Raw genomic sequence first — 57,671 nt, 5'->3', positions numbered from 1 at the left:
CGCGTGAAGCGCTCCCATGCGACGCGCGGTTGTGGCGCGCTCACGCTGACCACGGCCACCAGCGCCGTCTGGCGATAGTCGCGCTGGGCGTGCTGGCCGGCGGCCAACCGCGGCGATGCGGCTTCGTGGTACACCCCACCCTCCGCGTTGACGACCAGACGCGCACGCACGACGCGTTGCGGTGTCGCGGCGCTCGCCTTGCCATCGGGAATGGAGGGTGCACCGATCGGCTCGATCGGCAGCGAGACGCCGTGTTCGTCCTGCCGCGGCGCGCGAGCCACGCTCGAGCTGATCCAGTCGCAGCCGGTGGCACGCACCGCCTTGGCTAGCGCATGCACCAGCGCGCCATAGCGCACCACGTAGCCGAGCGCCGGCACGCCGTGCTCGTCGCGCTCGATCACGGTGCGACCGAGGTAACCGCGCTGCGACACGTGGATGCGCTCGATCGGTGTCGCGTCGAGCGGCCAGCCAAGCGGCTCGAGCAGCATGCGGCTGCCGTGCGACAAAGCGAGCGCACGCGGGTCGTTCAGCGATGCATCGGGTTCGCGCGCATCGATCAACGCAACACGCAATGCACGGGTGCCGCCGCGGCGTGCGAGCCAGCCGGCGAGCGCGAGCCCAGCCGGCCCGGCGCCGACGATGGCCACGTCATAGTCGTATCGCGCCGCGTCAGCGCGCGCATCGGGTACCGCATCGTGCGCGGATCTGGCGGGATTCGATTCGGTCATGGTGCAAAGCAAAGGTCCGTGAAATTCTGTCGCGCGGCCGCGCGTCACGCGCGCGCCGGCGCATCGCGCATCCAGGCTTCGATATCGTCGGCGTGTACCGGCACCTCGCGGGTTATCAGCTCGCAGCCGTGGGTTGTGACGATTGCGTCATCCTCGATGCGGATTCCGGTGTTCCAGTATGCGCGCGGCACATCCGGCGCGGCGCGCACGTATAGGCCGGGTTCGATGGTCAGTGTCATGTTCGCGCGCAAGCGGCGCCACGGACGTTGCACGTCGCGCTCGGCTGCGTCCTGCGCCGGCCCCCCGGCGTTCTGGGGGCCCGAGTAGGGAGTGTCCGAGGAGGCGGTGCCCGCGCAGGCGGTATTGGGGTTTTGAGCGGCTGGGCTTTGACCGGCCAGGTCGGGATCCGGCTCGCGATAGTCACCGCAGTCGTGCACGTCCATGCCGATCCAGTGACCGGTGCGATGCATGTAGAAGCGCGTATAGGCGCGGCTGGCGATCACATCGTCGAGCGTGCCATGCACGGCCGCGTCAAGCAGCTTCAAGTCGAGCATGCCCTGTGCCAGCACGCGCACCGCCGCCTCGTGCGGCGCATCGAACGGCACGCCGGCGCGTGTCGCGTCGATTGCCGCCTGTTGCGCCGCCAGCACGACGTCGTACAAATCACGCTGCGCCGCCGTGAAGCGACCGTTGGCCGGAAACGTGCGAGTGATATCGGACGCGTAGCCGTCCAGTTCACAACCCGCGTCGATCAGGACCAGGTCGCCGTCCCGCACAAGCGCGTTGCCGGCAGGGTAGTGCAGCACGCAAGCGTTGGCGCCCGCCGCGACGATCGAGCTGTATGCCGGCGCCTGCGCACCGTGGCGGCGCAAAGCGTATAGCAGTTGTGCTTCAAGTTCGTATTCGCGCACGCCCGGCTTGCACGCCCGCATGGCTTGCAGATGCGCGCGCGCCGAGATCGAGGCGGCCCGGCGCATTGTGTCCAGCTCGTGTGCGTCCTTGATCAGACGCATCTCATCGAGCAGGATCGACAGATCGACTTGATGCATCGGCGAAGTGCGGCCGCCGCCGCGTCTGCTCGTCTGCTGCCATCGCTGCACGGCCTCGTCCAGCCCCGGCCAGGTGTCGCGTGCGTAATGCAGCGTGTGCGCATTGGCCAGCAGCGCCGGCATCCGGGCGTCAAGCTCATCGACTGAGTAGGCGGCGTCTACGCCGAATGCCTGCTGCGCGCGTTGTGGTCCGTACCGCATCCCGTCCCAAGTTTCGCGCTCGATATCGCGCGGCAGGCAGAACAGCGTCGTGAGCGACTGCGCTGCGTCGGCACGGATGACCAGCCAGGCGTGCGGCTCGGTGAACCCGCTCAGGTAGAAGAATGCGCTGTCATGCCGATACGGATACTCGGTGTCGCGGTTGCGAATCGCGATCGGTGCGGTCCGCACGATCGCTACGCCGCCGCCATGGGCGCGCAGTGCATCGATCACCCGCTCGCGGCGGGCGCGATACAGCGCCGGGCCGGCAGGCGGCCCGGGCAGTGCGTCGTCCGCCTTAGGGGGCGGGCCGTCGGCAGGGGCAGGGGGGCGCGTATTTGTCGGCATGTCGCGCTGCGCGATCGGGCTCGTCTCTGGGGTATCCATGGCGCGATTGTAGCGCCGGCTACGTGCGGGCCGCGCATAGCGCACGGTCCAGCGCGTCCAGTTGCGCCGGGGTGCCGATGTTTGCCCATTGTCCGCGGAACAGCTCGCCGCTGGCGCGGCCCGCGGCAATCGTCGCGCGATAGTACGGTGCGAGCGCGCATCGCGTGCCGCGCGGCAGGTTAGCGAACATCCGCGTGTCGTATACACCGATGTTGCCGAACGTGTAGCGCGGCTCACCGTCCAGACTCAGCCAGGTGCCGTTCAATGCGAAGTCGCCGCGTGGATGAAAGGATGGGTTCGGCACCATCACCAGGTGCATGCCTGGCGCGTCGAGTGCGCTCAGCCGTTGTGCCGCCGCATGTAGCCGCGCGTAATCGTAGTCGCAGTAGAGGTCGCCGCTCACGGCCACGATGAGCGCCGGCGTGCCGCGGTGCTCCAGCAGTGCACGGGCCTGCGCGATGCCGCCGGCCGTTTCCAGTGCATCGACTTCCGGCGAGTAGCGTAGCGTGACGCCGAAACGCTGGCCGTTGCCCAGGCGCGCCTCGATCTGTTCGCCCAGCCAGGCGTGGTTGATCACGATCGTGGTGAAGCCGGCTGCGGCCAGCCGCTCAATTTGCCACTCGATCAGCGCTCGTCCGCCCACCTCGAGTAGCGGCTTCGGACGGGCGTCGGTCAGTGGTCGCATCCGCTCGCCGCGTCCGGCGGCAAAAATCATCGCGGTATCCAGCGTCGCATCAACGCCTTGCGCTGCGCGTTCAAACATCATCTGCCCCGTTCAGAACGTGTAGCCGACTTGCACCGCGCGCCCTTCGAGTTCGTCTAGCAGTACGGCGAACGGTGTCAATTCCCGGTAGCGTCGGGCCACCTTGCGCGCATAATCGATAAAGCGCGGCACGTCGGTCAGGTAGCGTGGCTTGCCGTCCCGGTAGTGGAGGCGGGCGAACAGCCCAATGATCTTGATGTGCCGTTGCAGGCCCATCCATTCGAGTTGCCGGTAGAACTCACCGAAATCCGCGTGCACTGGCAGGCCGGCCTGGCGCGCCCGCTCCCAGTACCAGGCGAAGCAGTCCAACTCAAACGACTCGTCCCAGCTGACGAACGCATCGCGTAGCAGCGATGCGACGTCGTAGGTGAGGGGGCCATGCACCGCATCCTGAAAGTCCAGGATGCCGGGGTTCGGCTCGGTCACCATCAGATTACGGGGCATGAAGTCGCGCAGCATGAACACCTGGGGTTGCGCGAGCGCGCTACGCACGAGCGCGGCGAACGTCGTGTCAAGCGTCACACGTTGCCTGTCGGTCAGTGCCAAGCCCAGATGCCGCTCGACGTACCATTGCGGCATCAGCGCCATCTCGCGGCGCATGAACGTTTCATCGAACACCGGTAGTACGCCAGGGCGCGACGCCGACTGCCACCGGATCAGTGCGTCCAGTGCGTCGCGCATCAGCGCGCGCGCATTGGCCTCGTTCAGCACGTCGATGTAGACGCTCGTGCCCAGATCGGTCAGCAGCATGAAGCCGCGCTCGACGTCCTGTGCGAACACCCGGGGCGCGTGCAGCCCCGTGTCGTGCAGCAGCGCGGCGATTGCGGCGAACTCACGACACTTCTGTGGCGGCGGCGCGTCCATCGCGATCAACGTGCCGCCTTCGCCGGCCGAACTGGCCGCGACCCGGAAATAGCGGCGAGAGCCCGCGTCCGAGGCGGCGGGCGTCAGCGTGGCGGGCGCGAGCCCCAGTGCCGCGGGCAGCGAGCCGAGCCAGTCGCGCAGCAAGTCCAGCCGGGGATCGGCAACGGCGAACGAGGGGCTTGCGCAGGTTTGCGTCATGAAAGTTGCGGGGATACGAAAACGTCTTGCCCTATAATACCCCACGACTTTTTTGATGCGACCGGCACCGGCGCGGGCCCCGAGGCCGGGGCGGGCAGCTCCGCCGCGACGTTGCCCGGGCGGCCGCTCATGCCGGGCGGCGTCGCTTCGTCCACTGCATTCATGCCGCCAACACAGCTCGATCGAACGAATTTGTCACCCGCGCCCCATTCGCGACGCATGCCTTGCCTGACGCACGTCGCCGCCGCCTTGCTTGCGGTACCGGGATTCCTGCCGGCGCTTTCACACGCGCAATTGACCGGTGCGGCCGCGCAGCCGACCCGGCTGGATGCGCCGTGGGGACTGCGCGTCGCGCCGCAGCTCGAGGAGCATGCGCTGCCATCGGGCGCGCCGCCGGCGGTGTTTGGGCTGAGCGAAGTGGCTAGCGGCACCGCGGATCGCGACGCGTCGCTCGAGGGCAGTGCCGAGTTGCGCCGCTACACGTCTGTGATCAAGGCCGATTCGATCCACTACGATGTGGACACCGACCTGGCCGAGGCATTCGGCAATGTGCATATCGTCCACAACGGCAATGCGTTTGCGGGACCGGACGCGCACTTGAAGGTCGGCGCGTCCGAGGGCTACATCACGCGGCCGAAGTACCACTTCAACCTGACCGGCGGCTCCGGTGCCGCCGAGCGGATCGACATGATCGACGATGCGCGCTCGGTCGTGCACCGCGGCACGTACACCGGATGCCCGTGCGACAGCGATCCGGCGTGGTACGTGCGGGCCACGCGGTTCGATATGGATACCGACGCGAACCTGGGTGTTGCGCGCAATGGCGTGGTGTTCTTCCAAGGTGTGCCGATCTTCGCTAGCCCGTGGCTGTCGTTTCCGCTCTCCGGCGGGCGCCAGAGCGGCTTGCTGCCGCCGACTGTCACGATGAGTTCGACCACCGGCTTCGAGATGTCGCTGCCGTATTATTTCAATCTCGCGCCGAACTACGATCTGATGCTCACGCCCCGGATCATGTCGCGGCGCGGCGTGCTGATTGCACCTAGTTTTCGCTACCTGTCGCCGACGTACTCGGGCAGCCTCACCGTTGAGTACCTGCCGTATGACCGCACCGCGCACACCAAGCGCTATGCGGTGTTCTTCAACCACAGTCAGAACTTGGGCAACGGCTTCGGCGGGTATATCTACTACAACCGAGTCTCGGACAAGACCTATCCGGAGGATCTTGCGTCGGGCAACGCGTTCCTGCTGGGCACGCAGATGCTGTACCAGCAGGAAGTCGGCTTGACTTACAACAGCGGCCCGTGGGCCGCACTGCTGCGCGAGCAGCATTGGCAGACGCTGCCGCCGTCGACGGCGCCGTATGGCCGCGAGCCACAACTGAACGTGAAATACAGCCGCTATAACGTCGGCGGCTTGGACTTCGGTGCCGAGGTGGACGCGACCCGCTTTTCGATCACCACGGCCGATGCGACCGAGGGCGCGCGCTTCGTGTTCAACCCGTACGTCGCGTATCCGATCCTGCGCCCCGGCTACTTCTTCACGCCGAAGGTGCAGTGGCATGTCGCGTCGTACGACCTGTCCACGATCGGCGCGGACGCACCCACCGGCCAGCCCAAGCGTTTCAACGTCAGCGTGCCGACGCTGAGCCTCGACGCCGGCCTGGTGTTCGAGCGCAGCATCCGCCTGTTCGGCCAGGCCTACATCCAGACGCTGGAGCCGCGCCTGTACTATGTGTATACGCCGTACCGAAACCAGCAGTTCGCGCCATTGTTCGATACCGCCGAGGCGGACTTCGGCCTGGCCGAGATCTTCACGGCGAGCAGCTTCGTCGGCAATGACCGCGTTGCCGATGCAAACCGGCTGACCGCGGCGCTCACGTCGCGCTTCATCGACGCGGTGTCCGGCGACGAGCGGGCGCGCTTCGTAATCGCACAGCAGTATTATTTTCGCAACCAGCGCGTGACGTTCACACCATCGCAACCGGTGTCGCAGGCCGCGCACTCGGACATGATTATCGGTTCATCGTTCAAGCTCGGCGACGGCTTTGCAACCGAGCAGGCGTTCCAGTACAACCAGAACAACAATCAGCTGGTGCGTACCAACCTCGGATTTTCATGGAGTCCGGCCGAGCGTCGCGTGCTGAACGCGGCGTACCGGTATACGCGCTCGAACACGACGCTATCCTACGAGCCGATCAACCAGTTGGTGATCTCCGCGCAATGGCCGCTTGCGCGGCGCCTGTACGGCGTGGGCCGGGTGAATTACGACCTCGTCCGGCACCGCCTGGTCGACGCGTTGGCGGGCTTCGAGTACGATGCGCACTGCTGGTCGTTCGGCATCGGGTTCCAAAAATACGCAAACGGCGTCAACAGTTCGAACCAGCCGTCCACCGGGACGCGGATGCTCGCGCAACTGCAACTCAAGGGCTTTGCGACGATCGACAATGGGCTGGGACCGCAATTCCGGGCGAGCGTGCCGGGTTACCAGCCGGTGCCGCCGCTGCCTGCCCCGCAGGCCCGGTTCACCCACTATCAATGAGACAATGTCGGTCGGTGACGGACGGTGTCCGGCCCGCGCCGGTTTTTACTTGAACGGAGTAATTGTGGGAATGATGAAGACGATACGCTCGGCACTGTGGCAGGGCGTGCTTGCGCTATCCGCGCTCGGCGCGCTGGTGCCGCTCAACGGTGCGCACGCGCAAGCGTTGCCGTCGCATCAGACCGGACAGGAGGTAGACCGCATCGTCGCGGTCGTGAACAATGACGTGATTACGCGCCGCGAGCTTGACTTGCGCATGGGGCTGATCACGCGCCGCCTGCAGCAGCAGGGCGCGCCGTTGCCGTCGCCGGACCAACTGCAATTGCAGGTGCTCAATCAGATAGTCCTTGAGCGCATCCAGCTGCAGCGGGCTAAGGATGACGGCATCGTAGTTGACGACGCGACGCTGCAACGCACGCTGACCCGGCTCGCACAGGCGAACAACATGTCGCTCGACATGTACCGCGCACGGCTGGAGGCCGAGGGCGTGCCCTGGTCGGTGTTCAGCGCCGATGCGCGCAACGAGCTGCTGCTCTCGAAGCTGCGCGAAAAGGAAGTGGACAGCCGGATCACCGTGTCGGATGCGGAAGTGGCCAACTATATCGCCAGCCAGCGCGGGCCGATGCAGCGCGTGCAGCAGGACCTACGCTTTGAGCATATCCTGATCAAGGCCGCGCTGAACGCGCCGCAGACCGAGATTGAGGCTGCGCGGCAAAAGGCATCGGACCTGCTCAAGCGCGCACTGGCGAGCGAGGACTTCGCGCGGCTCGCGAAAGACAATTCGCAGGCGCCCGATGCGTCCAAGGGCGGCGACCTCGGATTCCGTTCGACGTCGGCGCTGCCCGAAGCGATGACGCAGGCGGCCTCGCAGTTGCGTCCGGGGCAGGTCAACCCAGAGGTGCTGCGCACGCCGGAAGGCTTCGAGATCGTGCGGCTCGTCGATCGCCGGGTGTCCAGCGGCACGGGCAGCGAAGCGCCGAAACTCGTGCAGACGCATGCGCGACACATCCTGATCCGGATCGGCGCAGGGCAGTCGGAGCCGGCGGTACGGCAGAAGCTGATCGAGTTGCGCGCGCAGATTGAAGCGGGTGGCGACTTCGCGAATTTCGCCCACACTTACTCGCAGGACGGTTCCGCATCGCAGGGAGGCGACCTGGGATGGATCAGCCCGGGTGAGACCGTGCCGGAATTCGAGCGTGCGATGAACAACCTGAAGGATGGCGAAATCAGCCAGCCGATCCGGACCGAGTACGGTTATCACCTGGTCCAGGTGATCGGCCGCCGCGAAGCACAAGGCTCCGTTGCGCAGCAACAGGAGATTGCGCGGCAGGCGATCGGCCAGCGCAAAGCCGAGCAGGCCTATGCAGACTGGCTGCGGCAGCTGCGTGACAGCGCGTATGTGCAGTACAAGTTGGACGAACCGGCCTGAGCCCCGCGGAGCGGAACGTGACGACACCCGTTCGCATTGCGATCACCACCGGCGAGCCGGCCGGCGTTGGTCCGGAGTTGACCGCGCAGGCGCTTGCGCGCGAGGCTGGGCGCTGGTGCGAGGACGCGCATTTCACGGTGCTCGGCGATCGCCGGCTGCTGATCGAGCGCGCGAAGCAGGCAGGCGTGGACTGTGCTGTGTGGTCGAGCGCGGCGAGCGACCCAGCGAATGCCCCTGTCGTGCTGCGCGACGTGCCGCTTGGCGCGCCGAGTGTGGCCGGCGTACTGGACGCGGCAAACGGCCGCTATGTGCTCGCGCTGTTGGATGCGGCGATTGACGGTGCACTGGACGGCACGTTCGATGCCATCGTCACCGCGCCGCTGCAAAAAAGTACGATCAACGACGCTGGCGTGCCGTTCACCGGCCATACCGAATACCTGGCCGAGCGCACTGGAACGCCACGCGTCGTGATGATGCTGTGCGGCAGCGGCGAGCGGCCGCTGCGCGTGGCCCTTGCCACCACGCATCTGGCGCTTCGCGACGTGCCCGACGCGTTGAGCATCGACGGGCTGGCCGACACGCTGGCAATTGTCGATCGCGACTTGCGCGCGCGTTTCGGCATTGCATCGCCGCGTATTCTCGTCACAGGCCTCAATCCGCATGCGGGTGAGAACGGCTACCTGGGCCGCGAGGAAATTGACGTGATCGCACCGGCATTGCAGCGCGTGCGCGCATCCGGCATCGACGCACGTGGGCCGTATCCGGCCGATACGCTGTTCCAGCCTCGCTATCTGCGCGATGCCGATTGCGTATTGGCGATGTACCATGACCAGGGCTTGCCGGTGCTCAAGTTCGCCACATTTGGTGAAGGCCTCAACGTCACGCTGGGACTGCCGATCGTGCGCACTTCCGTCGATCATGGCACGGCGCTCGACCTGGCGGGCACCGGCCGCGCGGATTGCGGCAGTTTGATTGCGGCGATCGATGCCGCTGTGTCGATGGCCCGCCATCGGCGGCACGTGGCGGCAGGCCGCTAGCGCCGCACATTGTCTGCTCAAGCCTGCTGAACGCGGCGGCGCGCCGGGCATCGCGCTGAGCCGTCGCCATGCATCTGATTCGAAACGAGCTGCTTCATGAGTCATCGTCAGCATCAAGGCCACTTCGCGCGCAAGCGCTTTGGCCAAAATTTCCTTGTCGACACGGGTGTGATCGACGCAATCGTGGAGGCGATCCGCCCGCAACCCGCGGACCGGCTCGTGGAGATTGGCCCGGGCCTGGGCGCATTGACCGCGCCGCTGCTCAACCGCGTGCAAACATTGCACGCGGTTGAGCTTGATCGCGACCTGATCGCGCGGCTGCAGCAGCGTTTTGGCAGCCGGCTCGTGCTGCATGCAGGCGATGCGTTGGCGTTCGACTTCGCCTCGTTGGCTGATTCGGCGCAGATTGGCGCGTCGCTCCGTGTGGTCGGGAACCTGCCGTATAACATCTCGAGTCCGCTGTTGTTCCACCTCGCGTCGTTTGCCGATGACGTGATTGACCAGCATTTCATGCTGCAGGACGAGGTGGTCGAGCGGATGGTTGCCGAGCCGGGAAGTAAGGACTACAGCCGTCTGACTGTGATGCTGCAGTATCGGTATGCAATCGACAAACTGATCGAGGTGCCGCCTGAGTCGTTCGAGCCGGCGCCGAAGGTGACTTCGGCGGTGGTGCGGATGATTCCGCGCGCCGCCGGCGACGTGCCGCCGGTCGATATTGCCCGCCTTGGCGAAGTCGTGACGGCCGCGTTTTCGCAGCGCCGCAAGATGTTGCGCAACACACTGGCGGCCTATCGGAGCCGAGTCAATTTCGACGCGCTCGGCTTTGATCTGGCGCGTCGTGCCGAGGATGTGCCGGTGCTCGAGTACGTCGCGCTGGCACAGCAGGTTGACGCTGGTGCAGGCTCGATGGGTAGCGTGGGCGCGGTCGGTGTGTCGGATCCTCAATCGACGCGTTGACACGCTTGCCTGCTTGCTTCGTGCGGCGTGCCGTGACGGCCTGTCTCAGCGTGTCTCATGCGCACGGGGCGCATTGATTGAATTTGCTCTGTACTTCCGGGCAGCGCCCCAGACCCTCTGTGTCAGGCAGATGCGTCAGGTTAAATTCAGTGGTGTTCTGTCTCGCCAGCACACCACTGGAATCTGCTCCATACGGTGCAGCGCCTGCCCGATATGCGGCGCCAGTACACCGTCGGTGTCGAGCTGGTTGTTGTCAAAAATCGATAGGCTGCCCTCAGTTCAGCAGGCGCTACATCAGCGGAGATTCATGGGGCTGCCCCAGCTTAGCTGAACAAGGCACTTGTCGTTCAGCACGCAATGGGTCATCCGGACGTTTTGCGTTTAGTCAAATAAAGAGGTTAGAAGGCTGTTACGCGTTAGTGGGTGCCATGCCCGCTGTTGATCGGCCATGATGGTGGAGAAGGCAAGCGCGTTGATCGCGAGACTTTACGCAAAATTTATTTTTTTATAAAAACTTGAATTTGGCTGCATTACAGTTTGATTGTTCAAGTTGTCGAGATGTTGGCCAAATAATATTAATATAAAACGTCAGTAACATAGTTAATTACCTCCATTATTCACCTCACGCACACCGTTGCTCACACGACGTTAAGCGCATTGCATGGTGTCATCGCGCAACGTCCCACTATTTCGTCACCAGGTCAGTTGAATGGTAGGGCCGAAGGCTTATTTCCACCCGCTCCAATTTACTAACGAGAGTCGGATACTTCCTCGCTCATAGTTCAACGTTGTCATTTAATCTAGTACAGGTTGTTTTGATCATGTCGTGCTTAAGCTTTTTGATAAAAACAGCATCACTGATGGCAATGGTTGAAAAAGCACGGTGGTTTGCTTTCTCATGTTATTTCAACAATAGGAGCAATGACATGAGAAGCCGAAAACTTAGTGCAGTCGAGATGATCGCTGCGTTGCAAGCACGGCAGGCCGGTGAAACGCTATCGCAGGTGTGTCGTCAGTGGTCAATCAGTGCGGCAACGCTGTATCGGATCCAAAAAGCATATGCAGGGTTGGATGTAGGCACGCTCGCGCGCCTTGAAGTGCTGATGCGCGAGAACGCGCGGCAGCGCAAGCGCATTAAGCAGCTGGAAATGGACAGCCAGTTACTGCAGGCAGCGCTGGGCGCACAAGGACTGTGTACCCATAAGAGGCGAGAGCTGGTAGTTTATCTGAGACGGCGTTTTAACGTGAGCTTGGCGCGAGCGTGTCGGCTGGTAGGGCTGTCGCGTGCACTGTATCACTATCAAGCGAGCCCCTTTCGTCGTCCCGATTAAGCGCGCCTGCACCGCGTGCGCCCGTCACAGGCACGGCGGATTTTCTCAAAATAGATTGTATCAATCGAACGGCGCCGCATCGTTTAAGCTTGTTTAACGGCGATGCACGCTTTTGGGCCGTAGGCGATCAGCGGATGAACGGTGCCGTGGGCCGTCCGCCGGTGCCGGGGCGTGCATGAGGAAATGATTGAGCGAGCCTAAGCGGAGCAAGCCCCGATGAAAACGTTGAACAAGCTAATGGCATGGTTGGACGGGTGTACGTCAGCGCGCTGGCCCGCGCACGATCCGCTGGTGATGCTGCGCAGGCTTGAGCAGGACAACGCGCAGTTGCATGAGCAGCTGCACGAGCTTGAGCGTGAATACGCATGGCTGTGCCGCCAATGTGCTGCGCAAACCGAGCAGATCATGCGGCGCGTGAAGCGCTGAATTAAATCTGTGAAATGCACGGCGGCTCTAGCGTTAATTTGTGCCGCTTAATAGGTGAGGGTGCTTTGTGCTTGGCAAAGTCCCGAAGTGGAGTGTAACAAAGCAAACCGATAAAGATTTTTTAGGTAGGAGGGCAAAATATGGCACTGGATTCGAAGACAATGGCGGCAACTTATCCGATCCCGACTTATCGCTTTACGGTCACGGTGGGCAACGAGCAGATGGCTTTTAGCAGCGTGTCGGGGCTCGAGCAATCGGTGGAAAAAATCGAGTATAAGGATGGGCTCGGCGGCCTGTACCAGATGCCGGGGCAAGCGCAATCGGTCACGCTTACGCTCAAGCGTGGGGTGATGCCCAAGCACAGCCAGTTGTATGACTGGATGAGCTCGATTTCACTAAATCGGGTGGATAAAAAAGACATTTCGATTAGCTTGACCGATGAGTCGGGTAAGGAGTTATTAGTCACGTGGAACGTGAGTAATGCGTTTCCGACCAAACTTACCGCGCCGAGCCTGGAGGCGACGAGCAATGAGGTGGCGTTCGAAGAGCTAAGTCTGGCGGCGGACCGTGTGACGGTCAATTTCCATTGAGCCTTCCGCACGACGTCAAGCGGTTGAGCCGATGAGTGGGCAACAAATGCAAAGAGGGGATCATGGCCGATTACAAAGTACCTGGGGTGTACGTGGAGGAGCCGTTCGGGCTGGCGCTGTCGATTCAGACAGGGCAGACGGCGGTGCCGGTGTTTGCGTTTGACACGGACCAGTTGACGGCATGGAATGAGGCGATCGATGGCACGAAAGTGACGCAGTTCGATTCGTGGCTAGCGGTCACCGCGGCGCTGAACCAACAGCGGCAAAAGAAGGTAAAAGAAGCGATTACCGGGTTGAAAAATAGTGGAAAAAGTGACGAGCAGCAAAAAGCAGCCGGTGAAGCGGCGGGTAAGAATTTCGACAAAGCTCTTGCGCAAAACGGGCTTTACCAGTCGCTAAAACTGTACTTTTTGAACGGCGGCGGGCATTGCTATATCGCACCGGTCGGCCAGCTCTCTGCGTTGGTGCCGGCGCTGGACGACGTGACGCTGCTGGTGCAGGCGGGCGCGAATCTCGGTACTTTTCAGACTGCAGTATCGGCGTTATGCGGCGAGGGCAAGACGGTTTTTGCGATTTTTGATGGCCCAAAAGAAGAGCTAACCACGACTGGCTCTAATAGCGTGGCTAGCAAGGTAGCGAGCTATCCGGATACGCCTTACGCAGCGGTGTATTACCCGTGGTTGACGGTAGACGGCGTCGTCAATACCACTAGTTTTCCGCCGAGCGGGGCGGTCGCGGGTGTCTACGCGCGTGTAGATCGCGAGCGCGGCGTGTGGAAGGCGCCGGCGAACGTCGAGATTATCGGCGCACAGTCGGCATTCAAAGTTACGGATGCGGTGAACGCGAAAGCCAACGTACCAGACTCGGGCGGCAAGTCGATCAATGTGATCCGTGCATTCCACGGCACCGGCCCCCTGATTTGGGGAGCACGCACGCTGCAGTCAAATCAGACGACGTGGCGGTATGTGCCGGTGCGGCGACTGTTCAACGCAGTGGAAAAAGATGTTAAGACGGCGATGAGCCCCGCGCTATTTGAGCCGAACAGCGCGCCGACTTGGGAGCGGGTGCGCGGGGCGGTGGACAACTATCTGCACGGGCTGTGGAAGCAAGGCGCACTGCAAGGCAGCACTCCCGCGCAGGCGTATTTTGTGCAGATTGGGCTGGGAGTGACGATGGTGCAAGACGATATTGACAACGGTCGAATGATTATCAAGGTGGGGCTCGCGGCAGTGCGGCCGGCGGAGTTTATCGTGCTGCAACTGACGCAGGACGTAGTGTCGGCCTAACGAGCGGCAAGCGAATCAGGTCGAGTGGCGTCAAGCGATGCTACATGCCATTATTGAAATAAGGATAACTTATGAGCGTAACGTATGCGGTGCCAGGCGTCTATGTGGAAGAAAGCAACGCGCGGGCGCTAATTATTCAGTCGGGCGAGACGGCGGTGCCCGTGTTTATCGGGCACTTTAATTCGATTGACGGGACGCCCTTGAAAGGATGCGTTCCTGTGCAGAGTTGGCTGGCATTCACAAAGCGATTTGGTGCGTCAGATACGATCACAATAGATAATTCGGATAACGAAGTAATGGATTCGACGCCTTATCTAGGCTCGTACAGTGTGCGGCTGCATTTCGAAAACGGCGGGGGGCCGTGTTATGTGCTGCACCTACCGGGACAAGATGACACGCACTTGACCGCTATGGTTGCGGCGATCGAGCAATGTCCGGACATCACGTTGCTCGTGTGGTGCGAGCGCACGGAAAAAGACAACAAAGTGTACGAGAAATTGGACACGCTGTTAGGCGCCAGCGCGACGTCGGGCGGTAACCGCGGCGTGTTCTTGCTAGCGGATGCGCAGGCAAAGGATGCCGAGAATACAGCCTTCATAGTGCCGACAGTAGCGCAACCGACTCAGGTGGCCATATATTTCCCGGCGCTGGCTACCGACTATGTTCGTGAGGTGTCGGATGCTGGCGTGACGGTGACTAATTTCAATCATAAAGAAGCGATGACTGGGGTGGGTGTGTCGGAAAATGAAGCGAAAAAACCGACACTAGCGACGCTGAAGCGTGCGATTGCATTATGGGAGGGTAAAGCAAAGGAAAGTGGAAATGTGGCGCAAGCGGGCAAGACAAAGGTCGATGCTTTGCAAAAAATTTACGACCAGCTTTGTCAGAAGGATGCTAACGTGGCGTTGGATACCGTCACGTCAGAACAGCAACAAGCGATACGCGAAGCGGGCGTGGCAAATGGTGAGGCGGGCAAATGGACCCTAGCGACCGTGAAAGACACAATTGCATCGTTGAGTGAACAAAAAAAAGATCCAAACTTGGCGAAAAAGTCCAATGTTTTGCAAGGAATTTACGACAGATTTCGTCAGAAGGCGGATGCTGGTGTGATGTTAGAGACCGCCACGCCAGGACAGCAAAAAGCGATGGCCGAAGCGGGTTTGCCAGGCGATGAATTGGGCAGCCTAACCCTAGAGAATTTGAAAGAAAAAATTACATGCTGGCAAGGCGAAGTAAAGAAAGGTGAAAACGCGGCGAAGGAGGCTAAGCAAAATGCCAAGTTTTTGCAAAAAACTTACGACAAGTGCCGCACCGCCGCGCAACAGAAGATAGCCGGGCCTGTGATTGTGCGCGCAAGTGCAGCGATGGCTGGGGTTATTGCGCGAGTGGATCGTGAACGCGGTGTGTGGAGGGCACCGGCAAACGTGGCGTTGGCGGGGGTGACGGAGTTGGTCTCAGTGCCAACGAGCGGTGATCCTCAACCCATTCGCCTTGACGACGCGCTAAATGAGACACTGGTCAATCACAAAATTAATGCGATTCGCTCGTTTCGTGGTCAAGGGTTGATGGTGTGGGGCGCGCGTACGATGGCAGGACCGAGCGAGATGGCGTGGTGCTACATCTCGGTGCGACGCCTATTCAATACAGTAGAACGCGATGCGTGCGCGACGTTGCGCACGATGGTGTTCGAGCCCAACAATGCACCGACCTGGGAGGCGGTGCGCAGCGCGTTGGATCATTACTTATTTGCGCTGTGGCGCAAGGGCGCACTGCAGGGCGAGACGCCCACACAAGCGTATTTCGTGCAAATCGGACTAAGAGTGACGATGACACCGGACGATATTGACAATGGCCGGATGATTATCAAGATGGGGCTGGCGGCGGTGCGGCCGGCGGAGTTTATCGTGCTGCAGCTCACGCAAGACATGGTGCCGAACTAATTGCTTATAGGCAGGCTGGCGGCCTTAAAGAGGTGCACGAGCCCTGGCTGAAGTCGGATCATGAACGAAGCGTACGCCGCGCTGGGGTGGTCAACGAAAGCCACGCACTGCCGAACTGAGGGGCGTGATGGATGTTCGATGGAATAGCTGATTGTGTAGATCAGGACTGCGAAGGATAGCGTAGCACTGATTTGTCGTGAAGGCGAGCTAGTGGTGGCAGTTGATGATGACGAGATCGCATAACGAGAATGGATACCATGGATGTGATGGAAACAACCGAACCAGCGTGGCCAGAGCCAGGCGTAAAGTTGATGTCGACGATCGAGCCGGTGGGCGCCGACGAGGACGTTCAAGTCAGTGCGGTGCCGGTGTTCATTGGTTGGTGGCAAGGCGCTGGACAGGCTGCGCTGAGACTTTACAATGCCTCAATGGCAGTGAACCTGCCGGCCGGTGTACTGCGCGACACAATTAAGCAGTACTTCGATAATGGTGGGGAGCGCGCCTTTGTGCTGAGTTGGGCGGCCCCGGAGCCTGCCAACAAAGCCTCCTTTCAAGCGTTGCAAACTTGGTGGAAGAAGCGGCTGCAAAATGACCTGACGCCGATATTGAGTGAGCCGTCGATCACGCTGGTCGTCGTGCCGCAACTGGTTCCGTGCATTGAATCGTTAGTTCCTTTTCCTCACGTCGACGATCAAATCACCAATGATCAAGTGGCCGACGCGCTGATTGAATCATGGCGCTTACTGCTCAGTGCAGTGCATGCGAGCCGGTCGGATCTGTTCTTCGTGTTGGATGCGCCCAATCAACCGAAAGTTGCGAAGCACTGCATTGACGTGCTGCGTAAAAAACAGCCACTGGGTGAACTGGGCCAGCACGCCGCGCTGTATGGCCCACATTTGGTGACTGATTACCGTTCGAGCAATAAGGCAGGGCTGAAAGAGCCGGCGTCTAGATTGTATGGCGAATACTGGGTCGTGCCGCCATGTGGGGCAGTGCTGGGCGTGATCGCGCGCACAGACCGCGAGGTCGGGGTGTGGAAGGCGCCGGCCAATGAGGCGCTGTCACATGTGCTTCAGCCACAGTATCTAGAGACGCAAGCGAGCGGGTGGTTCGACGTGTCTCGCGCGTCGATCAACCTAATTCGCAGTTTTCCAGGGCGGGGCACGCGTGTGTGGGGCTGCCGGACATTGTCGGGCGAGGCCGGCTCGCCCTTTCGGTATGTGCAGGTCAGACGACTGGTGACGTGGATTGAAGCCAACTTGCGCGAACGGTGTCGGTTTGCGGTGTTCGAGCCCAACCACGAGGTGACCTGGTTTCAATTGCGTGGCTTGTGCAGCGCGTGGCTGCGGCAGCTGTGGCTGGAGGGAGGCTTGGCAGGTGCCGATGAGACATCAGCGTATTCGGTGCACGTAGGCCTGAATGAGACCATGACGCAGGTGGACATCGATGCAGGCCGCTTGATCATAAGCGTGGCCGTGGCGGTGCTACATGCGGCCGAGCGCATTGAAATCAAGCTGGTGCTGAAGCTGGGCGACACGACGGCGGCGGGCACCGAGACGGTGAGAGGAGCCTTGGCATGAAGACGATCGCGGCACGCGTGACTGCGCCCAGCCTGGCGCACCGGTTTAAGGCGACGTTTTTTATCAAACGGGTGCCCAGTCCACTGGATATGCACTTTGCGCAGATTTCAGGATTGGGACGCACGCTGGCGGTGACGGGCTTGCGCGAAGGCGGGGACAACCTGAGCACGGTGCAGCTGCCCGATCAGGTACAGCATGGCACATTGGTGCTGCAGCGCGGCGTGATTTCGGTCACGCCGATGACAATGCTGTTCAATCATGTACTGAGTAACGCGGCGAGCACATACGTGAGTGTGGTGATTTTGTTGCTCAACGGCGAATACCGGCCGGTGTGCAGCTGGACGCTCACTGATGCTCTGCCGGTATCGTGGACAACTGGCGAATTGGATGCGTCAAAAAATGAAGTGCTGATTGATACGTTGGAGTTGGCGTACCGGCAAATGCATTGGGCGGGAGTACAGGGATGACGATTGAGATTCGGGAATTGGTGATTGAAGCGCGGGTGGTCAGTGAATTGCCCGCGCCGCGCGACCCGACGACGGCGCTGCCGATGCGTAGCGAGCAGCAGTGGGTGGAGCAAGTGGCGCGTCGGGCGCTGGAGCTGCTGAACGAACAACGGGAGCGACTGTGATGGGGCTGCTCGAGCGAGGCCTGACGAAGTTGACGCTAGAGGCGTATCAGGGGGCCGATGGGCAAAAGAAAATTGGCACGCTCACGGCGATGTACAACCCGCAGACAATTAGTTTGGACTATGCGGCGTCGTACCAAACGTCGAGTGGTATCAATCAGCGTCATGACGTGAGTTGGTATCGGCAGGTCGAGCCGCCGACGTTAAGTCTGGAGTTGATTTTGGATGCGCGCGGCCCTAGCGGCGGCAAGCCGGTGGATGCTCAGCTGAGCCAGTTGCGTGCGCTGTGCTTTACCGTCGGACCGAAAGGCGAAGCGCCGTTTCTGCGCGTGACATGGGGCAAGATGAGCTGGCACGGGCATGGCTTTTTTGCCGGGCGGCTGCAGCAATTATCGGTGAGCTATACGCTGTTTGATCGCAACGCAGCGCCGCTGCGGGCGAGCGCGACATTGACGCTCAAAGGCGAGACGAGCGATGATATGGCCAAGCTGCGGGCGGGGCAGCCGGTGTCACGCCAACTGGTGAGCGCGGATGCTAAGACGCCGCTGCCCAATCTGCTCGAGCAGTCAGGCGGCGCGGCGGGTAAGGCCGATTATTTGGCCGTGGCACGGGCCAACGGGCTATCCAATTTGAGTGAATTGAAGCCGGGCCGATGGCTCGCGATTAAGTGAGTCGGGTGTGGCAGCGGGTAGCGAGACCGCACTGCGCGGGTGGGGCGGGATAAAACCGTTGCGGGAGCACAACGATGAGATTCGGATCATTTAAGGCGCGCATCAAACAGGCGGTGCACCAGGCTGAAGCGAGCGTGAGTGCGGTGGCTGATCAAGCAGTGTCGGCCTTGGATCGTGTGGTGGATCAAACCAGCTCAGCGGTCGCGGACGTGGCTGCGGACGCGCAAGCCGCGGTGACCCACGTAGTGGGCCCCTGGGCGGACACGATCAGTCAGGCTGCACAGTCGAGCGCGGCGCTATTGGAAGCCGGCTCGGCGCTGCGGGGTACCGCGGGCCGCACGCACATGACCAGCAGAGAAGGGGTGGGCGAAGCGCCGGCCGAGCTTGAGATTCGCGTAAATGGTCAACCGCTGGATCCGAAGCACGTATGGGTGGAGCGCATTGAAGTGCGTCGCGCAGTCAACGAAATTCCGACAGCGACGGTACTGCTGACAATGCCGCAAGCGCCGCACGATGACTACGCGGTGCTTACGCGTCTGCTCGAGCAAGGCGCAATTGGCCAGAGCTTAAGCATGAAGGTGGGCAAGCTGCTGCTGTTTGCCGGCATGGTGGCGACGGTGCAGGTTCAGGTTGGTAGCACGGGCCGGCGCCTGAAGGTGCGACTCAAGCACCGGTTGCAGGGGTTGAAGGCGCGGCAGGACAGCCGGATTCTGAAGCAGGGTACGGATGCAAGCGTGTTACGGCAGATACTGAGCGAGCATGGCGTGAAAGCGCAGGTAACGATGCCGGTCGCTGAGCCTATGCAGCGGATGCAATGGAATTGCTCGGACTGGACATTCGTGCGAGCGGTGGCAGGCCAGCACGGCGCGTGGTTATGGCCGCAGGCCGATGGGGGCGTCAGGATTCACCCGCCTCAGTTGGGCGGCAAGACGCACCGGATTGGGGCCACCGCGCAGCACCCAGGGATGAGCCTGCTCGAGGCCCAATGGGCGTATTCGGGGCTGACGCAACCGCAGCAGGCGCATACGACAAGCTGGGACTTGAATGCGCAGGCGGTCGTGGAGAAGACAGCGAAACCGGCCAGCCTAGGCGCAGGGGGATTGACGCCGACTCGGCTCAAGCCCCTGAAAGACACGCGCTGGTTGGCGTCGCTAACTGGGCAATGGGAAGCGGCGATTCAACAAAGTGCGACCGATGGTTGGCTCACGCAACAGCATGCGCAGGCGGTGCGTGGGCACTGGACGGTGACGGGCTGCCAGGCGATTGAGTTGGGCGATACGTTGGAGTTAGCTGGATTTGGCCCAGCGTTGGACGGGCGCGCAATCGTGACACAGCTCGAATACGAGATCGACTCGACGCTGCGGGTGGGCAAGACGATCGTGGGGATCGGCTTGGACGAGGCGGCAGCAGTGGCACCGTCGCTACCTGCGCCGGCAGAATTGGTGATCGGTAAGGTGGCCAAGCACCAAACGGATGCGAAGCCGGCGACATGGAACCGGGTGCCGGTGACGGTGCCGATGTTGGGACCGTTAGTGCTGTGGGCGCGCATGGGGCATGCGTATGCGAGTACCCAGAGCGGGGTGACATTTTATCCGGAAGCCGAGGACGAGGTGGCACTGGAGTTCGTGGGGCAGGACCCGGTGATTGTGGCGTCGCTGCATAACCCAAAGCAAGTGGCGCCGTTCGCGCCGAGCGCGAAAAATGAGAAGAAGGCGATCGTGCTACGGCATAAAGGCAAGCGGCTGGAGTTCAGTTTCGATCGGGAGCAGCATGCGCTGCAGTGGGCAGTGGGGCAAGACTCGGCACCAGAGCAACAACTGGTGATGAGCGAAGAGAAGGGGCTGGCGTTTGCTGCCAAGCAGGGGCAGGTGACGGTGGAAGCCGAAGAGGGGGATGTGTCGTGGATGACCAAGAAAAACCTTAAGGTGAATGCGACCGAACAAGTGACGCTAGAAGGCAAGGCGGGCGTGACCGTGTCGAGCGAAAAGCATGTGAAGCTTGAGGCGCAGATGAAGTTATCGGGGCAAGGCAAGCAAGGGGTGGCGTGGTCAAGCGAGCGCAGTCGGATGGCGATGACGCCGGACAAAGCGAGCGTGTCGGCCAATGAAGTGGCGGTCGATGCCACGATGGCGACAAAGCTTAGTGGCAATGAGAGCGTTCAGGTCAAGGGCGCCAAGGTTGACGTGAAGGGTGACGCTGAGGTGAGTGTGGCGGGGGCCAAGGTGGCGCTCAATGGCCAAGCACAGACGAGCGTGACGGGTGCACAGGTGAGCGTAGAAGGTCAGGCCACGACGAACGTGGGTGGCAGTGGGATCACAAACGTGAAGGGCGCGATGGTGAACCTGGGCTAGCGCCGACGCAGCGTAGACAAATAGGAGTCGATAATGATCATTGAGGACACCGAATCGGATATGTACGGTCAGGGCTGGGCGTTTCCGCCAACTTTTAAGTTGCCCGAGCACGAGGGAGACAGTGGGGTGACGATGTCGGCCGGCGTGCATAACGTGGAGCAGAGTTTGCGAGTGTTATTCCAAACTCAACTGGGCGAGCGGATCATGCGTAGCACGTACGGCTGCGACTTGCAGGCGGCGGTGTTTGCGAGCCTATCCGAAGGTGTGCTAGCGGGTTTGCGGCGCCGCATTCTCGAGAGCGTAGCGCGGGAGGAGCCGCGCGCTGAGGTTGTGCAAATCGATATGCAACAGGAGGCGCATCAACCGGGATGGTTAGGGATCGCGGTGACGTACCGCTTGGCGGGACAGGCGCAGACGCGGCGCGTCTCCGGTGCGCTGGATCTGCAAGACGGCACGGGCGGAGGTTTTTAATGGGCGAGCTGATGGTGGCCACCGGTGACATGGTGATGTTTGAACCCAACTTCGGTAACCGAACGCTCATGGCGCCGGCGCAAGCGGTGCTGACCGGCACCGGACGGTTCATGGTGAAGGGCAAGCCCGGGTGCGTGATCAGCGATGTGGCAAAAGTGGTGGTGCCGAGTGTGCCATATGTGTCGGGCAGCTTTACGGTGCCGGGCGTGGGCCTGATCCAGTTATTAATGGCGGCGCCCGATCAAATCGGTAAGCAGGTGTTCAGTGGTGCACCGGTGCTGCTCAAAGGGGGCCAATGTCAGGCGATGTTTATTCCGACGGCGCCTGCGACGATGCCACCGCCTGCCAGCACACCGGATCCAACGGTGGGCGTGCCAACACCCGGTAAAGGGCGGTTTGTGGTGACGCAGGTCAACGTGAAGGCGAATTGATGCACCAAATAAACAGGACGACGCATGCACACATCAAAGCCGATAACCATGGCAGACAATGACGACGTAACTCCGTTCGTATTGGATGACCGCTCGATCGGCGCACAATTGGATGCCTTTCGTGCATATTGCCAGCGGCTGCCGTTCAAAGATAAGCAAGACAGGGTCATTGGCACGTGGGCGCAAGTGCTGTTGGGGCATGACGCGGGTGCATGGAGTGACACATGGAAAGACGATTCCGCTGAGCGTCAAGCAGCGGATCGGGCGTGGGCTGTTGAGCGGCAGCGCCTGACCGAACTGTACGAGTCACCACAGCAGGCAGACCAACGCCTGCCCCCCGAGCGCGCGTTTTTGCTCGCGTTGATGGGATTGCTGGAGACGCGGCGGGCGCTATTCAATGCGTTGCCGGCCCAGCATCGTGCGCTGTATTACCGGCAGATGCTGGCGCTTAAGCCGCGGGCGGGACAAGCGGATCAGGTAACCGTGCATTTTACGTTGGCCGACGGGGTGCGGGAATTGGTGCTGCCGGCGGGGTTGCGGCTCGATGCGGGACACGATAGTGCGGGCAATGCGGTGCAGTATGCGCTCGAGCAACCGGTGACGGTGAATGCGGCGCGCCTCACGGATATGCGGTGGGTGGTGCGTGACCCGCTGGTGCGCACCGGGCGTCGGGCATGCGTGGTGTATGACGAAGCGGCCGGCATTGCGTGGCCCAGCGAAGGCGTGCGTTTATTCGAGGTGGCGCCGGCCAAGTCCGGTGAAGCTGCACGGCCGGATGCAGACCGGGCCGTGATTAGCGGTCGGGTGGTGGGTTCGCCCGTGTTGGCGGTGGCGGGCGGGCAGCGCTCGTGGACGGTGACCTTCAAAAAGGCGCCGCGCTCGGCGGTAAAGGCCGAGCTTAGTATTGGGCAGGCGTGGGTCGAGCTCAAGGGCGTCACGAATCAACAGTCCACGGAACAAACTTTCAGTCTAGAGGCACAGGCGGGCGCGCCCACGCCAGTGTCAAATCTGGATGGCTTACAGGCGGCAACGCCGCTGCTGCGACTGACGAGCGAGTCAGGTGAGTCGGTGCCAGAGGTGACACGCTTGGCGGTGTCAGTGAAGGGCGCGGTCAACGTGCAGTGTGCAACCGACGACGGCACGGCGCTCTCGGGCGGCGGCTTGCCGTTTGGCGAGCGGGCCGACAAGGGGCGGGGAGTCAATTTGATCTCGCCGGAATGGTGGCGGTTGGGACCGAAATTGACGCACATCACAGTGACGCCAACATGGGTCGGGTTGCCGCAAATGTCATTGCATGACTGGTATGGGCCGGATCCGACGCAGAGTACGCCAAACTGGCTTAAGTTGGACGCGAACCTGAATGTCGATTTAAAGAACGGCAAAACGTTGGATCAGTTGGCGACGCATCTGCAAGGCAGTCCTGCAAAGCAAGTGACGAATGGAAACAAGGTAGCCGGACAGATCGCAACGGATGAAGGTTACCTAAACAAACCGGCCAGCAACGCAGCCTTTACTGTGCAAGCGTCGATTATGCGACGCCAGCAAGGTGAGATACAGTCGCTGGGCGGAGCATTGCCGCTATTTGTCGGAAGCGAGGCACCAGAACCCAAGCCTTGGACGATTGCGCTGGACGCTGTCAGCTTGCCACTCGTGGCGGCACACACGATTGTCCCCGACAACGACGATTCGGCCGCCTGGCCGTGGCGGGTGCGGATCGAATTGCAACAATCGTTTCTGCACGCAGAATATGACGCGCACCTGCGGACACCGGCGCAAACGATTGTGCTCGAGACGCAGCACACGATCACGACGCAGGTGACTTGCTTACAGGATGTCGAAGGACAGAAAGTCCCGAAGCTGGTGGCCGTTGACGTACCGGGCGAGTCGAGCAAGAAGGTTCCGATGCCGGCGATGGAAAACCACATCGAAACCATTCGTACACCGATGCCAGTGATGGTGCCCAAGGCCCAATGGCGTGCGCCGTATGTGCCGCAATGGTCGGGGTTGCAGGTTGACTATGACGCCGCCGATACTGAGGTGACACAGCAGGTGATTGCGCCGTTTGGATATGCGCCGACTGACGAGCGAGAACTGTTGGCGGATGCGGAACTGTATCTGGGGATAAAAGGCATTGAGGCGGGCCAATGGCTGACGCTGCACTGGCAGTTGCACAGCCCAGGCGCGCTCGCGCTGCAGTGGCAATACTTGGCGCCGGGCGAGCGCTGGCAGCGACTGCCGGTGGCCGACGGCACCGATGGGTGGCGTATGAGTGGTCAGTGGTCAGTAGATTGGCCAGGCGATGCGAGCAGTACACCAACAAGCTTGCCGGCGGGCCGGATGTGGCTGCGGGCAAGCATTCAAACGCTGCCGCCGCGTGATCGGGAGCGGCCGTGGTTACCGGCGCTGCCGTGGCTGAGCGGATGGGTGACAAACGCAGCGCAAGCAATACGGGCAACCGAGCTTTTTACGCAAGCGTTAAAGTCGGGCAGTGTGACGCAAGCGCTGGATGCACCGGCTGGGCTGCAGTCAGTCGAGCAGCCGTGGTTATCAACGGGCGGACAAGCAGTGGAGACGCAGGCGCAGTTTGACGCGCGCATTGCGCGCCGGCTACGGCACCGTGACCGAGGCTTGAACAATCAAGATCTGCAAACTTTGTTGCACGAACAGTATCCGCAGATTCGGGAATTAGCGGTGCTGCCGCCTGAGCGCGATCCGAACAACGGCACATTAAAGCAGACAATCGCCATTATGCCGGAACCACCACTGAGCGACAGCGAGGACCGGCTGCGCCCGGGTTTAAGTGCGGCGCACTTAAGTCAAATGCAGGCGTGGTTAAAGGCGCGCACGTCGCCGTGGTTGACGCTGAAATGCGTGAATCCGGAGTATGTGGTAGTCATCGTGAGCTGGGAGGCCGACTATCGGTTGGGGCTGAGTCGCACGGTTGGCGATGCGCGAGTGCAAGCGGCGCTGCAGGCCGCGTTTGTGCCGTGGGCGAGCGCGGGTGACGATGGCAGTGTGCAAGTAATGGGTCGCGCGATCACGCACGGCGCGGTGCGGGACGTGCTGCGTTCGGTGCCGGAGGTCCACGAAGTCAAAGCGGTGCGTCTGAATGGAAGCCAGGACAAGGATTTCGCTGCCTCGCCCGGGCAAGTGGCGGTGCTCACGTGTGTGCCGCTCGAATATGAAGGTCTGACGATCGCCTGGATGGAGCCGAAGCAAAACGACTCGCAGTCGTACTACCGCGATGTGACGATGGTGAGTAACGGACAGAAACGGGCAACGCTACGGGTGACGGTTCCCACGCAGGTATTAGGACTGCACGATGAGCCGATCAACACGAAGGCCGAGGTGGAGCTGGTAGACCTGGATACGGGACTGATACTGCCGAGCCAGCAAAACGACACGGGATTGTGGGTGCAAGGCAAGCAACTCAAGGAGGCTGCATCGACATTGGATACGCAGCGTTATGCGGCGCCCAAGTGTTTGACGTCGAATCCAAACGCAACGACCAGCCAATTCGATGTGGTTGCCGGCGAGCGAGCGTGCGGTGTGTATCGACTTGGTGCAGCAGTGAAGCTAGAAGATGTGACGTTGCACTCGGCGCAGGTTGGACAGTTCGTGACGCTCAACGTGCACGCTGCGCGATTGTCTGATAACGGCGCGCCGAATAGTAAGTCTTCGGGGGCGCACGAGGCGTCACGGCAACATAACAATGAGGTTAACGATGGCTGATACCACGAGGCAGACCACCGAGGCCGATTCAACAGCAGGCGATACTGCACAGGATCCGATTCACTTTGATACGTTGTGGTCGACTGCACAGGATGCGCTCACGGTATATGCGGGAAAGAGCTGGAGTGCACGCAGTGACGCCGATCCCGGCGTGACGCTGCTGCAAGCGCTCACCTTTGCGGTGTCGGATGTGAGCTATCGGCACACACTACCGCTGGCCGATTTGTTGACGCCAGAATCGGTGCCCAACAAAAGCGCAACGTGCCTGAATCATGGCACTGGCAACGATAGCAGCATCTTCGCATCGGAGTTCGGTCCGGAAACCGCGTTGACCTGTGGACCAGTGACCCTCAATGATTACCGGCGTCTCCTTTTGGATCTGACCGACACCGATAACGAATCTTCGACTTTCTTGTTCAGGGATGTACAGATTGCGACTGTGTCGCCAGAGCAAAGCTATGCTTACATCTATGACACCGATCGCTATATGTTCCTGTTTGTAGGGGAAGAAAAAAATCAGTTTGAGCAAGAAAAAAAGAATAAGCAGAGCTACCGGGTCCCCGGGCAGTATCGGCTATGGGCGACCCTGAACCCTGGTGTGAAAGAAGATGACGCGAAGAAGCGCCTACAAGCCTGTCTAAGGGACAACCGAAACCTGTGTGAATGGGAAATCACCGATATTTGCCTTTTAACGCCCACGAAGCAAGAACCGCAGGTCGTCATCGAGTTGGAAGACGACCTATCGGCTGATCAAACGGCTCAGATCGTTGCGTTAGTGATCTGGAAGGTCAATGACGCATTACTGCCGTGGCCGATACGTCAATCAGCTGCGGTGCATCTGGCGCAAGGCGAGGCGGCGGAAGCAGTCTATGCCGGACCGCATCTGAAACATGGCTGGATTGCCGACTTGCCGCCGTCACGTGGGATAGACGATCAAGGCAAGCTTACGAAGCGTTTAGTGTCGTATTCGTCGCTGATAGCTGCGATGATGACCGTGCGTGGCATCAAGCGGGTGTGGTGGGACAGACAAAACGGGCAAACACCGGAAAAGGCACTTGAGATTGCCGCCAATGCGCAAGCGCAATTGTGGGTCGATCCGGCAAGTGGCCTGTTGAAGGACTCTCCGCTTGGCAGGCTAATCATAGTGCGCAAGCGTGGGCAAACTATTACGGTGGAGCCCCGGGTAGTCAACAAGTGCCTCAAAGCGCGACTGACGCAGGGGACACAAGCTAAACGCGATGAGAGGAGGCGGGTGCCATACGGCCAATACCGGCATCCTGCGTATTACCGCAGCGCTGGGTCCTGGTTGCCACCGGTGTATGGTTTGCAGCAAGGGGCCGATCAGTTCGACCAAAATTTCAACGCAAAACAACTGCTGCGGTTTCTCCGTCCATTCGAGCAACAGGTCGCGAACAGCGCCGATCAGTTGGAAAAGCTGCCGCGCCTATTGGCCTTTGATGACCGAGATCCCAGGGCCGCGATATGGGGCGCCGCTGATTGGCCAAATGCCGACCAAGATGCGCTTACTCACGAACAAACTGCGCGCACTCTTCCCGAGCGCGACGCGCTGAAACAGGAAAGTGAGCACCAGTCGCAAGACAATGAGAAAGAATTGGCAATCGTCAATTATTTGCTGGGCTATTTTGGGCAGTGTCGCGCGTCACGCACGCTGCTGGGATCCAAACCGGAAGAATTTTGCCACGTGCAGCAAGGCTTTTTGCGGCAGATGACGCGGCTGTCGTACGAGCGCGCGGCAATCAGCATCAGTAACATCTCGGCGTTGCAGCGCAAGATTGCAGCGCGCCTCGGTATTGGCCAGGTGCTGTTCGATGAAACGCTGCAACAAGCCGGCGCCTCGTTTCCTGACTCGCTGCCCTTTTATTTGATCGAGCATCAAGAGCTATTGCCGGTTGCCCCCGATCCAAAGCTTGTCAACATGGATTGGAAGGAGGTCAATGACAACGAAGATAAGCGTGACCAGAATGACAAGCAGCTGTTAAGCCTTTCTTTGGCGGATGTAAAAAACGGGCAACTGCGTGTTGGGCAGTTGATCGAGCTACAAGCCAAGCATAATGGAATAACGCTCGAGCCGATCACTGGCATCGTAATTCACAAGGTAAAAACTGGTGGTGACGGTAAATCTGCGCAGATCGAAATTGATTTGGAACAGCACCGGCGTTTGCAACGTAGCGTTCGCTTATTAAATGAATCTGGTTACACATGGAAATGGCGAATCAGTCCGGATTGGTTAAAGCGCGTGGTGTATGATCTTCGCTACATCGATAATAATGTTTCCAAGGACGGAACCGCAACGCTGACGGTGCAGCCGTCGTTTCCGATATGTCTTAAGACGGGGGACCGATTTGCGTTGCGACCTAAAGCGAGATGGCAAAGTGTGGCGACGGCCGGTGAGCTGAGAGAAGTTGAAAGCTGTAAAGATATTGTTGTTCAGGTGACGGATAGCGATCCGATACAAGGAATCGTGACTGTCCAATGGATAGGTGCAGGCAATCAATACATTACTACAGAAAAAAAGAGTCGCCTCGAAGTCCGCCCAGTGGATTTAGACAACATCTCCTCGAGCGAACCAGCATGGCCAGATGCTGCTACGTCAGCCCTTTACGGTTGGTCCGTCCCCTACAAAGAAGACACGTTTGCATTCACGTTGAGCGTAGTATTAAATCGAAGCTGGGTGGGGCAACACGGTAATCCAAGTGAATTAAATCAGTGGATCGAGCAAATAGTTCGGCAAGAAGCCCCTAGTCATCTGAATATCCAATTGCACTGGCTAGGTGATCTGCAATTTAGGCATTTTGCGTATAAATATCAACAGTGGCAAAAAGGGGGTCGACCGGTCGGCGATCAGTCATATGGGCTCTTGAATTTGCTTGGTGTGGGAGAGCGGCCCACGGATGAACGCGCTGGAATTGGGTTCGTGCAAATCGCGGATCATGGAACTAAAATAAAAATAGAAGAAGATATTCTGAAAGAGAGGATCAATTCGGAAGGAAAAAATAAATTACGGCAGGCTCGCCTTGAGCAGCAGGTGGTCTACGTCGGAGATTCGGAAGATACTTACCCACATCTACTAAAACCGCTCTCATAAACGGCACACGTTGAGCTAAGGAAATAATGTATTGAAATAGAAAATAGGAGTATTGAAAATGAAACAGTCCAAAAAGGATGAGTTGGTAGAGAATTTTAGCGCGTGGAAAGTACCTGGCGAGATGGAATTTGCAAAATTGATCGATTTTGCGAGCGTCGCCCCATCGGCGGGCGATGGCCTAGAGGCGGAGTCCAGTGGACGTCTAAAAGTGAAGTGCCAGCCTAATAGCGGCTTGGTGGCTGACAATACGGGATTAGTGGTGCAATGCGGTAATGGGCTCACAACGGAAAATGGCTCGTTGTCTGTCCGGTGTGGCGGGGGCATCATGTGTGAACGGGACAAGGCAACAAATGTCGACGAGTTAAAACTTAACGTCGAAGACAACTCAGGGCTCGTCGATCGCGAAGGGCAGTTGTCAGTGGCGACTGGACCGGGCGTAAAGTCTTTTGCCAACGGCCAACTCGGACTGAACTGTGACAACCAAACATTGGTCATCGAACAAGGTTGCTTAAAGGTGAAGGTGGATCCCGAAGGCGGATTAATCGTCAAGGAGGGCTATCTCACCTTGAACATTGAGAAATTTTTGCTTTAAGACACCACCATGGTATCGATGCGAGGTGTGGGCATAGCGTAGCCGCTGGGACAATATTTGATCTGGGAGAGCTAAGATGAAGAGCGCGAACAAGCTAAAACAGGAGTTTGTGACGGGCGCGACGCCCAATGAAACGCATTATCATGATTTGATCGAGTTGGCGGACATTGGTCGCAAAGCGATCGGGTTGCCTGAGGGAGAAGGAGCGGCAGCGCCAGGCAAGGGGCTGGGTTGGAACTCAAGCGATCACAAATTAAGCGTCAAACTGAAACCCGGCTCTAGCGGATTGTTGGTCAATCACCAAGGTCTCGCGGTCGAACCCGGGATTGGTGTTCAGCTTGCAGAAAACAAAGTCACCATCGCAGTCAAGGCTGAAGGCGCGCTGAGCACAGAAGCGGGCCTATGCGTGAAAACGGGTAACGGGGTGAAAATTGAGGGCAGCTCGCTTAAGTTGCATGTGGACACGGACAAGGGTTTATCGACAGATGGCGGGATGCTTAACGTAAAGTTTGATTCCAACACTCTTAAAGTGACAGGCAACCAACAACTTAGTATTAACTATGATGGAACATATTTTACAGAGCAAGAGGGTAATTTATCGCTGAATGAGGACCACATCGAAAGGGTGAAAAAAGCATTGGCCAAGGAGATTATAAAAGCATGTGGTTTAATGTCTGTTTCCACCGGTGGCGATGTCGGCGAGTATCCAAAGGATGGTCGGGACCAAACGGCGCTTGCTGCTCAGTTGCAGCCCATCGTCGACGCGATCAAACGTGTCTACGTTACCGATCAAGTATCGAGCGGGCGCGACATCAGCCCCAGCGAGAAAAGCTTGGCGAATGCGATAGGGAAGCTGCTTGCTCGCGCTTACACCGCAGGCGCGTGGGCCGTCGCGGCGGCGCTGGCGAATAAGACCGGCGGCACAGTAATGGAGGCAAGCATCCGGAGTTATGCGAGGGAGCGAAACGACGAACCGACCGCAAAGGGCATCTTAGGCTGCGTGGTTGAGATCGCAGAGAGACTTCAAAATACCTTGTTTCCCTGCGTGCGTCTTAACGTGCCGCAGCCGTTGGAGTTGGTGGCACAAGCCGAATCGGTCCAGGTGCAACTCGAAGGCCTCCTCGACGGGTTGTCGCTGTCATGTGAAGCGACGGGCACGGGCGCCGTGCACGCAACGGTTACCGGCGGCACGGTCGAGCTCAAGGGCGAGCGCGAGGGTAATGCAACGGTGACGGTATTCTGGCTGCCACGAAGTCCGGCTAAGATGCCTCGGCTATTATTAACCCGATTCGACGTGAAGGTGTATGGTTACCAACTCTTGCCATTGAGTAAAGTGACGCCCTTTTTCCGAAAGGGAGTGCAAACCATCGAAGGTCCCGACGCCGCCCCCCGGCCGGATTCTGCCCATGAGCTGCGCAGACCCTACCAGATATTTCTGCCAGACGGTTATCACGGAACCGGACTCTTTGCACTTAAGTTGATTTATGAGATTCCTACTCAAAGTGGAGTGCGCGTGGAGACGGCAAAATTCAAGTATATCAACCCCGTACCTGTCGACAGCAACGGCGAAAACTTGAAGGTTTTTGAGGACAGCGACAGAGCACGGAGGGGCGGACAGGGCAAGGATGTCGTCACGCACGAGACCGTATTGAAGTTTAGTTCGCCGATACCGGTGCCTTCGAACCAAGACAGCCCGCGCGAGTACGAAGTCGTGTTAGAGGTAGGCAAGGAAAAGTGGGGGTTCGTGTTCGCTTATTGACTTCTCGGCGTCTAACGCGGGAGACGGGTCGAAGCACGGGCGGGAGGGCCCGTAGTGGCGGGCAATAGGCGCGCTGCGGTGGGGGAGTACTCAGCGGCGATAAGATTCTTGAAGATGGCAGACTAAGGAAGCAGCGACGCTGTTTGGCGTCGGGGCGAGGCGGAGCCACCGTCGTAGGCGAACAGGATGAGTCAACCAGCCGATGCGGCTACCCGATATTGCCCACCCCGTCCACCACTTTCGATACTCCTCCACACGTCGCAGATCCTTGGCAAGGCTACCGCGTCGCGCCTGCTCACAAAGCCGGCGAAGTTTTATCGCATGGTTGGCTAAGGCGCGCGGCGTGACGGCGGCGCAGCCGTCGGCGTTAAAAAGACAGCCCATCCAGTCGAAGCTTTTGTCGACTTTGCCAATGAAGGTTTTGTCTGGGTGTGGTTTGAACTCATAGGAAACCAAAAATTGATTCAGTTGTTTGACAGCTCGACGCAGATGCCATCGTGTCTTCGCAAACAGCAGGCAATCGTCCATGTAGCGCACATAGACGAGGTGGGGGCACGCGCAAAACGTCTGATCGATGACAACCAGATGAAAGGCGGCGAACAACAGGCTGAGATCGGTCAAGTGCGACGGCACGCCACGCGATGCGTGCGCGATGGCGCGATCGGTCGGCTGCTCGCTGGTAAAAGCGGCGTATGTCCCCGTGTACGGGCCGATTGGACACGACACGCGATCATCCCGGGGGCGATCGGGCACAGCTGGCTCGCGGACATCGCCCGCTCACGGCTTGGCCAGCAGGGTGTCAGTGATGCGTAACCAAATCGACGAGTTTCACTTCCGTCTGCGCGTGTCATTGGATGATGCGGATCGTCTACAACACCGTTGTAGCCGGCTATTTCACGATACGCTGCGCCCGCACATCGCACGCGTGATCGAGCAATGTGACGACGGCCGTGGCGATGAGCCGTATCAGGTGGACCGGCTGGTCATCGACGTGGACGACGTTGCGCTGGAAAGGTTTGAGCCGGAGTTACTTAAGCGGGTGCCCGTCGAGCTGGCGCGTGCGTTGCAGGCCGCCTTGGAGGCGCGTGCGAGCACAGGGGTACCCGTATTGCCCGAGGACACGGTGGCACCACGGCGCGCAACACACTCGGACACGCTGCGCGTGGCCGCGAGGACCGGTCCATCCGATTGGACGGCGCTGCTGCGTTATCTGGACACGGGCGTGTGGGTGGCGCCCGACCGCGCGTTTAATGGGCCAAGTGGCGGCCTCGTCCCCAGCCCGCATGCTTGCATGATGCGTCTGATCCAAACGAGCCAGCTGCACGCGCGCGACGACGCGTCCAAGGCCCGACTTGCGTTGGCTGAGCGCTGCTTGCAACCGTGCGCCCGACACCGGCTGATTGCCGGGGAGGACGAAGCCGCGTTGCGCGCGCTACTCGCTTGGCTGATTGCGCCCACCTGCATTCCTTTGCCGTCTCAACCAGACTGGTCGTCCCTGTTGCCGCTTGGCGCGTTGCTGACCTTGCAGCGCTACCCATTGGCGGCGCAGGCGAAGGTCAGCCGAGGGAGTGCACCAGCGGTCATCGCGCCGACATTGCGCCCGTTGTTGTTCTTCGGCCATCAAACTGCCCCGACGACGGCTGCGCGGAGTCCGGATCCTTCGCTCGACGCGTGCCTCGATGCGCTGCTGACTCAGCGGCTAACCGAGCCGATGCGGCATATGCTGCGTGCGCTGCTAACAACCCAGTTCGGCGAGCCGGATTCGACGCGTTGGCCCACGCATCTGACGGCCAAGCTGCGCGAACGGCTGGAGGCGGCCCTCAATCTGCCAGATGGGCGCCCACCGTCGCCTGCCACGGCATCGGGGCTGCGTGCATCCAGTTCGGCAGGCTATGCGTCACGAGAGCGCGACGCGCTGGCCGCCGAGCGCGCGATGCGGGCCAAGCAGGCGCTCGCTCCCACGCAACACCGCCCAAACCCGTTCGTTGAAGCCGAGCCGCTGGTCGTGGCGAACGCGGGTTTGGTGTTGCTATGGCCGATGTTGCCGCGTCTGCTTCAAACCTTTGAGCTGATCGATGCCGGCAATGGCTGGGCGCCGGATGCCGTACGGCGCGCCATCGCGTTGCTGGACTGGCTCGCGTCCGGGCAGACACCGCCAGCCGATTGGCGCGTGCCGGTGCCCCGCCTGCTATGTGGCTTACCACCGCTGCCCGACGACGTGCAGCCGATCGACTGGCCGGTGCTGGACGGGCCGCAACAGGAAGAGGCAGACCGCTGGCTGAACATGACAATGGCGGTGCTGCCGGGCCTGCAGCGCTTAAGCGCTGCCGATGTACGCGCGTTTTTTCTGCAACGCACGGGCATGCTGGCGGCAGACACGAAGCATCTCACCTTAATAGTGGAACGGGATGCGACCGATGTGCTGTTGTCCCAGGTGCCATGGCCGCTGACGCAGATAACACTACCGTGGCTATCAAGCCCCATTGAAGTGGAGTGGCTCGCATGAAGATCCTTACTTCTCAATCGCTCAATGCGCCCGCGCCGGGCACTAAGTGGCACCCCTTGGCCAAGCGGGCCGAGGCGCAAGGCGGGCGGGCGCCTGTGAGCGCGGCATTCGAGGCGCTTGGGCCGTGGCTTGAGTATGTCGAGCAGGTTGTGCAGCAATTGCTCGTCTGGCAGCAGCAACACGAGGACGACCGTTTCAATCTCGCTGGGTTACTCCAGCCGGAAGAACAGCTCGAGGCCACATGCGCGCAACCACGCGGCATGCCGTATTGGTGCAGCGACGATGCCGCGTCGTGGACAACGCTGCATGCGCCGGATGCACACGGGCGACTGGCCGAGGTGATCGAGCGATTCGGGCTCACTTTGTTCGAGACGCAGGTACTGGTGTTGTGTGTGCTGCCGCTATTCGAGCCGCGTTATCGTGTGCTGATTGCCTATTTGCAAGGAGATGAAGGCGCGAGTTGGCCCAGTTTGGAATTTGCGTTGACGCTCTTTAGCGCGACGCCTGTGCAGCGTATCGCGCACCGCCACCTGCTTGGCACAGACGCTGGCGCTTTGGTGCACCATGGCCTTGTCTACTTGGCGGAGCGCAACGGTCGCGCGAGCACGCGCGACGACGCGTTGTACTTGCGCGTGGATGAGACCGTTTATCGCTACTTAAGCGGCGCAGATGCGACATCGCTGCCCATGGCCCTCACACAGGTGGCGCAGTGGTGGTCCGCCTCTCGCTCCGGTGACGTACTGCGTGACGGCTCGTGGGCTGAATGCGCGCAGCAGATCGCAGCGTGCTGTTTTGAGTCTGAGCCAAAACATGTCCCGTTATTATTGTTGCACCAAACCGACGGCTGCCTGGCGTTCATCGCGCAGCTGGCGCACGATGCGGACCGCCCGACGCTGATCGTCAACCTGGCGGCATTGCCGGACGAATCGGACGAGGCATGGCCAGTGCTGCTCGCGGTGCTGCGCGAAGCGCGCTTGCACGGCAGCGTGTTGGTGCTGCAACAGCTTACCGACGGTGTGGCACGGCACGGGCGATTGCTTAACGCGTTGGCGTCCCGACTGGAGCAACATGGGCAGCCGGTGGTGGGGTTATGGTCCGGGCAAGATGCGGGCAACGTGTTTGCCACCCTGCCGCAGGTGCGTGTAACGCTGCCGCCGCGCACCCGCGAGGACGATGCGCGGTTATTGCAAGCCAGTTTGAGCCCGGCCGGCCACGGGTGGAACCTGACAGCGTTGCTGCGGCACACGCGGTTCAATCCGGATGCACTCGAGTGCACGCTGCAGGAGGCGCACGGCTATCGGGCGCTACGCGACGCGCAGGCGCCGCTCACACCAGCCGATCTGCATCAGGCGCTGCGCGTGCGGGGCCAGCAACACTTTGGCTCGCTCGCGCAGCGCGTATCACCGCGGCGCACGTTCGATGACTTGATTGTTAGCCCAAATTTGGCCGAGCAACTGCATGAGATTATTGCGGCGATCCGGCAGCGCGACGTGGTGCTCGCGCGCGGGTTTGCGTGCAAGATTGGCAATGCAACGGGCATTAGCGCGCTGTTCTACGGCGAGTCGGGCACCGGCAAGTCGATGGCCGCCGAAGTGCTTGCCGGCGAATTGGGCGTGGAGCTTATCCGCGTGGATCTGTCGGCGGTGGTCAACAAATATATCGGCGAAACGGAAAAGAACCTGTCGCGGATCTTTGATCTGGCTGGGGGCGACACCGGTGTGTTGCTGTTCGACGAGGCCGATGCGCTGTTTGGCAAGCGCAGCGAAGTGAAGGACGCACAGGACCGGCACGCTAACATCGAGGTGTCGTATCTGCTGCAACGATTGGAGCAGTATCCGGGGCTCGTGGTGCTGACAACAAATAACCGCGGGCATCTAGACGACGCGTTCACGCGCCGGCTAACGTTCATGACGCGCTTTGAAGCACCAGATGCCCATTTGCGAGAAAAAATGTGGCGTGCGATTTGGCCGGCGCAGGTGGCAGTGGACGAGGAAGTGGATTTTGCGCAGCTTGCGTCGGTCATGGAATTGACCGGCGCGGGCATTCGCAACGTCGCGCTGCTCGCGAGCTGGCTCGCAGCTGAGCAGGGGCGAGCAGTCAATAGGGCCGATATCGAGCGCGCGGTGCGCCGTGAATTGAGTAAGACCGGGCGCATTATGCCGCAACTGTCAGTGTGACGCTGTGGCGTGCGGTCATCAGATAATAACGTACTAGGGCGGAGAACATGGAAAGTAACCAACCCACGCATTTCGCGCTCAGCGATAAGTCGTTACTAATGCTCAATGCGCAAATCGAGATGACCTTGAACACGTATTTACCGAAGCCAGTCGAAATTCGGTTTGACATGCCGGATAAGGACAATCCGCCGGATTGCCCAACGCTGTGTGTATTCCTGTACGATATTCAAGAGGACCTGGAATTGCGGCATGGGCAATCGCGCCAGTACGTCGCAGGGACGGGAAAATTTGATCCTCGACAAGTGAACGTACGCTGTTGTTACCTAATTACGTATTGGGAGCGGCGCCCAGAAAACAAGATGGGGCCGGTTAGTCAACCCATGGTGGTAATGAATGCGGTACTCAATGCGCTGCTCAATGCGGATTGGGATAAGAGTCTGAGGAACAATCTGAATTTGCCGTCATTCTCACGAGTCATTGCGCCATCAGAGCATTTGTCAGGCTTGGGCAATTTCTGGCAATCGTTGGACGATCGGCCTCGGCTATGCCTGAATTTTCAGGTAACGATTCCAATTAAATTAGGACTTGGCCAGGCTGAGAAGGAACAGCCAGTGCTGAATGCGCAACTTATGCCATCGGCAGCACAGTCGTGGGAGGACTACGACAAATCGTTGTCGTTCAAGCGTGTGCTGGTAGACAAAGTACTGGCATTACTGGCTATAGAACAAGTGCAATTGGCGCGTGTGCAACTGGCGCGTCTGGCGGTGACCTGCGAGTACACAAATCCTAACGAGCCGCCGACGGCTCATGTGAGCGGGCTGCTTGATGAGGAGACGCACGAGGTGCTGTCCCGGGTGATTAACGAGAATGAAGATGAGTGGAGGAGGCTTGGCGTGCAGGTGCCAGTGGACGTTCAGGAAGTGACTGGGGTGAAAATCTTTGTTGATGATGCTGGTTGACGAGCGGATACTTCCTTTTCGCGTCTGCAGCGCAACGAGCGTTCCAATACACAGATGGCACCGACAACTGACTGGGGTTGGCTGTGACAGCCTATTCGGATTTTCCGCCAGAAAAATTATTAGGTTGGGGCAGCGCGATTTGTGTCGTCTAAGAGGTTACATATACATAGGCTGTCAACGAGGTGAATTATGGTTAAATTTTATAGCCAGAAGTCCAGCCAACAGAAAAAGGCTAGGCGTCCGTATATCGAGCCAAATCCGAAGGAAATTTCGGAATATCTTTACGGCGGTTCTCGAAAAATTTATACAAATAATCTCACAATTATGTTTTTAATAAATAAAGGTTGCCGCCTTGATGGTGACATGTCGGCAACATGGATTAAATTTAGATTATAGCGGCATTTATTGTCATGTTGCGCTTCCTGTCTTGCAGTTATAAAAATGAGGTAGATAATGCCAAAAAAATTTTTTCAATCAAACCAGGCCAAAGCGAAGCTAAAGCGCCGGGATGATGTCTCTGACCAGCTTGATGATGAAGTTACTGAACCAGCTGTATCTGGTGCTCAGGCTGTTCAAAAATTTTTATCAAACCGACGACATTCGGACTTTTCTGAAGACACTGCGTCTTATGAAGAAGAGGGAGCGATCGGCGAGTTGACCGTTCGGCAAGAAGGTTCTTATGCTAATTTGTCGGAAGCGAAACTAAAGGAAAAAATTTTGAGTATAGATAAAAATTTAGAAGCAAATTCATTTGAATCTGCAACTTCATTTTTTAGGGCTATGACGAAAAATGAGTTTGAAATATTAAACAAATCTAACATTGAGGAAAGTAGTAGGAATAATGGAAAAGGTTATTATGGATTGAGCAACGGTATAAGGTATGTGTACGAGAATTACTTCAAAGATGATAATTCTCATTTGGTTGAATTTTATGTAAAAAATTTTGGCGATGGCGAAGAAAAATCAAGTTTTTTAGATTTATTAAGAAAAAAGGTTGAATCCAATATAAAGGATGGCGAAAATATCACTGAAGGAGAAAAAGAAAAAATAGATATCGATATAAATGTAAAGGCTGAGAATAGGGCGGTTTCAATTGGCTTGGGTCCCAAGGGAACCCAAGTTTCTATAAAAAACATACCCTTTAAAAAAGCTCAGAAAATTAACAAATCGGTTCACAACCATCTGGCTAGAGCTTTAAAAAATTTAATTGATGAAAATAAGGTGGGGTATCAGCTTATAGCAAGCCTTTCTACCCATGAAAATAAAACCATGACCTCTAGAAATCTGGGGAGAACAGCCAAGCGCTCGGCAAAGGGGCCTGAAGCGTCAGGTTCAGCAAGACTGTAAGAAAAAAATAGTCCGCCGGAAGATGCAGGCATATTGGCGATTTTGATGAGCATGGTCAAGCGCTTTGGTTAACAGTATTCAAGTGTTTCTAACAAACGTACTGTTGATTAGGGCGTTCGGAGGCATTTAAGTAGAAGTGTCAGCAACGTGTTGAAAATGGCTTTCACACTTTCTGTGACGTTTACGCTGCGATTCAGGCTTGAAACAACCTATTTCGCACAGTCTTATGCCTACCCGCCATTGTAAGTGGGAGACTGTGTTCGGACTTTCAGGGGACTGTTCCAGATCTAGCTGCGCGGAAAAACCGCAAAGTATCATGTGCGGACGGCGCGAAGCGAGTTGATGGGTTGGCTGGACATGGTGCAACCCTTAACGGTTTGGCCTCAGACAAGCCGAATCGGGCTAGGGTACTTTGCAATCGTCGCATCGTGCGTTACAAGCGGTACGCCTTCGGCAACGGCCTACCCGATCAAAATCCGATCGAACGGATCGCGGTGGATGGGCGGTAGATGCTCGAGCTCCAACGCGTGCGCAGTCACGATCGGCAGTTTCTCGTAGCCAACGTCAAGCAGGCTGCAACGCAGCACGCGTGGCTCGGCCTGAAAATCTGCGCGAGCCAGGCCGCGTTTGATCACAATCTTCCACAGGCTCGCGACGCTAAAAAGCGGCGTGCAGGCTGGATCTTCGAGTAGCGCGCGCCGCGGCCGGCAATTCAGGTGCGTTGGCGGCCGCCCACAAAATTAGGTGGGTGTCCAACAGCACCTTCATTCAGCGTTACCGTCAAACAACTGTTCAATGTCTGCGGCGCCCATCGTGTCGAAATCAGCTGGCACGCTAATCTGTCCCTTCAGGAAGCCGATTCGACTGTATCGAACAGGTGCTGGGAGTTCGAGCGGCACGACTTTGCCCAGCGGCTTGCCGGCTTTGGCGATCACAAATGGTTCGCCGCCGTGCACCGCTTGGTCACTGAGTCGCGACAGGTGCGTCTTGGCGTCGTGGATGTTATATGCGTGCATAATCGCCTAATTAAGTTCAATGAGTTTGGTTTAATTAAGCGATTAGATTGCGTCAAGTACCTGCGGCAATTGATCCATGAGCATTTGGCGGACTTCGTCGGCTCGTGCCGCTTCGCGTTCAACAAGGCGCTGGCGTTGCTTTTGCGGTTAGTCAACGATACACGATGCCGACGACGGCCACGAGCGTCTACTCGGTCACATGGACGGTGCCGGTCAGGCCCGCCAGCGCCAGCAACGCGATGGCGAAGGCATCAAACGGCTTGCGGACTGACGCGGCGGTAACAGCCATCTGGATTAAGGACGTTTTTTCTCGATGAACTCGATCTTGTAGCCGTCCGGATCCTCGACGAAGGCGATCACCGTGGTGCCATGTTTCATCGGGCCTGCTTCGCGCGTGACCTTGCCGCCCTTCGCGCGCACCGCGTCGCATGCCTCGCGTGCGTTGTCCACTGCAATCGCCAGATGGCCAAAGCCAGTGCCCGGCTCATAGGTCGAAGTGTCCCAATTATGGGTCAACTCAATTACCGTATGGTTGTCCTCGTTGCCGTAGCCGACGAATGCAAGCGTGAAGCGGCCTTCCAGATAGTCATGCTTGCGCAGCAACTGCATGCCCAGCACGTTCGTGTAGAAGTCCAGCGATCGCTCCAGGTTGCCGACTCGAAGCATCGTATGAAGAAGGCGCATGATGGAATCCTTGAAATGTCGATGGCGTTGCGGGGACGTGATAACAGCGCCGTACGGCAGGCACGGCGCGATACGGCGAGGATTTTAACCTGCACAGCACGGCTTTGCGCGATGCGGCCAAACGGCGCCGGTGAGCGTCACAGCGTGGGCAGCAACTCGGGCGGATGGTTTTTCAGCAAGCTGCGCGCCTCACGGAATTCCGGGAAGATCGACGCGACCGTATTCCAGAAACGCGAGCTGTGGTTCATTTCACGCAAATGCGCGAGTTCGTGCGCGACGACATAGTCAATGATCGACAGCGGAAAATGAATCAAGCGCCAGTTTAGCCGGATCTTGCCGTCGCTCGAGCAGCTCCCCCAACGGGTTGCCGCCGATGACAGCGCGTACGCGCTATGTCGCACGCCAAGGCGTTGCGCATAGAGGTCGAGTCGCTCGCCGAACAGGCGTCGGGCTTCCTGCTGGAGCCAGCCCTGTACGCGATCTTTGATTTGCTGCGCGTGCGCATCCAATGGCAAGCCCAGCTCGAGCACGGCTCGTTCAGGGTCATGCCACAGCGTGCCGCTTGACGATGTGACGGCGACAGCCAACGGCTTGCCCAGGTAGGGCAAGATCGCGCCATCGGCCCAGATGATCCGCGGCAGCGCGCGTTGTTCCGTGCGTGTTTGCCACTCGGCCAGCTTGGCGAAGATCCAGCGCTGCTTCTCGGCGAGCGCCGCCTCAATATCGGCCAGCGTGGCCCAGCGTGGTGCGGTGACGGCCAGTCCGTTGCCGTCGATCAAGAATCCGATGGTGCGTCGCGCGGAACGCTTGAGCCGATAATCGAGCCGGTGCGAGCCGAGGTGCACGCAGCGCAGCCGGCTGCCGTCCGGCAGCTGAGCGTCGTTGCGCGGCGTGGCACCGGTCGGCAGTGATGGCGCTGGTGTCGTGCGCGTCGGGCCAGAAGACGGACGCAACGGCGACAACAGCGCGGCAAGCGGCTCCACTGGCGCTTGTAATGGTGGCAACGGCGCGGCAAGCGGCTCCATCGGCGCTTGCAACGAGGGCAACGGCGCCGACGATGGTTGTATCGATTCGGCGTCAGGCCGGGGCGAACAGGTGCCGCTGGCGGGTGCCGCCGCGAAGGCGGGCCGCGGCCCGACCGGGACTTCGGCGGATAGGCCCGGTAATGCGTTGCCGCTGTCGAACAGCGGCAGGTCAAGTTGACGCGAATCGAGCAAATCGAGCACCGCGCGTCGCGGCAAGGGCGCGTGAGCCATAGCTATCGGGTTCGACGGTGTGTCGCTGCGCGGGTCGCTGGCTATCGTATCGGAGCGCGCTCAGACCGCTTCGGACGACGACGCGCGTTTGGCATACACCGGCGTTTCGTCCTGCGCAGGATACGCATGCGGATCGATGCGACGCATCTCGGCTTCGATCCATTCCTCGACGCGCGCCATGACTTCGTCAGCGTTCAGGTTGCAGGTGTCGATGGGCTTGCCGATCGACACGGTGACTATACCCGGAAATTTCAGGAAGGCGTTGCGCGGCCACACGTGTCCGGCGTTGTGCGCGATCGGCACCACGGGCACGCCGGCTGCGACCGCGAAGCGCGTGCCGCCAGTCTTGTACTTGCCACGCTTGCCTACTGGCACCCGTGTGCCTTCCGGGAACATGATCACCCATGAGCCCTCAGCCATCCGCTCCTTGCCCTGCCGAATCAGCGACGTGAAGGCTCTGTGCCCCTTGTTGCGGTTGACGTGCACCATCTTCAGCATCCCGAGGGCCCAGCCAAAAAATGGCACGTACAGCAACTCGCGCTTGAAGACATAGCACAACGGACGCGGCATGATTGCCGGAAAGGCCAGCGTTTCCCACGCGGACTGGTGCTTGGACAGCAGGACGGCCGGGCTGTCGGGCAGGTTGTCCAGGCCTTCGATGCGCCAACTCACGCCGACCAGGTGCCGCAGTGTCCACAGCGTCGAGCGGCACCAGCCGACGGCCATCCTATAGCGCCGGTTTGCGTTTAGAAACGGGAACGCAATGAAGCAGGCGCATGCATACGGGATCGTGTAGACGATCAGGTAAATAAAGAACAGCGTCGAGCGAATTACGTGCATGAGGGTGCGATTTAAGGCCTTGGGTGGTGCGGGGGCGTCGGTTCAGTTGGCCTCGGCGGCAAGGAAGTCGAGCGCGAACGCATGCAAGTCCGAATAGACCGTTGTGCCTGCCGGCAAATGGCCCGCATCCAGCGTTTTCTGGCCTTTGCCGGTCAGCACTAGGTGACAGCTGAATCCCAGCGCCGCGCCCGCTTGCAGGTCGCGCAGCGAATCGCCGACCACCGGTGTGCTGGCGGCATCGATCTCGAAGCGCCGGATGATCTGCGCGAGCAGGCCGGGTTTCGGTTTGCGGCAATCGCAATGGTCGGCGGGCGTATGTGGACAGAAGAAGATGGCATCGACCCGCCCGCCCAGCGCTGCCAGATTGCGGTGCATCTTCTCGTGTATCTCGTTGAGCGTAGCCATGTCGAACAGGCCGCGACCGATGCCCGATTGGTTGCTCGCGATCACGACGCGGTAGCCCGCCTGGTTCAGCCGTGCGATCGCCTCGAGGCTGCCCGGGATCGGGATCCACTCGTCGGGTGACTTAATGAATGCGTCGGAGTCGTGGTTGACGACGCCGTCACGATCGAGGATCACGAGTTTCTTTTGCATTGTCAATTCACGCTGTTTGCCGGAAAAGAGAGTCGGCTGTCAATCATGCCGCGAGCTTCGAGATATCGGCCACGCAGTTCATCTGCTCGTGCAGCCGCGCCAACAAGCCCAGCCGGTTCGCCCGCAATGCCGCATCGTCGGCATTGACCATCACGTCGTTGAAGAACGTATCGACCGCGTCGCGCAATGAGGCGAGCGCCGACAGCGCGCCTGTGTAGTCGCGTGAGCCCAGCCGGCCCTGCACGGTCGGCGTGACGTTGTGCAATTGCTCAAATAGCGCTCGTTCCGCTGGCTCCACCAACAGCTTCGTCTCGACGTGCTGGGCCGCGCCGTCGGATTTCTTCAGGATGTTCGTGATCCGCTTGTTGGCTGCTGCCAGCGATGCGGCCTCGGGCAACGCGGCAAATTCGCGTACCGCGTCGAGTCGGCCGGTGATGTCGTCGATGCGGGTTGGCTTCTGGCTTAGTACCGCGTCTACCTCGTTTGCGTCGTAGCCGCGCTCGCGCAACAGGCCGCGTAGCCGGTCGATGAAGAAGCCGTACAACGCGCTGGTGGGATCGGCAACTTGCGGTTGAGCTGCGAATTGGGCGTACGCATGCCGCAACAAGTCTATTAGGTCCAGCGGCAGCCGCTTTTCGAGTACGATGCGCAGCACGCCGAGCGCGTGTCGGCGCAGTGCGAACGGGTCCTTCTCGCCGGTCGGCTGCAGGCCGATGCCCCAGATGCCCACTAGCGTCTCGAGCTTATCGGCGAGCGCGACCGCGGTGCTAATTGCGGTAGACGGTAGCTCGTCGCCGGCAAAGCGCGGCCGGTAGTGCTCCGAGCACGCCAGCGCGACATCGTCGGGCTCGCCGTCGTGGCGCGCGTAGTAGGTGCCCATCGTGCCCTGCAATTCCGGGAACTCGCCCACCATGTCGGTGAGCAGGTCCGCCTTGGCCAACCGCGCGGCACGCGCTGCCTGCTGTGCGTTGCCGCCGATGCTGGGTGCGATGACTGCCGCCAGCGCCTCGAGCCGCTCGACGCGCTGCAATTGGGAGCCCAGCTTGTTGTGGTACACGACATTGGCCAGCAGCGGCACGCGCTGCTCGAGCGTTTTTTTCTGATCTTGCTCGAAGAAGAACTTCGCGTCGGCCAGCCGTGGGCGCACGACGCGCTCGTTGCCCAGCACGATCTGCTGCGGCGTGTCGGTTTGCACGTTCGACACGATCAGGAAGCGTGATCGCAACTTGCCGCTGGCGTCGGTCAGCGCAAAATACTTTTGGTTTGTCTGCATCGTCAGGATCAAACATTCCTGCGGCACCTGCAGGAACGCGTCATCGAAATGGCATTCGTAGACGACCGGCCATTCGACCAGCGCATTCACCTCGTCGAGCAGTGCCTCGGGCATCAGGACATGATCCGCGCCCGCGCGCTCGAGCAATTGCGCGCGGATCGCCTCCTTGCGTGCCTGCATGCTGGCGATGACCTTGCCGCGCTGCTCGAGCGTGCGCGCATAGTCGTGCGCATGCAGGATCGCGACGTGGCCTTCGGACAGGAACCGGTGGCCGAGCGTGACCGCGTCCGCATCCAATCCGAGCGCCGAGACCGGCACGATACGGTCCGCGTGCAGCGCAACGAGCCGGTGCGCCGGGCGCACGAACTGCACGCTCGTGCCGTCCGGCCGCTGGTACGTCATGACCTTCGGGATCGGCAGCTTGGCGAGGGTTTCGTCCAGTGCGGCCTGCAGACCGTCTTCCAACGTCACGCCCGGTGCGGTGTAATTTAGGAAGAACGCCTCGGTCTTGCCGTCCATCGCGCGCTCCAGCCGCGTGAGCGGCATGTCCGGAAAGCCCAGGGCGGCGAGCTTTTTGGCTAGCGGCGCGCTCGGCTGCCCGTTGGCGTCGAGCGCCACGGAAACGGGCAGGACTTTTTCGCGTATTTGGCGTGGCGGAGCCACTGCGCGCACGTTGTGGATCGCGACCGCTAGCCGACGCGGCGTGCCAAACGGCTCGAACGAAAGCGAGTTGTCGTCGGCGACGTCGATCAGGTCGCGCGCGGCGAGCCGCTCGGCTAGGCCGTTGGCAAAGACATTGGACAAACGGGCGAGCGCCTTCGGCGGCAACTCTTCGGTCAGCAGTTCGACGAGCAGGGTGGATGGTTGACTCATTGGAATGGCTTCTCTTCTGTCGTCTCAGGCGTCGTCCAGCTTGCGCTCGACCTTTAGCGGCGGCACCCAATCGGGGCGGGCGGCCTCTTGCTCAGCGGTGACGGTGTCGCGCGCATGCACGCCAGCCGCCTCACCCAGCATCGGGAAGCCGAGTGCCTCCCGCGAATCGTAGTACGCTTGCGCAACTAGCCGCGACAGCGCACGAATGCGGCCCATGTACGCGGCGCGCTCAGTCACGGAGATCGCTCCGCGGGCATCGAGCAGGTTAAACGTATGCGCGGCCTTTAGGATCAATTCGTAGGCCGGCAGCGCGAGTCGCTGCTCGATGATGCGCCGGGCCTCGCGCTCATACGCGTTGAAGAACGTGAACAGCAACTCGGCATTCGATTGCTCAAAGTTGTACGTCGACTGCTCGACCTCGTTCTGGTGAAATACGTCGCCGTAGGTTAGCCGGCGCAGCACCTTGCCGGCCGGGCTGTCCTCTTCCCATTCGGTCCATACCAGATCGAACACGTTCTCGACCTGCTGGAGATACATGGCCAGACGCTCGATGCCGTACGTGATCTCGCCGAGCACCGGCTTGCAATTGAGCCCGCCGACTTGCTGGAAGTACGTGAACTGCGTGACCTCCATGCCATTGAGCCACACTTCCCACCCCAGGCCCCAAGCGCCCAGTGTCGGGTTCTCCCAGTCATCCTCGACAAAGCGTACATCGTTCTGCTTCAGCTCTAGTCCGAGCGCTTGCAGCGACCCCAAGTACAGGTCCAGGATATTCTCCGGCGCTGGCTTAAGGACTACCTGGTACTGGTAGTAGTGCTGCATTCGGTTGGGATTCTCGCCGTAGCGGCCGTCCTTGGGACGCCGCGACGGCTGCACATAGGCAGCGCGCCACGGCTCGGGGCCGATCGCGCGCAGGAACGTTGCGGTGTGTGACGTGCCCGCGCCGACTTCCATGTCGTACGGTTGCAGGAGCGCGCAGCCCTGTCTGTCCCAGTAGGACTGCAGGGTCAGGATGATTTGCTGGAACGTGAGCATGAAATGCCTTTCAGGCGAAGCGTCCGGACGTGTGCACCGGCACACGCCGCCGTCCTGGGACAAGGAAAGTGCTAAAGGGTGAGATTTTAGCGGAAAAGGGCGCGGGACCGATCGCTTTGCCGCGTACCGTGGTTGCCGTTGATGCCGGCGAAACGAAGTTTGGGCTCGCCGCATCCATTCGATGCGTGCCAGTAGTGTGCCGTAGCCTCCCACGCAGTCGATCATGCGACCGCACACGCACCTGGGTCAACTTGGCAGCCACGCCCGCGGGAGCGCGGCTGAGCGCGCACGCCGTGGGCGTCGCACGCGTCGTGCGCACTGGAGGCGGATTACCGCCTACTCACGAGGTCGGAGGCTGGGCAATGCGTCAATAAGAGGCGATGGTACATTGGACTGCTATTTTTATTGCCGGCGGCCTTGCCTTGACCGGTGCTTATCATCACGTGGAATGGCAGGCTGTGTGTCCGGGGTGGTGTGTCGTTGTCGTTGATCTCATCTTCGCTCTTGAACACATCACCGAACTTGAAGCATCCGAGTATGTCTCCGCGCGGTACATGTGCTATTGCATCGACGCTGTCTATGTGGGGGGGGACGCTGAGACAAGTTGATAACCGTCCAGATTGTTATGCAACTTCTTGTTGATGATGCTCCCTTTCCATATACCGTACTTGACCGCATCCCAACGCATCTGACCGCATAAGATTTTGTCATGCGAGTTCAGGATCTTTGCCTGTGCATGATGCTGTGCAAAATTAGCTGTTGCCTCGCAGCCCCTTTTGAGTCGCTCTTTTGCCAGTTCCGGGTGCCCTTTCACGGAAGGGTGGAAGCAACTCGCACCCACGCACGCCAACGTCTTGAGTGCGGCTAGGCTGCCCAATTTGCTTTGGCCAGTGACTTGCACATTGGCGCCCGTCACCGGCTGCTTGCCTGAGTCAGGGAGCGTGTTATCGAGTGAGTTTGAAGCGTTAGCGAGGCGACTCGTACGCCAAACGCTGGCTCGGCCGCCCGACATCAACGGATCTGGCATTGGGTGACTTCCTAGACGACAACGTTCGTGCCTATTCGCATGCGCGGCCAGCGCTGGCGCGGCGTCCCATCCCAAAGCCGAGCGCCAGCCCGACCAGCGATATGACCAATACGGTTAGATTGCCGGCTACGATGTAGGGCGTCATGCCACTGCGGCCTCGCACGCGTACGTCAAGGGCGCCCACTGTGAAGCGGCGCAATTGGGCCTTAACCGAGCCGTGCGCATCGATCATCGCGGTGGCGCCCGTGTTGGTGGCGCGCAGCATCGGCCGCCCGGTCTCGAGCGCGCGCATCCTTGCCATCTGCAGGTGCTGATCCAGTGCAATCGTATTGCCAAACCAGCCGAGGTTCGTCGAGTTGACCAGCACGCTGGCTGGTGGCGACTGGCTGCGCAGCGTGCGGGCGATTTCTTCGCCGAAAATGTCCTCGTAGCAGATATTGGGCGCGATCGACTGCCCGTGCACGATGAACGGTGGCTGTATCGAGCCGCCGCGCGAGAAGTCGCCCAATGGCATCTTCATCATGTCGACGAACCACCGGAAGCCCCACGGGATGAACTCGCCGAATGGCACCAAATGATGCTTGTCGTACCGGTACAGACCCGACGATCCCGGCGTGATCCCGTACAGCGCGTTGGTCAAATCCTTCGGCCCGTTTTCGGTCATCGTTGCGCCGACAGCGCCGAACAGGACCGACGTGTGGGTGGCGTCCACGAAGCGCCGTACCGCCGTGCCGAACTCGGGCGGCGCTTCATACAGCAGCAACGGGATGGCGGTTTCGGGCGTCACGACCAGATCGGCCGGCTTTTCTGTGATGAGCTGCTGGTACTGTGCAATGGCGTGACGGATGCCGACCGGGTCGAATTTCATGCTCTGCTCAACGTTGCCTTGAAGCAGGCGCACCCACAGTGCAGGCCCGCTCGGCTGGGTCCACGTCACGCGCGCGAGCAGCATGCCGCAAACGAGCAGCCCTGAGGCGACGGCGGCTGGCACGAGCCACGTGACCACACCGCGCCCCTCACCAATACGCATGGCCGCCTGTATGATCAATGCGCCGACGAGCGCGAGGACCCAGCCTACTCCGTAGACGCCGACGAGCGGCGCGAAGCCGGCTAGCGGACCGTCAACTTGCGCGTACCCGCTTGCGAGCCATGGAAAGCCAGTGAAGACGGTTCCGCGCAACCATTCGCCCAACGTCCACGCGCAGGCGAACGCCACGCTCGCATGCCAACTGGGCGTGAACGTTGCGCATTGTCCGCGCGGTGCGCGACACAGATGCCATAGTCCGGCCGAAAACGCCGGATAAAGGGCCAGATAGAGCGAGAACAGCACGACGGCGGCACCGGCCATGAGCGCGGGCATGTCGCCATAGCAGTGCATGCTCACATACAACCACCACACCCCGCTGACGAATTGACCGAAACCGAATGCGCCACCGGTGAGCAACGCGCCGCGCAGCGTGCGGGTGCGCGAAACGAGCCAGAACGCACAGGCAAAGATCGCTAACTCAAGCCAGCCGCCGTGTGGCGTGGGCGCGAACGCAAGCGTATTCAGCGCGCCGATGGTGCCTGCCAGCGTCACATGCAGCACCGTTGCACGACGGCTGCGTGACGCGTGTTGCAACGGCGGGAAACCAGACGAGGCAGCGCGTGGCGCGGGATCGGCGATCGGCTTATCGACCATCTGTCGGTATAGGAAAGACGTGCGTGGGTGCTGCCCTGGGCTCAATGATCATCGCGGTCGCGGGCCGCGAGCGCGCCGGCTGGCACGTGCTTGGCAAGCAGCATATGGACCTGTCGCGCGTCGCCACGCAGGATCTCAAACACGAAATCGTCGATGCGCACTTTTTCGCCACGGTGCGGCACGCGGCCGAAGCGGTGCGTGACCAAGCCGCCGATCGTGTCGACCTCGTCATCGCAGTAGTGCGTGCCGAACGTCTCATTGAACTGCTCGATCTCGGTCAGCGCACGTACCCGGTAGCGGCCGTCCGGCGTTGCGATGATGTTGCCTTCTTCTTCGTCGAAGTCATATTCGTCCTCGATGTCACCGACGATCTGCTCGAGTACGTCCTCGATGGTGATTAATCCGGCGACACCGCCGTATTCGTCGACGACGATCGCAATATGGTTGTGGTTCGCACGAAAGTCGTGCAACAGCACGTTCAGGCGTTTGGACTCGGGGATGAACACGGCGGGGCGCAACATGCCACGCACGTCGAATTCCTCTTCCGCGTAGTAGCGCAGCAGGTCCTTCGCGAGCAGGATGCCGATCACGTTGTCTCGGTTGCCATCGTACACTGGGTAGCGCGAGTGCGCCTTCTCCAGCACAAATGGAATGAACTGATCGGGGCTGTCGGCGATGTTGATCGCATCCATCTGCGCCCGGGGCACCATGATGTCGCGGGCGCACAGGTCAGCGACCTGGAACACGCCCTCGATCATTGACAGCGAGTCGGCGTCGATCAGGTTGCGTGCGTGCGCGTCCTGCAGGATTTCGAGCAACTCCGCACGGGATTCCGGCTCGGGCGAGATGAGATCGGTCAAGCGCTCCAGCAGCGAGCGGGGTTTGTCTGGATGTTTCGAGTGACTTTTCCGGCTGGGATACGGGTCGTTCATGTTCAAGCGTCCCGCGGGACCGGACGCGCGATGGAGGTAATCAAAGGATACACTAACTGGAATGCGCGTCTGTGACGCCGCGCACGATGGCGGTTGTGGCTGGCCGCACGCCCTCGCCCGAGCAGCGCTCAAGCATTTTCTCGAGCGCGACATCGGGGATGCCGTTCGCCCGCAGCGCCTCGACGGTGCGCGCGACGTAGTCGTGGGTGGTGCCGTAGCGGCCGCTTGCCCGGGCGAGCACGATACGCATGACGTCATCCGACACGCGGCCAGCATAAGTTGCTGCTTCGCGGCGCATCACGAATGCCAGCGCGCGTACATCGCGCCCGTCATCGAGCATGCAGCGCAGCCACGCGGGACGGTACGAGCCCATCGACATTTCACGCCGCCACAGCACCTGCAGGTGCGGCATCGCACTGTGCCCATCGAGCCGGAATGCAATGCCCGGGCAGCAGCCGCCACGGTCTAGCGCGAGCACCAGGCCGGGCAGTTCGGGCGTGCCACGGTTCACCCGCGACCACAGGTACAGGCCCCGGTGATGGCCCATCACGCGTGCCCGGCACGATTCAACTGTCGGCAGACCGGGATTCCAAATCAACGATCCATAGCCGAACAGCCACAAGTCGCTCGCCCGGTCCCAATGCACTAGCGTATGCTCGATCGATGCCGCCAGCTCCGCGTCCGTCAACAGTCGTGCGTCGCCGTCGATCGTAGGTGGATAACCCGGCACTGCCCCAGGCGGCACCGCACTGGGGCGCCCGGCCGGCGTGCGTGGGCACGGCGGCGCCGGCGCATCGTGCTCGCGTTCGTCAGTTTCGGCGTGGTCGCCACGTTCGTCTTGCATCATTCTCGGTAGGCTTGGGCTTGCTCAGCCCTGTTGCGTGTACGGGTCCGGATAGCCGAGCCGCGCCAGAATATCGGTTTCAATCGACTCCATCTCCCGTGCCTGCTCGTCATCCTCGTGATCGTAACCTTGCGCGTGCAGCACGCCATGCACGATCAGGTGCGCGTAGTGTGCATCCAACGGTTTGTGCTGCTCGCGCGCCTCGCTTTCAACCACCGGACAACAGAGCACTAGGTCGCCACTGACCGGTTCATTGTCCGATTCCCCGTACGCGAATGTGAGTACGTTCGTTGGGTAGTCCTTGCCACGGTAGCTACGGTTCAGCGTGCGGCCCTCCTGCTCGTCGACGAAACGAATTGTCAACGCAGCGGGCGCGAAGAGCGCGGCGCGGACCCAACCGGCGATCCTGGCGCGCGGCAGCAACGCCTTGTGGGCGGCGAACGTCTTGGCCGGGAACTGCACGCTGAGCGTGAGCTTCGGGGCACGGGGCGCGTTCATGCCGGATGCGCGCCGTCCGGATGGCGCTTGGCGTGTGCATCGTAGGCCTCGACGATGCGTGCGACCAGCGGATGCCGCACCACGTCGGCACTCGTGAAATGCGTCAGCGCGATGCCGCGCACGTTGTGCAGTACCTGTTGTGCCTCCACCAGTCCGCTCTTGTTGCCCCGCGGCAGGTCGATCTGCGTAATGTCGCCGGTGATCACCGCCTTGGACCCGAAGCCAATGCGCGTGAGGAACATCTTCATCTGCTCGGGTGTGGTGTTCTGCGCCTCGTCCAGGATGATGAACGCATGATTGAGCGTGCGCCCGCGCATGTACGCGAGCGGCGCGATCTCGATCATCTGACGCTCAAACATCTTGGCTGTCTTATCAAAGCCGAGCAGGTCGTACAGCGCGTCGTACAACGGGCGCAGGTACGGGTCAACCTTCTGCGCGAGGTCGCCGGGCAGGAAGCCGAGCCGCTCGCCGGCCTCGACTGCCGGACGCGTCAACACGATTCGCTTGACCTGGTCTCGTTCCAGCGCGTCAACCGCGCAGGCGACCGCCAGGTACGTCTTGCCGGTACCGGCCGGACCGACCCCGAACGTCACATCGTGCTGCAGGATTTGCTTCAAGTAATCGCGCTGCGCCGGCGTGCGTCCGCGCAGGTCGGCGCGCCGCGTGTACAGCGTTGGTCCGCGTTCGTCATCGGGCAGGTCGGCGTCGGCTGACCCGTCGAACGGATGGTCGGGATCGCCGCGCAGGCGCAACGGCGCTGCCTCGTCCAGCGTCGCGTCGGCGCGCGCAGCCGGCTGCAGGCCGGCGCCTTCGGCATCCGCCGCGCGGGCGCTGCCGCGGTGGGTGGCGTGGCCCGGCACGCGTGCCGGGTGCTCGGCACTGTAGCGCGCCTCGACTAGCGCGAGTTGGATATCGTCGACGGACAGCGGATCGCGCGCGAGATGGTAGAAATTTTCCAGTGCGGTCAGCGCGACTTTTGCGGCGCGGCCGCGAACCGTGATCCGGTGGCCGCGGCGCGACAGTGTCACATCGAGCGCCTGCTCGATCTGGCGCAGGTTTTCGTCAAGCGGACCGCATAGGTTTGCCAGTCGCGTGTTGTCGTCGCGCGGCGCGGTGAATTCGAGCGTGGGCAGGGGTGTCTTCAAGATGCGTCGTAATGGGCGCCAGTCAATGCGTGCTTGCCGGCGTTAGCGCGAGTTCCCCGCGCAGTGAATGCGGATAGGCGTGGACAATCTCGACGTCGACCATCTGGCCGAGCAGGCGAGCGTGCGAAGCCTGCGGCGCCGGGAAGTTCACCACGCGGTTGTTTTCAGTGCGTCCGGCTAACTCGTTCGGATCCTTGCGGGCCGAGCGCTCGACCAGGATGCGTTGCACGGTGCCGACCATCGATTCGCTGATCTTCGCCGCGTGCGATTCGATTGCGGCCTGCAATTGCTGAAGCCGCGCAAGCTTCACGTCGTGCGGCGTGTCATCATGCAGATTCGCGGCCGGCGTGCCAGGGCGCGGACTGAAAATGAACGAGAAGCTGGTGTCGTATTGCACCTCGTCGATCAGCTTCATCGTCTTGGCATGGTCGTCGTCGGTCTCACCGGGGAACCCGACGATAAAGTCGGTTGATAACGAGAGCTGCGGCCGGATCGCGCGCAACCGCCGCACGATCGACTTATATTCGAGCACCGTATAGCCGCGCTTCATCGCCATCAGGACCCGGTCCGAGCCGTGCTGTACCGGCAGGTGCAGGTGACTTACCAGCTTGGGAACGCTTTCGTACGTCTCGATCAGCCGTTGCGAGAATTCTTTCGGGTGCGACGTCGTGTAGCGGATCCGCTCGATCCCCGGAATCTCCGCGACGTACTCGATCAGCGTCGAGAAATCCGCGATCTCGGCGGCGCCGGCGCTGATCGCGCCCCGATATGCGTTCACGTTCTGCCCGAGCAGCGTGACCTCGCGCACGCCCTGATCTGCCAGGCCAGCCACCTCGGTCAGCACGTCGTCCAGCGGGCGGGATACCTCTTCGCCGCGCGTGTATGGCACGACGCAATAGCTACAGTACTTGCTGCAGCCTTCCATGATCGAGACGAACGCGGTGGGGCCTTCGACGCGCGGCGGCGGTAGGTTGTCGAATTTCTCAATCTCCGGGAACGAGATGTCGACTTGCGCGTGGCCGCTTGCGCGCCGCGCATCGATCATCGCGGGTAGCCGATGTAGCGTCTGCGGGCCGAACACGAGATCGACGTAGGGCGCGCGCGCGACGATCGCCGCGCCTTCCTGGCTGGCGACGCAGCCGCCGACGCCGATCAGCAGGTCGGGACGCGCCTGCTTGAGTTCGCGCACCCGACCCAGGTCGGAAAAGACCTTTTCCTGCGCCTTTTCGCGAATCGAGCAGGTGTTGAACAAGATGACGTCCGCGTCTTCCGGGGAGTTGGTTTTGACAAGACCTTCAGCTGCGCCAAGCACGTCGACCATCTTGTCGGAATCGTACTCGTTCATTTGGCAGCCAAAAGTCTTTACATAGACTTTTTTGGACATAGTGTCGCCGTTCGCAGTCGTTTATCTGGGGGCGGGAGAAGCCAGAATTATACGCCTAGCCGGTGATATCCCTCATGTCGGCGAAGGTGTGGGCAAACGATCCGCCAGCAGTCGAGCAGCACGCGCAGCCGCGGCGGTAGGGACCGGTTGCGGTGGGCAATCGCGTTCAGCCGCGGCACCGGATGACCTTGCCATGCCGGCATCACGATTCGCAGGTGGCCCGCGCACACGTCGCTGGCATGTCCCAGATCGACTTGTACGCGATGGCATGGCCACGCTGCTGTGGGGCGCCGCAGTCGTTGCGCTGGTGGCGCTCGCGGTGACGCTGCTCGCCGCCGGCGGCGAGCAGCGTCACCGAGCGTACTGGCCGCACGGACACGCGCGCCGTCGTGCGGCGCCCGGTCGCGCCGACTAGCAGGCGCTCAAGCCGAGCGCTGCGGGCGCTGGGATCGACGCGTCGGTGCCCGGCCACGCCAGTGCGCGCCGGAAATCGACCAATTCCTCGATTGTCAGCATCGGCAGCCGATGCTGCGTCGCGAAACGCTCGACATCGTCACCGCGCGTCATCGTGCCATCTGGATTCATGAGTTCGCACAGCACGCCAGCCGGCTTCAGCCCGGCCAGCCAGCATAAATCGACCGTTCCCTCGGTGTGGCCACGGCGTGCGAGCACGCCGCCGGGTTGTGCGCGCAACGGAAACACGTGCCCCGGACGAACGATGTCGGTCGGCTTAGCTTGGTCCGCGATGGCCGTGCGAATCGTAGTCAGCCGGTCGGCCGCCGAGACGCCGGTGCTCACGCCGTCACGTGCTTCGATCGATACAGTGAATGCGGTGCCGTGGCGGCTCTGGTTGGCCGGCACCATCTGCGGCAGCGCAAGCTGGCGAATCTTCGCATCCGGCAGGCACAGACACACGATGCCGCTGCATTCGCGGATCAACAGCGCCATCGTCTCGATCGTCAGCTTTTCGGCCGCGATGACCAGGTCGGCCTCGTTTTCGCGATTGAAGTCATCCTGCAGCACGACAGGACGCCCGTCGCGCATCGCCTGCAACGCGGCGGCGATGCGCGGCGGGATTGCGTGGGGGTCGGCGTGATAACGTGAGTACAGAATCGAGCCTGTCGGCGGCTCGAACAACGGTGTGGGTTTCGACATGAAACGCTCCTCGCAAGGTTTGGCGAAAAACGTTTCAGGGCAACGGCTGGCAAGAGACAACCGAAGGAAGACCGACCCGGGCAGCCGCCCGCACGGCGAACTGGCCGTGTGCGCGCTGTCGGCGTCGTGCCCTCACATCTTCTCTCATCCGGACTATGACCGTCGGCTCTGGCATCACACCAGATCTGCTGACCCGACGCGGCGTTTGCACGACGCATCGGCGCTCGCGGGCTCGTCGCGCGCCGGCCGAAGGACCGGTGCGCGGCATACCGCCGGTGGGGACTTTCACCCCGCCCTGAAGACGTATTGACGTGCCACCGCACATCGGTTCGACGACGCACGAGCGGCATTCGGGAGCATACAACAACGCGCGGCGTTGTGCCGCGCGCGGTTTGCAGTGGCGTGCCGACCGCGAGTTAATTTGATTCGCGTTGCATCGCAATAATGCGGCGCGTGGCGCGCGGCTTAAAGCCTTGGACCTGAACGGTGAACAACTTGCCAGACCGTACGGGCGGTCGGCATTGATATCGGCAGCGGCACGCCGCCGGAAATCATGATCTCGATTCTCGCGGAAGTCATGGCCGCAAAAAATGGCGTATCGTTGCCGACACAGTGCGGTTCATGACGCTGCATCGGCCCACGCCTTCGCGGCACGGATCGCGCGATGCCACGCCGCCAGCCCGCGTTCGACGTCCTCGGCGCGTGCGTGGCGCACGAAACGCCGGTCCATTTGCCATTGCTGCTGTAGCTCGGCAATATCGTTCCAGTAGCCGACCGCGAGTCCGGCCAGATAGGCGGCACCCAACGCGGTCGTTTCCTGGATTTGAGGCCGGACCACGTCCACGCCGAGCAGGTCGGCTTGAATCTGCATGAGCAGGTTGTTTTCCACCGCGCCCCCGTCCACGCGAAGCTCGCCGATGCGCAGTCCAGCGTCTGCTTCCATCGCGCGGACCACGTCGATCGACTGGTACGCGATCGCCTCGAGGGCCGCCCGGGCAAGATGGCCGGCCTGCGTGCCGCGCGTGATGCCGAACACGGTGCCCCGCGCGTTGGCGTTCCAGTGCGGTGCACCCAGTCCGGCGAAAGCGGGCACGATGGTCACGCCGTCCGTATGCTCGACCGAGCGCGCCAGCGCTTCGATGTCCCGTGCGTGCCGGACGAGGCCCAGTTCATCGCGCAGCCATTGCACGAGCGCGCCGGCGATGAAAATACTCCCTTCCAGCGCGTACGTTACCTGGTTGCCGATCTGCCATGCGATCGTGGTCACAAGGTTGTTGCGCGATTCGATTGGCTGCTCGCCCGTGTTCATCACTAGAAAGCAGCCGGTGCCGTAGGTGTTCTTGACCATGCCGGCGCCCGTGCACATCTGGCCGAACAGCGCGGCGTGCTGATCGCCGGCCACACCGGCGAGTGGAATAGTTGCGTTAAATAGGCTCGTCTGTGTGTCGGCGTAGATCTGCGAGGACTGGTACACCTCGGGCAGCATCGAGCGTGGGATGTCGAACAGCGCGAGCAGCGCATCGTCCCACTGCAGTGTATGGATATTGAACAGCATCGTGCGTGACGCGTTGGTCGCATCCGTCACATGCAACTGGCGTCCGCTCAAGTTCCATATCAGCCAACTGTCGACAGTGCCGAAGGCGAGCTTGCCCTGCGCCGCCTTGGCGCGCGCGCCATCGACGTGGTCTAGGATCCAGCGGATCTTGGTGGCGGAAAAATAAGCATCGATCGGCAGACCGGTCTTCTCGCGCACCGTTGTTTCCAGGCCGCGCGCCTTCAGCTCGTTGCACAAGCCGGCGGTGCGGCGGTCCTGCCACACGATCGCATTGTGGACCGGCTCGCCAGTATCGCGGTCCCAGACGATCGTGGTCTCGCGTTGATTCGTGAGGCCGATTGCGGCGATCGACGCGGCACTGAGCCCAGCTCCGACCACGGCTTCGGCGGCGACACCGGCCTGGGTTGACCACATTTCGCGCGGATCGTGCTCGACCCAGCCGGGCTGCGGATAGAACTGACAGAATTCCTTCTGCGACACGGACACGACATGTCCGCCGCGATCGAACACAATCGCGCGCGAACTGGTGGTGCCTTGGTCGAGTGCAAGAATGTAGCGGTCGGTCATTGGCGTCTCCTCGAGCTTTCTGTTGCCCGCGGTGCCAGGCCGCCGGCCAGGTTACACGTGAACCGTGTGGGCGAGGCGCGAGTTGGGTTCGGCAGCGGCCTGCGCAGCGCCGCCGAATCGCTCGAACCAGGCCCGCACGTTGCCTACTGCCTGGGCGTCCAGTCGCAGGCCAACCTTGGAGCGGCGCCACAGCACGTCGTCCGCGCTGCACGCCCATTCCTCGTCACGCAAGTAGCGCAATTCGGCTTCGTACAAACCGGGTGCAATTTCCGCGCCCATGTCGGACAGCCCTTTCGCGCCCTGTAGCAACCGCTCGACGCGCGTGCCATACGCGTGCGCGTAGCGCAGTGCAAGTGTGCCGGGTAGCCACCGATGACGCGCCGCGAATTGCTCGGCGAACGCCGCAAAGTTCGAGCCGGCGATATCGCCGCCGGGCAGGGACGCATCGTGGGTCCAGGCTGGTTGCGTGATCGCCAGTGGCCCGCTGAGGCGGTCCAGCGCTTCTTCGGCGAGCTTGCGGAACGTCGTGATCTTGCCGCCGAACACCGATAGGATCGGCGCCTGCCCGGGGGGCATGTCCAAGTCCAAGCGGTAGTCGCGCGTGACTGCCGACGCAGCGGCGCTCTCGTCGTTCTCCAGCAGCGGGCGAACCCCCGCGTACGTCCATACCACGTCGGTAGGCGCGATCGAGCGCTTGAAATAGCGGTTCACCGATTTGCACAGGTATGCGACTTCGCTCTCGTCGATCTGCACGCGCGAGGCGTCGTCATGGTATTCGACGTCGGTCGTGCCGATCAGCGTAAAGTCTTTTTGATAGGGAATCGCGAAGATGATGCGCTTGTCGGGATTCTGGAAGATATACGCGAAATCATGATCGAACAGCTTGCGCGTGACGATGTGACTGCCCTTGACGAGTCGGACGCGATGCTGCGCGCCCAGCTTCAACGTGTCGGTCAGTAACTCGCCGACCCAGGGACCCGCGGCATTGGCGATGGCGCGCGCGCGAACCTGTTGCAGCCGTCCGTCGCGTGTGCGCAGCTGCGCGTCCCACGATGCGCCGCTGCGCTGCGCGCTCACCAACTGCGTGCGCGTTAAGATCGTCGCGCCGCGAAGTCGCGCGTCGAGCGCGTTGAGCACGACCAGTCGCGCATCGTCAACCCAGCCGTCCGAATAGACGAAGCCGCGGGTGATCGAGTCCACCAGCGGCGTGCCGCTCGGATGAGTGCGCAAGTCGATACCTTCTGAGCCGGGCAGCCTCTCGCGCCGGGCAAGGTGGTCGTA

The 57,671-nt window shown here is 60.7% G+C and carries 46 protein-coding genes, 2 pseudogenes and 1 riboswitch (2 of these 49 running past the window's edge); of the genes and pseudogenes, 26 read left to right on the top strand and 22 right to left on the bottom strand.

All coding sequences use genetic code 11. The features are described 5' to 3' along the window. The 4 genes in view from IHE30_RS00800 to IHE30_RS00785 are tightly spaced (at most 44 nt apart) and all read right to left on the bottom strand, a layout consistent with a single transcriptional unit that may run on beyond the window. Positions 1-728, bottom strand: the 5' portion of a protein-coding gene (locus IHE30_RS00800; protein WP_337688047.1) for a UbiH/UbiF/VisC/COQ6 family ubiquinone biosynthesis hydroxylase. 553 nt of this gene lie to the left of the window's left edge; only the first 728 of its 1,281 coding nucleotides appear in the window; the start codon lies at positions 726-728; its stop codon lies beyond the left edge, outside the window. A gap of 44 nt (positions 729-772) precedes the next feature. Continuing rightward, positions 773-2,362 carry an aminopeptidase P N-terminal domain-containing protein gene (locus IHE30_RS00795; RefSeq protein WP_337688045.1) on the bottom strand — a complete coding sequence of 530 codons (1,590 nt, stop codon included), beginning with the start codon at positions 2,360-2,362 and terminating at the stop codon, positions 773-775. Positions 2,363-2,381: 19 nt separating this feature from the next. After that, positions 2,382-3,125, bottom strand: a complete 744-nt coding sequence (gene murU, locus IHE30_RS00790) for an N-acetylmuramate alpha-1-phosphate uridylyltransferase MurU (RefSeq protein WP_337688044.1) — start codon at positions 3,123-3,125, stop codon at positions 2,382-2,384. Between the two features lie 12 nt (positions 3,126-3,137). Continuing rightward, positions 3,138-4,187 (bottom strand): aminoglycoside phosphotransferase family protein, encoded by a 1,050-nt coding sequence (locus IHE30_RS00785; protein WP_337688043.1) that lies wholly within the window; start codon positions 4,185-4,187, stop codon positions 3,138-3,140. Positions 4,188-4,349: 162 nt separating this feature from the next. Between IHE30_RS00785 and IHE30_RS00780 the strand changes: the two genes are divergently transcribed. The 20 genes from IHE30_RS00780 (at position 4,350) to IHE30_RS00685 (ending at position 31,042) form a co-directional block, all read left to right on the top strand. Then, entirely contained in the window at positions 4,350-6,725 is a 2,376-nt protein-coding gene (locus IHE30_RS00780; RefSeq protein ID WP_443193562.1) for an LPS-assembly protein LptD, read from the top strand. A 70-nt stretch (positions 6,726-6,795) separates the two neighbouring features. Continuing rightward, positions 6,796-8,154, top strand: coding sequence for a peptidylprolyl isomerase (locus IHE30_RS00775; protein WP_337688038.1), 1,359 nt, complete (start codon positions 6,796-6,798; stop codon positions 8,152-8,154). A gap of 17 nt (positions 8,155-8,171) precedes the next feature. Further along, complete coding sequence (gene pdxA / locus IHE30_RS00770) at positions 8,172-9,191, top strand: 4-hydroxythreonine-4-phosphate dehydrogenase PdxA (protein ID WP_443193561.1); 1,020 nt, start codon at positions 8,172-8,174, stop codon at positions 9,189-9,191. 96 nt (positions 9,192-9,287) lie between these two features. Further along, complete coding sequence (gene rsmA, locus IHE30_RS00765; RefSeq protein ID WP_337688037.1) at positions 9,288-10,148, top strand: 16S rRNA (adenine(1518)-N(6)/adenine(1519)-N(6))-dimethyltransferase RsmA; 861 nt, start codon at positions 9,288-9,290, stop codon at positions 10,146-10,148. 926 nt (positions 10,149-11,074) lie between these two features. Next, on the top strand, positions 11,075-11,479 hold the full coding sequence (locus IHE30_RS00760; RefSeq protein WP_337688035.1) for a transposase: 405 nt from the start codon (positions 11,075-11,077) through the stop codon (positions 11,477-11,479). A gap of 216 nt (positions 11,480-11,695) precedes the next feature. After that, complete coding sequence (locus tag IHE30_RS00755) at positions 11,696-11,905, top strand: hypothetical protein (protein ID WP_337688033.1); 210 nt, start codon at positions 11,696-11,698, stop codon at positions 11,903-11,905. 140 nt (positions 11,906-12,045) lie between these two features. Then, positions 12,046-12,495: a phage tail protein gene (locus IHE30_RS00750; RefSeq protein WP_013436258.1), complete on the top strand. Its 450-nt coding sequence runs from the start codon at positions 12,046-12,048 to the stop codon at positions 12,493-12,495. Between the two features lie 62 nt (positions 12,496-12,557). Continuing rightward, positions 12,558-13,781 carry a phage tail sheath family protein gene (locus tag IHE30_RS00745; protein ID WP_337688030.1) on the top strand — a complete coding sequence of 408 codons (1,224 nt, stop codon included), beginning with the start codon at positions 12,558-12,560 and terminating at the stop codon, positions 13,779-13,781. A gap of 71 nt (positions 13,782-13,852) precedes the next feature. Then, positions 13,853-15,721 (top strand): phage tail sheath family protein, encoded by a 1,869-nt coding sequence (locus IHE30_RS00740; RefSeq protein WP_337688029.1) that lies wholly within the window; start codon positions 13,853-13,855, stop codon positions 15,719-15,721. A gap of 248 nt (positions 15,722-15,969) precedes the next feature. Beyond that, a complete protein-coding gene (locus tag IHE30_RS00735) occupies positions 15,970-17,301 on the top strand; it encodes a phage tail sheath family protein (RefSeq protein ID WP_337688028.1) in 1,332 nt (443 codons plus the stop codon). Next, positions 17,298-17,768 (top strand): phage tail protein, encoded by a 471-nt coding sequence (locus IHE30_RS00730; protein WP_337688025.1) that lies wholly within the window; start codon positions 17,298-17,300, stop codon positions 17,766-17,768. Before IHE30_RS00735 ends, IHE30_RS00730 begins: the two co-directional genes overlap by 4 nt. Continuing rightward, positions 17,765-17,932, top strand: coding sequence for a DUF5908 family protein (locus IHE30_RS00725; protein ID WP_337688024.1), 168 nt, complete (start codon positions 17,765-17,767; stop codon positions 17,930-17,932). Before IHE30_RS00730 ends, IHE30_RS00725 begins: the two co-directional genes overlap by 4 nt. Beyond that, positions 17,932-18,600, top strand: a complete 669-nt coding sequence (locus IHE30_RS00720) for a CIS tube protein (protein ID WP_337688363.1) — start codon at positions 17,932-17,934, stop codon at positions 18,598-18,600. Before IHE30_RS00725 ends, IHE30_RS00720 begins: the two co-directional genes overlap by 1 nt. A gap of 74 nt (positions 18,601-18,674) precedes the next feature. Further along, positions 18,675-20,951, top strand: coding sequence for a contractile injection system protein, VgrG/Pvc8 family (locus IHE30_RS00715; protein ID WP_337688023.1), 2,277 nt, complete (start codon positions 18,675-18,677; stop codon positions 20,949-20,951). Positions 20,952-20,984: 33 nt separating this feature from the next. After that, positions 20,985-21,422 (top strand): GPW/gp25 family protein, encoded by a 438-nt coding sequence (locus IHE30_RS00710; RefSeq protein WP_337688021.1) that lies wholly within the window; start codon positions 20,985-20,987, stop codon positions 21,420-21,422. Continuing rightward, on the top strand, positions 21,422-21,853 hold the full coding sequence (locus tag IHE30_RS00705; RefSeq protein WP_337688019.1) for a hypothetical protein: 432 nt from the start codon (positions 21,422-21,424) through the stop codon (positions 21,851-21,853). The genes IHE30_RS00710 and IHE30_RS00705 overlap by 1 nt, the downstream gene beginning before the upstream one ends. A gap of 48 nt (positions 21,854-21,901) precedes the next feature. Then, entirely contained in the window at positions 21,902-25,585 is a 3,684-nt protein-coding gene (locus IHE30_RS00700) for a hypothetical protein (RefSeq protein WP_337688017.1), read from the top strand. Continuing rightward, positions 25,578-28,691: a hypothetical protein gene (locus IHE30_RS00695; RefSeq protein ID WP_337688015.1), complete on the top strand. Its 3,114-nt coding sequence runs from the start codon at positions 25,578-25,580 to the stop codon at positions 28,689-28,691. Before IHE30_RS00700 ends, IHE30_RS00695 begins: the two co-directional genes overlap by 8 nt. Positions 28,692-28,749: 58 nt before the next feature. Further along, positions 28,750-29,283, top strand: coding sequence for a hypothetical protein (locus IHE30_RS00690; RefSeq protein ID WP_337688014.1), 534 nt, complete (start codon positions 28,750-28,752; stop codon positions 29,281-29,283). Between the two features lie 76 nt (positions 29,284-29,359). Beyond that, on the top strand, positions 29,360-31,042 hold the full coding sequence (locus IHE30_RS00685) for a hypothetical protein (RefSeq protein ID WP_337688012.1): 1,683 nt from the start codon (positions 29,360-29,362) through the stop codon (positions 31,040-31,042). 90 nt (positions 31,043-31,132) lie between these two features. Here the strand turns inward: IHE30_RS00685 and IHE30_RS00680 are convergent, their stop codons facing one another. Then, positions 31,133-31,768, bottom strand: a complete 636-nt coding sequence (locus IHE30_RS00680) for a reverse transcriptase domain-containing protein (RefSeq protein WP_337688010.1) — start codon at positions 31,766-31,768, stop codon at positions 31,133-31,135. A 79-nt stretch (positions 31,769-31,847) separates the two neighbouring features. Here IHE30_RS00680 and IHE30_RS00675 point away from each other — a divergent pair, with 79 nt between their 5' ends. The 4 genes from IHE30_RS00675 to IHE30_RS00660 all read left to right on the top strand — a co-directional run bounded on the left by IHE30_RS00675 (position 31,848) and on the right by IHE30_RS00660 (position 38,031). Then, a complete protein-coding gene (locus IHE30_RS00675) occupies positions 31,848-33,548 on the top strand; it encodes a contractile injection system tape measure protein (RefSeq protein WP_337688009.1) in 1,701 nt (566 codons plus the stop codon). Beyond that, positions 33,545-35,725: an ATP-binding protein gene (locus tag IHE30_RS00670; RefSeq protein WP_337688007.1), complete on the top strand. Its 2,181-nt coding sequence runs from the start codon at positions 33,545-33,547 to the stop codon at positions 35,723-35,725. Before IHE30_RS00675 ends, IHE30_RS00670 begins: the two co-directional genes overlap by 4 nt. 47 nt (positions 35,726-35,772) lie before the next feature. Continuing rightward, entirely contained in the window at positions 35,773-36,684 is a 912-nt protein-coding gene (locus IHE30_RS00665; protein ID WP_337688006.1) for a DUF4255 domain-containing protein, read from the top strand. A 453-nt stretch (positions 36,685-37,137) separates the two neighbouring features. Further along, on the top strand, positions 37,138-38,031 hold the full coding sequence (locus tag IHE30_RS00660) for a hypothetical protein (RefSeq protein WP_337688003.1): 894 nt from the start codon (positions 37,138-37,140) through the stop codon (positions 38,029-38,031). A gap of 383 nt (positions 38,032-38,414) precedes the next feature. Here the strand turns inward: IHE30_RS00660 and IHE30_RS00655 are convergent. The 14 genes and pseudogenes from IHE30_RS00655 to miaB all read right to left on the bottom strand — a co-directional run bounded on the left by IHE30_RS00655 (position 38,415) and on the right by miaB (position 53,113). Continuing rightward, a pseudogene (locus IHE30_RS00655) lies at positions 38,415-38,799 on the bottom strand (type II toxin-antitoxin system VapC family toxin). After that, the gene (locus tag IHE30_RS00650; protein WP_337688001.1) at positions 38,796-39,047 is read right to left on the bottom strand and encodes a type II toxin-antitoxin system Phd/YefM family antitoxin; all 252 of its coding nucleotides are present in this window, start codon (positions 39,045-39,047) and stop codon (positions 38,796-38,798) included. The pseudogene IHE30_RS00655 and the gene IHE30_RS00650 overlap by 4 nt, the downstream one beginning before the upstream one ends. Before the next feature lie 294 nt (positions 39,048-39,341). Beyond that, complete coding sequence (gene gloA / locus IHE30_RS00645) at positions 39,342-39,731, bottom strand: lactoylglutathione lyase (RefSeq protein WP_337687999.1); 390 nt, start codon at positions 39,729-39,731, stop codon at positions 39,342-39,344. A 137-nt stretch (positions 39,732-39,868) separates the two neighbouring features. Further along, positions 39,869-40,756 (bottom strand): M48 family metallopeptidase, encoded by an 888-nt coding sequence (locus IHE30_RS00640; protein ID WP_337688361.1) that lies wholly within the window; start codon positions 40,754-40,756, stop codon positions 39,869-39,871. Between the two features lie 291 nt (positions 40,757-41,047). Then, positions 41,048-41,827, bottom strand: coding sequence for a lysophospholipid acyltransferase family protein (locus IHE30_RS00635; RefSeq protein WP_337687997.1), 780 nt, complete (start codon positions 41,825-41,827; stop codon positions 41,048-41,050). 42 nt (positions 41,828-41,869) lie between these two features. Then, positions 41,870-42,421, bottom strand: a complete 552-nt coding sequence (gene gmhB / locus IHE30_RS00630) for a D-glycero-beta-D-manno-heptose 1,7-bisphosphate 7-phosphatase (protein WP_337687995.1) — start codon at positions 42,419-42,421, stop codon at positions 41,870-41,872. A 43-nt stretch (positions 42,422-42,464) separates the two neighbouring features. Then, positions 42,465-44,567, bottom strand: a complete 2,103-nt coding sequence (gene glyS / locus IHE30_RS00625; protein ID WP_337687993.1) for a glycine--tRNA ligase subunit beta — start codon at positions 44,565-44,567, stop codon at positions 42,465-42,467. Positions 44,568-44,591: 24 nt separating this feature from the next. Next, positions 44,592-45,602 carry a glycine--tRNA ligase subunit alpha gene (glyQ, locus tag IHE30_RS00620; protein ID WP_337687991.1) on the bottom strand — a complete coding sequence of 337 codons (1,011 nt, stop codon included), beginning with the start codon at positions 45,600-45,602 and terminating at the stop codon, positions 44,592-44,594. Positions 45,603-46,660: 1,058 nt separating this feature from the next. After that, entirely contained in the window at positions 46,661-48,310 is a 1,650-nt protein-coding gene (lnt, locus tag IHE30_RS00615) for an apolipoprotein N-acyltransferase (RefSeq protein ID WP_337687989.1), read from the bottom strand. A 41-nt stretch (positions 48,311-48,351) separates the two neighbouring features. Beyond that, positions 48,352-49,242: an HlyC/CorC family transporter gene (locus IHE30_RS00610; protein ID WP_076786115.1), complete on the bottom strand. Its 891-nt coding sequence runs from the start codon at positions 49,240-49,242 to the stop codon at positions 48,352-48,354. A gap of 52 nt (positions 49,243-49,294) precedes the next feature. Further along, positions 49,295-50,089: a gamma-glutamylcyclotransferase gene (locus IHE30_RS00605; RefSeq protein WP_337687984.1), complete on the bottom strand. Its 795-nt coding sequence runs from the start codon at positions 50,087-50,089 to the stop codon at positions 49,295-49,297. A 21-nt stretch (positions 50,090-50,110) separates the two neighbouring features. Further along, positions 50,111-50,584 (bottom strand): rRNA maturation RNase YbeY, encoded by a 474-nt coding sequence (ybeY, locus tag IHE30_RS00600; protein ID WP_337687982.1) that lies wholly within the window; start codon positions 50,582-50,584, stop codon positions 50,111-50,113. Then, entirely contained in the window at positions 50,581-51,729 is a 1,149-nt protein-coding gene (locus IHE30_RS00595; protein ID WP_337687981.1) for a PhoH family protein, read from the bottom strand. The genes ybeY and IHE30_RS00595 overlap by 4 nt, the downstream gene beginning before the upstream one ends. Positions 51,730-51,751: 22 nt before the next feature. Continuing rightward, on the bottom strand, positions 51,752-53,113 hold the full coding sequence (gene miaB, locus IHE30_RS00590) for a tRNA (N6-isopentenyl adenosine(37)-C2)-methylthiotransferase MiaB (protein ID WP_337687979.1): 1,362 nt from the start codon (positions 53,111-53,113) through the stop codon (positions 51,752-51,754). Between the two features lie 268 nt (positions 53,114-53,381). On the opposite strand from miaB, the gene IHE30_RS00585 reads away from it, so the two are divergent. Next, positions 53,382-53,528, top strand: a complete 147-nt coding sequence (locus IHE30_RS00585; RefSeq protein WP_337687978.1) for a hypothetical protein — start codon at positions 53,382-53,384, stop codon at positions 53,526-53,528. Here the strand turns inward: IHE30_RS00585 and ribB are convergent. Continuing rightward, a complete protein-coding gene (gene ribB, locus IHE30_RS00580; protein WP_337687976.1) occupies positions 53,525-54,268 on the bottom strand; it encodes a 3,4-dihydroxy-2-butanone-4-phosphate synthase in 744 nt (247 codons plus the stop codon). The two genes, IHE30_RS00585 and ribB, sit on opposite strands and share 4 nt — an antisense overlap. 132 nt (positions 54,269-54,400) lie before the next feature. After that, a riboswitch (FMN riboswitch) is annotated at positions 54,401-54,575 on the bottom strand. A gap of 130 nt (positions 54,576-54,705) precedes the next feature. Here ribB and IHE30_RS00575 point away from each other — a divergent pair. Then, positions 54,706-54,878, top strand: a pseudogene (locus tag IHE30_RS00575) (XdhC family protein); the annotation flags it as partial. A gap of 9 nt (positions 54,879-54,887) precedes the next feature. Here IHE30_RS00575 and glpK read toward each other — a convergent pair. Both glpK and glpD read right to left on the bottom strand, forming a co-directional pair. Then, positions 54,888-56,390 (bottom strand): glycerol kinase GlpK, encoded by a 1,503-nt coding sequence (gene glpK, locus IHE30_RS00570; protein ID WP_337687974.1) that lies wholly within the window; start codon positions 56,388-56,390, stop codon positions 54,888-54,890. 51 nt (positions 56,391-56,441) lie between these two features. Continuing rightward, on the bottom strand, positions 56,442-57,671 hold the 3' portion of the coding sequence (gene glpD, locus IHE30_RS00565; RefSeq protein ID WP_337687972.1) for a glycerol-3-phosphate dehydrogenase. Its footprint extends 330 nt past the window's final position; 1,230 of the gene's 1,560 nt are visible here — the last part of the coding sequence; its start codon lies beyond the right edge, outside the window; the stop codon is at positions 56,442-56,444.

Source organism: Mycetohabitans sp. B46, assembly GCF_037389205.1.
GTDB lineage: Bacteria > Pseudomonadota > Gammaproteobacteria > Burkholderiales > Burkholderiaceae > Mycetohabitans.
The sequence above is the reverse complement of the archived record's forward strand: the minus strand, read 5'-3'. Positions and strand labels throughout refer to the sequence as shown.

Excerpts from the sequence above, each read along its gene's own strand:
- IHE30_RS00795 (WP_337688045.1), bottom strand. The coding sequence starts at position 2,362 with ATGGATACCCCAGAGACGAGCCCGATCGCGCAGCGCGACATGCCGACA.
- murU (WP_337688044.1), bottom strand. The coding sequence starts at position 3,125 with ATGTTTGAACGCGCAGCGCAAGGCGTTGATGCGACGCTGGATACCGCG.
- IHE30_RS00785 (WP_337688043.1), bottom strand. The coding sequence starts at position 4,187 with ATGACGCAAACCTGCGCAAGCCCCTCGTTCGCCGTTGCCGATCCCCGG.
- IHE30_RS00780 (WP_443193562.1), top strand. The coding sequence starts at position 4,350 with ATGCCGCCAACACAGCTCGATCGAACGAATTTGTCACCCGCGCCCCAT.
- IHE30_RS00775 (WP_337688038.1), top strand. The coding sequence starts at position 6,796 with ATGATGAAGACGATACGCTCGGCACTGTGGCAGGGCGTGCTTGCGCTA.
- rsmA (WP_337688037.1), top strand. The coding sequence starts at position 9,288 with ATGAGTCATCGTCAGCATCAAGGCCACTTCGCGCGCAAGCGCTTTGGC.
- IHE30_RS00760 (WP_337688035.1), top strand. The coding sequence starts at position 11,075 with ATGAGAAGCCGAAAACTTAGTGCAGTCGAGATGATCGCTGCGTTGCAA.
- IHE30_RS00755 (WP_337688033.1), top strand. The coding sequence starts at position 11,696 with ATGAAAACGTTGAACAAGCTAATGGCATGGTTGGACGGGTGTACGTCA.
- IHE30_RS00750 (WP_013436258.1), top strand. The coding sequence starts at position 12,046 with ATGGCACTGGATTCGAAGACAATGGCGGCAACTTATCCGATCCCGACT.
- IHE30_RS00745 (WP_337688030.1), top strand. The coding sequence starts at position 12,558 with ATGGCCGATTACAAAGTACCTGGGGTGTACGTGGAGGAGCCGTTCGGG.
- IHE30_RS00740 (WP_337688029.1), top strand. The coding sequence starts at position 13,853 with ATGAGCGTAACGTATGCGGTGCCAGGCGTCTATGTGGAAGAAAGCAAC.
- IHE30_RS00735 (WP_337688028.1), top strand. The coding sequence starts at position 15,970 with ATGGATACCATGGATGTGATGGAAACAACCGAACCAGCGTGGCCAGAG.
- IHE30_RS00730 (WP_337688025.1), top strand. The coding sequence starts at position 17,298 with ATGAAGACGATCGCGGCACGCGTGACTGCGCCCAGCCTGGCGCACCGG.
- IHE30_RS00725 (WP_337688024.1), top strand. The coding sequence starts at position 17,765 with ATGACGATTGAGATTCGGGAATTGGTGATTGAAGCGCGGGTGGTCAGT.
- IHE30_RS00720 (WP_337688363.1), top strand. The coding sequence starts at position 17,932 with ATGGGGCTGCTCGAGCGAGGCCTGACGAAGTTGACGCTAGAGGCGTAT.
- IHE30_RS00715 (WP_337688023.1), top strand. The coding sequence starts at position 18,675 with ATGAGATTCGGATCATTTAAGGCGCGCATCAAACAGGCGGTGCACCAG.
- IHE30_RS00710 (WP_337688021.1), top strand. The coding sequence starts at position 20,985 with ATGATCATTGAGGACACCGAATCGGATATGTACGGTCAGGGCTGGGCG.
- IHE30_RS00705 (WP_337688019.1), top strand. The coding sequence starts at position 21,422 with ATGGGCGAGCTGATGGTGGCCACCGGTGACATGGTGATGTTTGAACCC.
- IHE30_RS00700 (WP_337688017.1), top strand. The coding sequence starts at position 21,902 with ATGGCAGACAATGACGACGTAACTCCGTTCGTATTGGATGACCGCTCG.
- IHE30_RS00695 (WP_337688015.1), top strand. The coding sequence starts at position 25,578 with ATGGCTGATACCACGAGGCAGACCACCGAGGCCGATTCAACAGCAGGC.
- IHE30_RS00690 (WP_337688014.1), top strand. The coding sequence starts at position 28,750 with ATGAAACAGTCCAAAAAGGATGAGTTGGTAGAGAATTTTAGCGCGTGG.
- IHE30_RS00685 (WP_337688012.1), top strand. The coding sequence starts at position 29,360 with ATGAAGAGCGCGAACAAGCTAAAACAGGAGTTTGTGACGGGCGCGACG.
- IHE30_RS00675 (WP_337688009.1), top strand. The coding sequence starts at position 31,848 with ATGCGTAACCAAATCGACGAGTTTCACTTCCGTCTGCGCGTGTCATTG.
- IHE30_RS00670 (WP_337688007.1), top strand. The coding sequence starts at position 33,545 with ATGAAGATCCTTACTTCTCAATCGCTCAATGCGCCCGCGCCGGGCACT.
- IHE30_RS00665 (WP_337688006.1), top strand. The coding sequence starts at position 35,773 with ATGGAAAGTAACCAACCCACGCATTTCGCGCTCAGCGATAAGTCGTTA.
- IHE30_RS00660 (WP_337688003.1), top strand. The coding sequence starts at position 37,138 with ATGCCAAAAAAATTTTTTCAATCAAACCAGGCCAAAGCGAAGCTAAAG.
- IHE30_RS00650 (WP_337688001.1), bottom strand. The coding sequence starts at position 39,047 with ATGCACGCATATAACATCCACGACGCCAAGACGCACCTGTCGCGACTC.
- gloA (WP_337687999.1), bottom strand. The coding sequence starts at position 39,731 with ATGCGCCTTCTTCATACGATGCTTCGAGTCGGCAACCTGGAGCGATCG.
- IHE30_RS00640 (WP_337688361.1), bottom strand. The coding sequence starts at position 40,756 with ATGGAGCCGCTTGCCGCGCCGTTGCCACCATTACAAGCGCCAGTGGAG.
- IHE30_RS00635 (WP_337687997.1), bottom strand. The coding sequence starts at position 41,827 with ATGCACGTAATTCGCTCGACGCTGTTCTTTATTTACCTGATCGTCTAC.
- gmhB (WP_337687995.1), bottom strand. The coding sequence starts at position 42,421 with ATGCAAAAGAAACTCGTGATCCTCGATCGTGACGGCGTCGTCAACCAC.
- glyS (WP_337687993.1), bottom strand. The coding sequence starts at position 44,567 with ATGAGTCAACCATCCACCCTGCTCGTCGAACTGCTGACCGAAGAGTTG.
- glyQ (WP_337687991.1), bottom strand. The coding sequence starts at position 45,602 with ATGCTCACGTTCCAGCAAATCATCCTGACCCTGCAGTCCTACTGGGAC.
- lnt (WP_337687989.1), bottom strand. The coding sequence starts at position 48,310 with ATGGTCGATAAGCCGATCGCCGATCCCGCGCCACGCGCTGCCTCGTCT.
- IHE30_RS00610 (WP_076786115.1), bottom strand. The coding sequence starts at position 49,242 with ATGAACGACCCGTATCCCAGCCGGAAAAGTCACTCGAAACATCCAGAC.
- IHE30_RS00605 (WP_337687984.1), bottom strand. The coding sequence starts at position 50,089 with ATGATGCAAGACGAACGTGGCGACCACGCCGAAACTGACGAACGCGAG.
- ybeY (WP_337687982.1), bottom strand. The coding sequence starts at position 50,584 with ATGAACGCGCCCCGTGCCCCGAAGCTCACGCTCAGCGTGCAGTTCCCG.
- miaB (WP_337687979.1), bottom strand. The coding sequence starts at position 53,113 with ATGTCCAAAAAAGTCTATGTAAAGACTTTTGGCTGCCAAATGAACGAG.
- IHE30_RS00585 (WP_337687978.1), top strand. The coding sequence starts at position 53,382 with ATGGCCACGCTGCTGTGGGGCGCCGCAGTCGTTGCGCTGGTGGCGCTC.
- ribB (WP_337687976.1), bottom strand. The coding sequence starts at position 54,268 with ATGTCGAAACCCACACCGTTGTTCGAGCCGCCGACAGGCTCGATTCTG.
- glpK (WP_337687974.1), bottom strand. The coding sequence starts at position 56,390 with ATGACCGACCGCTACATTCTTGCACTCGACCAAGGCACCACCAGTTCG.